Origin of the sequence: Shewanella saliphila, from assembly GCF_014648295.1 — a bacterium.
Lineage (GTDB): Bacteria > Pseudomonadota > Gammaproteobacteria > Enterobacterales > Shewanellaceae > Shewanella > Shewanella saliphila.
In genome coordinates this window covers 1-57,671 of the sequence record NZ_BMQV01000011.1, presented here as the reverse complement: position 1 = coordinate 57,671, position 57,671 = coordinate 1, and the positions used below count along the sequence as shown (strand labels likewise).

55 protein-coding genes and 1 tRNA gene (1 of these 56 running past the window's edge) are annotated in these 57,671 nt (G+C 43.0%); 25 read left to right on the top strand and 31 right to left on the bottom strand.

All coding sequences use genetic code 11. From position 1 onward, the window contains the following. The 11 genes from IEY48_RS07605 to rraA form a co-directional block, all read right to left on the bottom strand. Positions 1-470, bottom strand: partial view of a sensor domain-containing diguanylate cyclase gene (locus IEY48_RS07605; RefSeq protein WP_188918920.1) — the start only. 1,450 nt of this gene lie to the left of the window's left edge; only the first 470 of its 1,920 coding nucleotides appear in the window; its start codon is at positions 468-470; the stop codon falls past the left edge of the window. Beyond that, positions 470-1,285 carry a TatD family hydrolase gene (locus IEY48_RS07600; RefSeq protein ID WP_188918918.1) on the bottom strand — a complete coding sequence of 272 codons (816 nt, stop codon included), beginning with the start codon at positions 1,283-1,285 and terminating at the stop codon, positions 470-472. The genes IEY48_RS07605 and IEY48_RS07600 overlap by 1 nt, the downstream gene beginning before the upstream one ends. 19 nt (positions 1,286-1,304) lie before the next feature. Continuing rightward, positions 1,305-1,865, bottom strand: coding sequence for a hypothetical protein (locus IEY48_RS07595; RefSeq protein ID WP_188918916.1), 561 nt, complete (start codon positions 1,863-1,865; stop codon positions 1,305-1,307). A gap of 104 nt (positions 1,866-1,969) precedes the next feature. Beyond that, on the bottom strand, positions 1,970-2,728 hold the full coding sequence (gene tatC / locus IEY48_RS07590) for a twin-arginine translocase subunit TatC (RefSeq protein WP_188918914.1): 759 nt from the start codon (positions 2,726-2,728) through the stop codon (positions 1,970-1,972). Positions 2,729-2,731: 3 nt separating this feature from the next. After that, positions 2,732-3,145: a Sec-independent protein translocase protein TatB gene (tatB, locus tag IEY48_RS07585; protein WP_188918912.1), complete on the bottom strand. Its 414-nt coding sequence runs from the start codon at positions 3,143-3,145 to the stop codon at positions 2,732-2,734. 6 nt (positions 3,146-3,151) lie between these two features. Continuing rightward, a complete protein-coding gene (gene tatA / locus IEY48_RS07580) occupies positions 3,152-3,397 on the bottom strand; it encodes a Sec-independent protein translocase subunit TatA (RefSeq protein WP_188918910.1) in 246 nt (81 codons plus the stop codon). Between the two features lie 110 nt (positions 3,398-3,507). Beyond that, positions 3,508-5,157 carry a ubiquinone biosynthesis regulatory protein kinase UbiB gene (ubiB, locus tag IEY48_RS07575; RefSeq protein ID WP_188918908.1) on the bottom strand — a complete coding sequence of 550 codons (1,650 nt, stop codon included), beginning with the start codon at positions 5,155-5,157 and terminating at the stop codon, positions 3,508-3,510. Further along, positions 5,154-5,774: a ubiquinone biosynthesis accessory factor UbiJ gene (locus tag IEY48_RS07570; RefSeq protein ID WP_188918906.1), complete on the bottom strand. Its 621-nt coding sequence runs from the start codon at positions 5,772-5,774 to the stop codon at positions 5,154-5,156. Before IEY48_RS07570 ends, ubiB begins: the two co-directional genes overlap by 4 nt. Further along, complete coding sequence (ubiE, locus tag IEY48_RS07565) at positions 5,774-6,529, bottom strand: bifunctional demethylmenaquinone methyltransferase/2-methoxy-6-polyprenyl-1,4-benzoquinol methylase UbiE (protein ID WP_188918904.1); 756 nt, start codon at positions 6,527-6,529, stop codon at positions 5,774-5,776. The genes IEY48_RS07570 and ubiE overlap by 1 nt, the downstream gene beginning before the upstream one ends. Before the next feature lie 270 nt (positions 6,530-6,799). Beyond that, on the bottom strand, positions 6,800-7,828 hold the full coding sequence (locus tag IEY48_RS07560) for a formimidoylglutamase (RefSeq protein ID WP_188918902.1): 1,029 nt from the start codon (positions 7,826-7,828) through the stop codon (positions 6,800-6,802). 110 nt (positions 7,829-7,938) lie between these two features. Next, entirely contained in the window at positions 7,939-8,424 is a 486-nt protein-coding gene (gene rraA, locus IEY48_RS07555) for a ribonuclease E activity regulator RraA (RefSeq protein WP_188918900.1), read from the bottom strand. A 383-nt stretch (positions 8,425-8,807) separates the two neighbouring features. Here rraA and IEY48_RS07550 point away from each other — a divergent pair, with 383 nt between their 5' ends. The 3 genes from IEY48_RS07550 (at position 8,808) to IEY48_RS07540 (ending at position 10,946) form a co-directional block, all read left to right on the top strand. Next, complete coding sequence (locus IEY48_RS07550; protein WP_188918898.1) at positions 8,808-9,056, top strand: YgjV family protein; 249 nt, start codon at positions 8,808-8,810, stop codon at positions 9,054-9,056. A 257-nt stretch (positions 9,057-9,313) separates the two neighbouring features. Then, complete coding sequence (locus IEY48_RS07545) at positions 9,314-9,829, top strand: phosphatase PAP2 family protein (RefSeq protein ID WP_188918896.1); 516 nt, start codon at positions 9,314-9,316, stop codon at positions 9,827-9,829. 67 nt (positions 9,830-9,896) lie between these two features. Further along, a complete protein-coding gene (locus IEY48_RS07540) occupies positions 9,897-10,946 on the top strand; it encodes an MJ1255/VC2487 family glycosyltransferase (protein WP_188918894.1) in 1,050 nt (349 codons plus the stop codon). Positions 10,947-11,034: 88 nt separating this feature from the next. Here the strand turns inward: IEY48_RS07540 and rsd are convergent, their stop codons facing one another. Then, positions 11,035-11,502, bottom strand: coding sequence for a sigma D regulator (gene rsd / locus IEY48_RS07535; protein WP_188918892.1), 468 nt, complete (start codon positions 11,500-11,502; stop codon positions 11,035-11,037). 453 nt (positions 11,503-11,955) lie between these two features. On the opposite strand from rsd, the gene hemE reads away from it, so the two are divergent. From hemE to IEY48_RS07515, 4 genes are all read left to right on the top strand, one after another. Continuing rightward, a complete protein-coding gene (hemE, locus tag IEY48_RS07530) occupies positions 11,956-13,020 on the top strand; it encodes a uroporphyrinogen decarboxylase (protein ID WP_188918890.1) in 1,065 nt (354 codons plus the stop codon). 521 nt (positions 13,021-13,541) lie between these two features. After that, positions 13,542-13,742 carry a YgaP family membrane protein gene (locus tag IEY48_RS07525; RefSeq protein WP_308424891.1) on the top strand — a complete coding sequence of 67 codons (201 nt, stop codon included), beginning with the start codon at positions 13,542-13,544 and terminating at the stop codon, positions 13,740-13,742. A gap of 111 nt (positions 13,743-13,853) precedes the next feature. Beyond that, entirely contained in the window at positions 13,854-14,456 is a 603-nt protein-coding gene (locus IEY48_RS07520) for a class I SAM-dependent methyltransferase (RefSeq protein WP_188918887.1), read from the top strand. Positions 14,457-14,642: 186 nt separating this feature from the next. Further along, positions 14,643-15,074, top strand: a complete 432-nt coding sequence (locus tag IEY48_RS07515; protein WP_188918885.1) for an energy transducer TonB — start codon at positions 14,643-14,645, stop codon at positions 15,072-15,074. Positions 15,075-15,334: 260 nt separating this feature from the next. On the opposite strand, the gene IEY48_RS07510 is transcribed toward IEY48_RS07515, so the two are convergent. The 4 genes from IEY48_RS07510 to IEY48_RS07495 all read right to left on the bottom strand — a co-directional run bounded on the left by IEY48_RS07510 (position 15,335) and on the right by IEY48_RS07495 (position 19,042). Then, positions 15,335-16,792: a sensor histidine kinase gene (locus IEY48_RS07510; RefSeq protein WP_188918882.1), complete on the bottom strand. Its 1,458-nt coding sequence runs from the start codon at positions 16,790-16,792 to the stop codon at positions 15,335-15,337. Then, entirely contained in the window at positions 16,792-17,526 is a 735-nt protein-coding gene (locus IEY48_RS07505; RefSeq protein WP_188918880.1) for a response regulator transcription factor, read from the bottom strand. The genes IEY48_RS07510 and IEY48_RS07505 overlap by 1 nt, the downstream gene beginning before the upstream one ends. Before the next feature lie 83 nt (positions 17,527-17,609). Further along, positions 17,610-18,329 carry a spondin domain-containing protein gene (locus IEY48_RS07500; RefSeq protein WP_188918878.1) on the bottom strand — a complete coding sequence of 240 codons (720 nt, stop codon included), beginning with the start codon at positions 18,327-18,329 and terminating at the stop codon, positions 17,610-17,612. 11 nt (positions 18,330-18,340) lie between these two features. Next, positions 18,341-19,042 (bottom strand): spondin domain-containing protein, encoded by a 702-nt coding sequence (locus tag IEY48_RS07495; protein ID WP_188918875.1) that lies wholly within the window; start codon positions 19,040-19,042, stop codon positions 18,341-18,343. 144 nt (positions 19,043-19,186) lie between these two features. On the opposite strand from IEY48_RS07495, the gene IEY48_RS07490 reads away from it, so the two are divergent. Then, a complete protein-coding gene (locus tag IEY48_RS07490) occupies positions 19,187-19,741 on the top strand; it encodes a GNAT family N-acetyltransferase (RefSeq protein WP_308424890.1) in 555 nt (184 codons plus the stop codon). 31 nt (positions 19,742-19,772) lie between these two features. Then, positions 19,773-21,113 (top strand): NAD(P)/FAD-dependent oxidoreductase, encoded by a 1,341-nt coding sequence (locus IEY48_RS07485; RefSeq protein ID WP_188918873.1) that lies wholly within the window; start codon positions 19,773-19,775, stop codon positions 21,111-21,113. A gap of 34 nt (positions 21,114-21,147) precedes the next feature. Here the strand turns inward: IEY48_RS07485 and nhaC are convergent, their stop codons facing one another. The 4 genes from nhaC to purH form a co-directional block, all read right to left on the bottom strand. Then, positions 21,148-22,647: a Na+/H+ antiporter NhaC gene (gene nhaC / locus IEY48_RS07480; protein ID WP_188918871.1), complete on the bottom strand. Its 1,500-nt coding sequence runs from the start codon at positions 22,645-22,647 to the stop codon at positions 21,148-21,150. 366 nt (positions 22,648-23,013) lie between these two features. Beyond that, on the bottom strand, positions 23,014-23,238 hold the full coding sequence (locus IEY48_RS07475) for a hypothetical protein (RefSeq protein WP_188918868.1): 225 nt from the start codon (positions 23,236-23,238) through the stop codon (positions 23,014-23,016). A gap of 353 nt (positions 23,239-23,591) precedes the next feature. Next, positions 23,592-24,893, bottom strand: a complete 1,302-nt coding sequence (purD, locus tag IEY48_RS07470; protein ID WP_188918866.1) for a phosphoribosylamine--glycine ligase — start codon at positions 24,891-24,893, stop codon at positions 23,592-23,594. Positions 24,894-24,979: 86 nt separating this feature from the next. Continuing rightward, on the bottom strand, positions 24,980-26,569 hold the full coding sequence (gene purH, locus IEY48_RS07465) for a bifunctional phosphoribosylaminoimidazolecarboxamide formyltransferase/IMP cyclohydrolase (RefSeq protein WP_188918864.1): 1,590 nt from the start codon (positions 26,567-26,569) through the stop codon (positions 24,980-24,982). Positions 26,570-26,886: 317 nt separating this feature from the next. Here purH and zntR point away from each other — a divergent pair, with 317 nt between their 5' ends. From zntR to IEY48_RS07450, 3 genes are all read left to right on the top strand, one after another. After that, entirely contained in the window at positions 26,887-27,348 is a 462-nt protein-coding gene (gene zntR, locus IEY48_RS07460) for a Zn(2+)-responsive transcriptional regulator (RefSeq protein WP_188918862.1), read from the top strand. 2 nt (positions 27,349-27,350) lie between these two features. Next, entirely contained in the window at positions 27,351-28,766 is a 1,416-nt protein-coding gene (locus IEY48_RS07455; protein ID WP_188918860.1) for an SO_0444 family Cu/Zn efflux transporter, read from the top strand. Positions 28,767-29,183: 417 nt separating this feature from the next. Further along, entirely contained in the window at positions 29,184-31,202 is a 2,019-nt protein-coding gene (locus IEY48_RS07450; protein WP_188918858.1) for a multiheme c-type cytochrome, read from the top strand. 101 nt (positions 31,203-31,303) lie between these two features. Here the strand turns inward: IEY48_RS07450 and IEY48_RS07445 are convergent, their stop codons facing one another. Next, positions 31,304-32,110, bottom strand: a complete 807-nt coding sequence (locus IEY48_RS07445) for a S1/P1 nuclease (protein ID WP_188918856.1) — start codon at positions 32,108-32,110, stop codon at positions 31,304-31,306. Between the two features lie 250 nt (positions 32,111-32,360). Between IEY48_RS07445 and IEY48_RS07440 the strand changes: the two genes are divergently transcribed. Further along, on the top strand, positions 32,361-35,534 hold the full coding sequence (locus IEY48_RS07440; RefSeq protein ID WP_188918854.1) for a TonB-dependent receptor: 3,174 nt from the start codon (positions 32,361-32,363) through the stop codon (positions 35,532-35,534). Positions 35,535-35,615: 81 nt separating this feature from the next. Here IEY48_RS07440 and IEY48_RS20545 read toward each other — a convergent pair whose 3' ends face one another. Continuing rightward, on the bottom strand, positions 35,616-35,738 hold the full coding sequence (locus IEY48_RS20545; protein WP_261731830.1) for a hypothetical protein: 123 nt from the start codon (positions 35,736-35,738) through the stop codon (positions 35,616-35,618). A gap of 232 nt (positions 35,739-35,970) precedes the next feature. After that, the gene (locus tag IEY48_RS07435) at positions 35,971-36,915 is read right to left on the bottom strand and encodes a LysR family transcriptional regulator (protein ID WP_188918852.1); all 945 of its coding nucleotides are present in this window, start codon (positions 36,913-36,915) and stop codon (positions 35,971-35,973) included. A gap of 95 nt (positions 36,916-37,010) precedes the next feature. Here IEY48_RS07435 and IEY48_RS07430 point away from each other — a divergent pair, with 95 nt between their 5' ends. The 4 genes from IEY48_RS07430 (at position 37,011) to IEY48_RS07415 (ending at position 40,616) form a co-directional block, all read left to right on the top strand. Next, positions 37,011-38,105 (top strand): HlyD family secretion protein, encoded by a 1,095-nt coding sequence (locus IEY48_RS07430; protein WP_188918850.1) that lies wholly within the window; start codon positions 37,011-37,013, stop codon positions 38,103-38,105. A gap of 1 nt (position 38,106) precedes the next feature. Then, the gene (locus IEY48_RS07425) at positions 38,107-39,729 is read left to right on the top strand and encodes a DHA2 family efflux MFS transporter permease subunit (protein WP_188918848.1); all 1,623 of its coding nucleotides are present in this window, start codon (positions 38,107-38,109) and stop codon (positions 39,727-39,729) included. Between the two features lie 91 nt (positions 39,730-39,820). Beyond that, positions 39,821-40,282, top strand: coding sequence for a GNAT family N-acetyltransferase (locus tag IEY48_RS07420; protein WP_188918846.1), 462 nt, complete (start codon positions 39,821-39,823; stop codon positions 40,280-40,282). Positions 40,283-40,298: 16 nt separating this feature from the next. After that, complete coding sequence (locus IEY48_RS07415) at positions 40,299-40,616, top strand: putative quinol monooxygenase (RefSeq protein ID WP_188918844.1); 318 nt, start codon at positions 40,299-40,301, stop codon at positions 40,614-40,616. Positions 40,617-40,702: 86 nt separating this feature from the next. On the opposite strand, the gene IEY48_RS07410 is transcribed toward IEY48_RS07415, so the two are convergent. After that, entirely contained in the window at positions 40,703-41,710 is a 1,008-nt protein-coding gene (locus IEY48_RS07410) for a porin (RefSeq protein ID WP_188918842.1), read from the bottom strand. Positions 41,711-42,232: 522 nt separating this feature from the next. Here IEY48_RS07410 and tcdA point away from each other — a divergent pair. Next, positions 42,233-43,030 carry a tRNA cyclic N6-threonylcarbamoyladenosine(37) synthase TcdA gene (gene tcdA / locus IEY48_RS07405; protein ID WP_373293712.1) on the top strand — a complete coding sequence of 266 codons (798 nt, stop codon included), beginning with the start codon at positions 42,233-42,235 and terminating at the stop codon, positions 43,028-43,030. A gap of 617 nt (positions 43,031-43,647) precedes the next feature. Beyond that, entirely contained in the window at positions 43,648-44,259 is a 612-nt protein-coding gene (locus IEY48_RS07400) for a superinfection exclusion B family protein (RefSeq protein WP_188918840.1), read from the top strand. Between the two features lie 106 nt (positions 44,260-44,365). On the opposite strand, the gene IEY48_RS07395 is transcribed toward IEY48_RS07400, so the two are convergent. Then, positions 44,366-44,497 carry a DUF3149 domain-containing protein gene (locus IEY48_RS07395; RefSeq protein WP_188918838.1) on the bottom strand — a complete coding sequence of 44 codons (132 nt, stop codon included), beginning with the start codon at positions 44,495-44,497 and terminating at the stop codon, positions 44,366-44,368. 348 nt (positions 44,498-44,845) lie between these two features. On the opposite strand from IEY48_RS07395, the gene IEY48_RS07390 reads away from it, so the two are divergent. Then, positions 44,846-44,930: transfer RNA gene (locus IEY48_RS07390), tRNA-Leu, on the top strand. A 455-nt stretch (positions 44,931-45,385) separates the two neighbouring features. Here IEY48_RS07390 and IEY48_RS07385 read toward each other — a convergent pair. The 5 genes from IEY48_RS07385 to IEY48_RS07365 all read right to left on the bottom strand — a co-directional run bounded on the left by IEY48_RS07385 (position 45,386) and on the right by IEY48_RS07365 (position 51,316). Beyond that, complete coding sequence (locus tag IEY48_RS07385; RefSeq protein ID WP_188918836.1) at positions 45,386-49,021, bottom strand: S8 family serine peptidase; 3,636 nt, start codon at positions 49,019-49,021, stop codon at positions 45,386-45,388. Between the two features lie 235 nt (positions 49,022-49,256). Continuing rightward, positions 49,257-49,718, bottom strand: coding sequence for a transcriptional regulator AsnC (gene asnC / locus IEY48_RS07380; RefSeq protein ID WP_188918834.1), 462 nt, complete (start codon positions 49,716-49,718; stop codon positions 49,257-49,259). Between the two features lie 121 nt (positions 49,719-49,839). Then, on the bottom strand, positions 49,840-50,517 hold the full coding sequence (gene rluA / locus IEY48_RS07375) for a bifunctional tRNA pseudouridine(32) synthase/23S rRNA pseudouridine(746) synthase RluA (protein ID WP_188918832.1): 678 nt from the start codon (positions 50,515-50,517) through the stop codon (positions 49,840-49,842). A gap of 73 nt (positions 50,518-50,590) precedes the next feature. Next, positions 50,591-50,881, bottom strand: a complete 291-nt coding sequence (locus IEY48_RS07370) for a hypothetical protein (RefSeq protein ID WP_188918830.1) — start codon at positions 50,879-50,881, stop codon at positions 50,591-50,593. A gap of 15 nt (positions 50,882-50,896) precedes the next feature. Next, positions 50,897-51,316: a hypothetical protein gene (locus IEY48_RS07365; RefSeq protein ID WP_188918828.1), complete on the bottom strand. Its 420-nt coding sequence runs from the start codon at positions 51,314-51,316 to the stop codon at positions 50,897-50,899. Between the two features lie 456 nt (positions 51,317-51,772). Here IEY48_RS07365 and IEY48_RS07360 point away from each other — a divergent pair, with 456 nt between their 5' ends. Together IEY48_RS07360 and IEY48_RS07355 are read left to right on the top strand one after the other, a co-directional pair. Continuing rightward, entirely contained in the window at positions 51,773-52,762 is a 990-nt protein-coding gene (locus IEY48_RS07360) for a 2-hydroxyacid dehydrogenase (protein WP_188918826.1), read from the top strand. Between the two features lie 52 nt (positions 52,763-52,814). Further along, positions 52,815-53,552: a dienelactone hydrolase family protein gene (locus tag IEY48_RS07355; protein WP_188918824.1), complete on the top strand. Its 738-nt coding sequence runs from the start codon at positions 52,815-52,817 to the stop codon at positions 53,550-53,552. A gap of 68 nt (positions 53,553-53,620) precedes the next feature. On the opposite strand, the gene IEY48_RS07350 is transcribed toward IEY48_RS07355, so the two are convergent. Further along, positions 53,621-54,160: a mechanosensitive ion channel domain-containing protein gene (locus IEY48_RS07350; protein ID WP_188918968.1), complete on the bottom strand. Its 540-nt coding sequence runs from the start codon at positions 54,158-54,160 to the stop codon at positions 53,621-53,623. A 130-nt stretch (positions 54,161-54,290) separates the two neighbouring features. Between IEY48_RS07350 and IEY48_RS07345 the strand changes: the two genes are divergently transcribed. The 3 genes from IEY48_RS07345 (at position 54,291) to ahpF (ending at position 57,492) form a co-directional block, all read left to right on the top strand. Next, positions 54,291-55,034: a spermidine synthase gene (locus IEY48_RS07345; protein WP_188918822.1), complete on the top strand. Its 744-nt coding sequence runs from the start codon at positions 54,291-54,293 to the stop codon at positions 55,032-55,034. 212 nt (positions 55,035-55,246) lie between these two features. After that, positions 55,247-55,816 (top strand): alkyl hydroperoxide reductase subunit C, encoded by a 570-nt coding sequence (gene ahpC / locus IEY48_RS07340; RefSeq protein ID WP_188918820.1) that lies wholly within the window; start codon positions 55,247-55,249, stop codon positions 55,814-55,816. 110 nt (positions 55,817-55,926) lie between these two features. Next, positions 55,927-57,492 carry an alkyl hydroperoxide reductase subunit F gene (gene ahpF, locus IEY48_RS07335; RefSeq protein ID WP_188918818.1) on the top strand — a complete coding sequence of 522 codons (1,566 nt, stop codon included), beginning with the start codon at positions 55,927-55,929 and terminating at the stop codon, positions 57,490-57,492. Positions 57,493-57,671 lie beyond the last annotated feature (179 nt).

Genomic DNA, 57,671 nt, shown 5'->3' with positions numbered 1-57,671 from the left:
ATCGGATATAAAAATATATTACTTTGCATGGGACGAAGACTAAAGGGTAATGTGTCCCCCATTTTTTTCGCGTCAACTAACTCACCATTAATAAAATGATAAATCACAATGCTGTCGAGCAATGGATTATCTAATGCAATGATCCGCGATAAGTAATCGTCTGGATTATAAATACTGAATGTCAGCCAGTAATTACTGAGTCCCATTTTATGAGGCTGATTAGCCGGGAGCTTTTTCCAGGTGTGTTCGGGTTGTTCTAATAATTTGCTGAGTAGGCTTATGTCGCTAGTTTTATTGATATAAACCCAGTCTCTTAAGTCAATTTTAGTAATCGAATCTGAGGTCAGTCTTAACGGTACCGTTTGTAATGAGTCTGCCCAACTGAGTTGACTTAACACTAACAAACATAAGCCCAATATCAGGGCTAAGCTGTTTTTTAATGATAAACCTACACCGTAAAGCCTATTCATTAATCGTCAACCATCAATGGTAGGATGTTTAAACCAAAAAACTCACAGCTATTGCGGTAGCAATGTTGCGCCAGTTCATCGGGTGTTTGTTGGCGTAAGGCTGCCATGCACTCAACAATATAAGGTAAATATTGAGGTAGGTTTTTACTCGACTTAGGTTTAGGGCGCATGCTGCGAGGCAATAAATAAGGACTGTCAGTTTCAGCCATTATGCGATTGTTAGGGATTAATGGCACTAGCTTTGCGAGTTCTTGTCCACGGCGTTCATCGCAAATCCAGCCTGTTATACCAATATATAAATCGGCATTTAAACAGGCTTCAAGTTCATCTTTAGTGCCGGTAAAGCAATGTAATAAGCCTTTAGGTAATGCGCTGCGATATTCATTCACAATGGCAATAAAGTCTTGATGGGCATCGCGGCAATGCATTAACACCGGCATATTGAGCTCACAAGCTAGCGCTAATTGTTCTGCAAACGCTTGTCGTTGAGCAGGCCTAGGTGAAAAGTCTCGATTATAGTCTAGGCCGCACTCACCAATGGCAACTACACTGGGTTGTGCAGCAAGCTGTTTAAGTGTTTGGCGGCTTTGAGCGTGCCAAGTTGATGCTTGGTGAGGGTGAACACCTGCTGTGCTGAACAGCTGCTGGGGATATTGTTGGCAAACAGCGCTGGCTTCAGCGCTTTCATCTAAATCGCTACCAATAACAATCAGCGGCGAAACATGCTGTTTTGCCGCATCATCAATGATCGAATCTATGTCGTGCTTTAACCTTTCGCTGAGTAGGTTAACCGCGATATCGATGTGTTGAGTCATAAGAATAAAATGGCTTAGGCTATTTTAAACGTTTAACTCGGGTAGTGGCATTACGCTCATCACTGCCCATTAAAAATGAATTAAGCGCGCCAGTTTCAATATAAATATCATGGCCTTTTTTCACTTTGTAACGTTCAGCGTTAGTTTGTTTCCACACTTGACCGTTATCCAAGGTCACAATGAGTGCGCCACCTGGGGCTTTTGATACATCGGCAACAGTAAAGTACAGACGACCGACTTCATCTTCGATGACTCTTTTCTGTAATCCAAAATCATTGACGCTTAGTTCGGGTGATGCGGCGGTAGCAGGCACTGCAATTGCGGCTGGCTTGACTGGTTGAGGTGGAGCACTGGCGATAACGGGTGCAGCAGGCTTATTAGCGGTAACTGCAACTGTTGGTGCTTTGGCTACGGCAGGAAGACTTGTATTAGCGCTTGCGGCGAGTTGGTCATAACAGATTAAACGTTCAAGTTTGTCTGTTTTTTGAGCACAAAAAGACAATTGTTCGCCAAGTTGAGTATTGGCCTGTGCATTAACTGATATCAATAAGATACCAGTCGCAATTAAACATAAGCGCATTGTTATTCCTTATTATTATTTAGGGCAGTGGAACGTTTCAGTTTACTTTTTGTTGCAACGTTCAAAAGGCCTAGCAAAAAAATGGCCAATTAAGGCCATTTTTATTAGCTATCTGCGTGCTCATTCTCTGGCACGTCATCTTCTTCATCTTCTTTTTTACTGTAAAAACGCGCAGCTATCAAGCCACCTTCAAACAATAACAGCATTGGTACTGCTAGCATAGTCTGAGAAATAATATCGGGAGGTGTTAACATCATGCCGATCACAAAGGCACCCACCACGATGTAAGGGCGTTTCGCCCGCAATTCATCAGGGGTTGTTACGCCAGCCCAGCATAATAGAACAACGGCTACCGGTATTTCAAAAGCCAAACCAAAAGCAAAAAAGAGCTTTAAAATAAAACTTAAGTAACTACTGATGTCTGTTGCAACTTGTACACCCTCGGGGGCGACACTGGTAAAAAAACCAAATACAACAGGAAATACAATGTAGTAGGCAAACGCGATACCTAAATAAAACAACAATGTGCTACTGGTTAATAATGGCACGACCAAGCGTTTTTCATGCTTGTATAACCCTGGGGCTACAAATGACCATATTTGGTAGAGCACATAAGGGATAGCAATAAAAAATGCTAACACCAGTGTCAGTTTAAAAGGGGCAAAAAACGGCGCGGCTACGTCGGTTGCAATCATGCTGCCAGTTTCAGGTAGCGATCGCATCAAAGGCAGTGCAATGTAGTGATAAATATCGTTTGCCCAATACACAATAGCAATGAATACAAGTAATACACTGCCAATTGCTTTTAGCAGTTTATTGCGTAATTCAAGTAAATGGCTGATAAGCGGTTGCTGTTGCGACATGAATTATCCGTTAGATTTAGGAGGTGAACTGTTCTCAGTCGTTTTTTCGGCTGGTTGCTCCACTGTCGTGCTCGATGTCGATGCTGTCTCGGTGGTTGGCGTTTTAGGTGAATCGTCTTCAACTTTATAAGGTCGATTAACTGATTCAGCTGCTTGCTTTAACTGATCAATCGACTCTTTTAACTCAGGCGATAAATTAGCTAAACCTTTGCTTTCCGCTTTTTTTAAGTCAGCATGTAACTGCTCGATTTTAAGTTCTTGCTCGAGTTCATCTTTGACAGAGTTAGCCATGCGCTTGAGGGCGCGTATCCAACCTGTTACCGAACGTACCGCCACTGGTAATCTTTCGGGGCCGAGAACAACTAGCCCCAAAATACCAATCAGCAGCAGCTCCATAAAGCCGATACCGTCAAACATAATAAATTACGCCTGTTTATCTTTAGATTCAGGTTGCTTTTCAGCTGCCTGTTGCGAAGTCGCTGCAGTCTGTTCTTGTTCTGGCTCTTTGTCTTCTAGTGATTTCTTTTCTTCTTCAGGTGACATGGCATTTTTGAAGCCTTTTACTGCTCCACCCAAATCACCGCCTAAAGAACGAAGTTTTTTAGTACCAAATAATAAAATGACAATTAACGCAACAATTAGAAGCTGCCAAATACTGATGCCGCCCATGAAGATTATCCTCTTTCAATAAATAATGGTTTATGCAAAATGTGATGTTAAAAGGTTACAATATCATCCAATTCTTTAAGTATTATGAACCTCTAATGAATTAGTGCTAGCTAAAATTTACGATTCTTTGGTCTAGATCTCCATCCGATTGCCCAAATCAACACACCAGCGCCAATACAAGTATATGCAGGCCATAGTGTAGCTGTTTGTGAAATTAAAATTGTGCCGCAGATCAACAATACCGCAGAGGTGATCAGTAGATAATTACTTTTGTGTGATTTCTGTTGGTAGCGCAAGTACTTATCTAACATTTGCTGTTGGGTACCAAGCAGCTTACGGCCTACTTTTAAGTTGTCGTAAATAAGCTCTGGAAACTCTGGCAGTTTGTCTGCCCAAAATGGCGCGTTAGATTTTACTTTACTGAACATGGCTTTAGGGCCAACTTGCTCTGACATCCATTGTTCAAGGAAAGGTTTTGCTGTTTGCCATAAATCTAATTGCGGATAGAGCTGACGACCTAATCCTTCGATGTAAAGGAGGGTTTTTTCAAGCAATACCAGTTGTGGCTGCACTACAATGTCAAAGTGGCGTGCGGTGCGAAATAGTTCTAGCAATACATGGCCAAATGAAATCTCGTCTAATGGTTTATTAAACATGGGTTCACATACCACTTTTACTGCCTGTTCAAAGGCGATAATATCGGTGTGCTCAGACACCCAACCTGATTCAATATACAGTTGGGCAATTCGGTGATAGTCGCGATTAAAAAAGGCTAAAAAGTTTTCTGCGAGGTTGCGTTTGTCGACCTCGGTTAAGGTCCCCATAATGCCACAGTCTAAACCGATATAAAACGGGTCGTCTGGGTGTTCTCGGCTAATAAAAATGTTACCGGGATGCATGTCAGCATGGAAAAAGTTATCACGAAATACCTGGGTAAAAAATAGTTCTACGCCTCGTTCTGCAAGCAATTTAAAGTTGGTGCCTTGGGCGCGCAGCGCTTCGGTGTCTGATACTGGAATACCGTAAATGCGCTCCATGACCATTAAGCGTTCATAGCTGTGTTCTTCATAGACAAAAGGCACATAAAGCGCATTTGAGTCGATAAAGTTATTGCGTAATTTAATGGCGTTCAGTGCTTCAAGTTTTAAGTTAAGCTCACCTAAAATCGTGGTTTGGTAATCTTCAATCACTTCCGCTGGGCGTAAACGGTTACCCTCACCGAGTATGGTTTCAAGCAAGTTTGCCGTTTGAGTCATTAATTGTAAATCGGCGAGTATTTGCTGTTCTACATTAGGGCGCAGCACTTTAAGCACTACGTCTTTACCGTTAGATTTTAATACTGCGGTATGTACTTGTGAGATAGACGCTGACGCTAATGGGCTGTCGTCAAAGTCATCAAAATAGGTGTCGATAGGAGCGCCAAGTTCGGCTTCTATAGCCTCACGCGCAAGGGCTGAATCAAACGGCGGTACTCTGTCTTGCAACATGGCAAGTTGATACGCCCATTCGTCGTCGAGTAAATCACGGCGAGTTGACAGCATTTGGCCGAGTTTAATGTAAACCGGCCCTAGATCTTGCATGGCAAGTTTTAAGCGTTCAGCGGGAGATTTACGTTTATGCTTATTGCGGATCCAAAATAGGCTGTTACGTAAAATGACAAAATACCAAGGCTTTTTGTGTCGAGGAATGAGGTCATCTAAGCCAAAGTGCAGAATGGTTTTAATGACATGGTAACCACGCCTGATACTTGCAAATGTCATTGAATTATTTGTTCTCTTAATTTAGCTATTTTGGCTTCTATTTGTTCGGTTTGGCTTACGAGCTCTTCTAGATTATCACGAAAATGAATGATCTCAATTTTGTGCGGTGCCAGTCGGTACTCTTCGGTGGTTAACTGACTCACGTGTGCCCGTGATTTAAGCATCACTTGTTTAATCTCTTGGCCTAGTTGCTTAGCGCCTGTGATTAACTTGTGGGTTGGGGCATCGCCGAGATAACGTGATAAGGGTTCGGCAAAGTCGAAATGAATATGTTGTAGATAATGACTCAGTGTTTGCAGTAGCTGAATATCACCCTCTAAGCTGAGTTTATCTTGTTTGATCAACTCAGTTAAATTGGCGCCTTCGGTTAACTGATACAAAGTCGATGCATCGGCATTCACCGTAACCGCAACATTTCCTTCGTAATGGCTCATCACTTGTATTTGTTTGGCAAACACTAGGTATATGGGCCAACTGAGCTGACTTAACTGGATGCAAATCACTTTGCCATGCAATGATTTCTGCCTGGCATAATCATCTTTAGCTTGTGGCGGTAATCGATTAAAACCGGTTTCGATTGCCGCACAAACTAATAAAGCAAACTGATTGACGGCCATTAAAACTTATAACCTTTGTGTAAAGCCACAACGCCATCGGTCATATTGGTGTAATCAACCTGTTCAAAACCGGCATCTACCATCATTTGCTTTAAGGTTTCTTGATCAGGGTGCATACGAATTGACTCGGCTAGGTATTCGTAGCTATCGGCATCTTTAGTGATAAGCTCGCCCATTTTTGGCAATACTTTAAAGCTATACATGTCGTATACTTTACGCATAATTTCATGCTTAGGTGTTGAAAATTCAAGTACCAACAGCTTGCCACCTGGCTTTAAAACACGCTGCATTGAGCGAAGCGCAGCATCTTTATCGGTAACATTACGTAAGCCAAATGCAATGGTAATGATGTCGAAGTGATTATCAGGAAACGGTAATGCTTCAGCGTTTGCTTGTACATAACTGACGTTATTAACAATGCCTTTGTCGCGCAGTTTAGTGCGACCCACTTTAAGCATAGAATCATTGATGTCAGCTAATACCACTTGGCCACGGTCACCGACTAAATGTGAAAACTTAGCCGTTAAGTCGCCGGTGCCACCGGCTAAATCTAGCACTTTCATCCCTGGGCGTGCAGCCGCAGTTTCGATAGTGTGGCGCTTCCAAAAGCGGTGAATACCGAAAGACATCACGTCATTCATAATGTCGTATTTAGCGGCCACAGAGTGAAACACATCGGCAACTAAGTCCGCTTTTTTATCTGCTTCAACAGTTTTATATCCAAAATGCGTGTTCTTTGGGTCGCCCTCAGACATCGGTATATTCCTATAATGTGCGATTATTCATTGCGAGTGTTAGTAAGTGCGAGTGTAAGTCATTGCGAATGATTGCTGAAACACTGTGGTGCTAGAGTGTGACAACAATCAATTAGTTGTCTTGTCTGCACGCAATGGGTAATTCACATCATCTTGAACGCTACAATGAACTCGCGTCGATTAACCCTGATAAAAATGACCATCAAAGGCTAAAAAATTGCACTGCATTAGAGCATAAAATTAGCCTTTAATGAATAGCTTCAGCTGATTCTAATTCAGCCGAGTTAATCGTCCCTGAATATAAGCATAAATTAACTCACTCAGCCCTTGGCCTACGTCACGATAACCCGCTGCCGCACCAGCGTGATGACATGACGGGGCAGCTTCGGCAAAGTGCACGTAACTGCACGAGCAATGTTTGGCAATATAATGCACATATTGGCAGGCATCGAGAAGCGGAATACCGGCAAATGTGGCCGCGCTACTGGGCATATTGGCTATGGCGTCAACGTCGAGCTCTAAGGCAACCGGTAATTGAGTTTGATTTAATCCTGCTGCAATGTGCTTTAATGCGGCGTCGAGCTGCAATTCTCTGCGCACCCAAATTTGTTGAAAACTGTGCCATGTAGCACCAAATAAACTCAGTTGCTCTAAAGTCGATTCGCTATTTTTAAGCTCGTGTAGCCCTAAGATATGGTAATGGTCCAATGCACCATTGGCCGCTGCGTAGCTAAAGCCATTGCCACTGTGACGACCTTCACGGGGCCTAAAATCGCTATGCGGATCTAAATTAACCGCGGCAACGGGTAAGCCTGTGTAGGCTTTAATCGCCATTAATAAGCCGTATGCATTATTGTGACCTCCGCCAATGACGATGGGTTCTAATCCGGCTGTAAACAATTGGGTAGCGGCGTCAATTACAAGTTGATCAAGTTCGGCAGTGGTCTGGCGAAGGCTTTCAACGCTGGCGGTTGAGTCTGGTTGTGTGGTTAAACTTATTTGGCCGAGAATGGCACATTGGTTACCGTGTAAAAAACGATTCGATTGTAAATTTAAAAATTGAGCCATGCAGGCATGTAAGGTTTCACTTGCGCCACCCCGGCCTAGGTTTGCCCGTGGGCCAATATCTTCTGCAATGGCTATGATGCCAAATCGTGCGCCGGCATTGGCTGCAAACTGGGCATTTTCCGCCAAAGTCTTTTGTGGGTTAGCCAATAAGACTTGCTGGCCCAATTTGGTTTCATTGGCTCTGATGCTCGATAAAGCATCACAATGTTGTTGGGTAAACGCAGTAAACATTGGTGTACCTCACATTGGCTGAATACTGACATAAAAAAACCAGCATAGCTGGTTTTTAGAAATCGTGTCGCCCTAGATTATGTCAGGGCACTGTCGTTGAGTCTTAGCTATTATTCAATATCTAATGGTTCAGGTGACAAAATTACGCCGGTATTGTCTGCGTAAATATGATCGCCTGGTAAGAAGGTCACGCCGCCAAAGTTAACCGGAATTTCAACTTCGCCAACGCCATTGCCTTCAGCGCCAACAGGAATAGATGCAATAGCTTGAATCCCAATGTCGAGCTCCTCAAGGGTGTCGACATCGCGAACCGAACCATAAACAATAATACCTTCCCAGTTGTTTGCAACGGCAAGTTCAGCAATTTTGGCGTCAACTAAGGCGCGTCTTAATGAACCGCCGCCATCAACTAACAGAACTTTACCTTCACCGTCTTCTTCTAAAGCATCCGCAATCAGGCCGTAGTCTTCAAAGCATTTAATGGTACTGATTGAGCCACCAAAGGAGCTGCAACCACCATAGTTACTGAACATAGGTTCGACGACATCAACTACATCTATATACATGTCGCAGAGTTCTGAGGTGTTGTATTCCATATTTAACTCCTGTTGGGCAGCAAGGGTAAATTGCTGGGTAAAGCAAAGATAAATGAATTATATGAGCTTTTTGTGAAAATAAAAGCCTTATCAATCACCAGATTGCTGTAAATCAACTTATTGCTAAAACAGGTTAATTTAGTCGATTGGCCTAAATACAGAACAAGGATCAAATTTGGAAGTAATTTTCTTTCAAATTGAACGTTTTAGTCGATATATGTTGATTTAGGTCATTCTAATACGTTTTTTAATTACAACTTTGAATTTCATTTTGTTAACATAACCCCCAGATTTTAATGTTAGTTTACAATTAATACTAGCTTTAGGGGCATGGATCCCCCGTTACGCTTACGGAAGGTAGAGGGCCTGAAATAGAGGTTCTTATGGAAAATATCAATTTTATTGAAGTCTTAGGTTATGCAGCATCGGTTATGGTTGCTATTTCTTTGATGATGAAAGACATCATTTTACTAAGATGTTTAAATTTTCTTGGTTGTTCTTTCTTTGTTGCTTACGGGTATTCAATCGATGCATGGCCTGTTGCTGGAATGAACGCATTTGTTGCTTGTATCAATATTTATCACCTAGTGAAAATTTATCGCGGCAGATCATTACAAGCACAAACAGCTTAAATCGCATTTAGCACTTTTAGCGCGGTAAAACGTGTGAGCTAAGTCGAGTACAAAACCTCTCAAGCTTATGTTTGAGAGGTTTTTTGTTTTATAGGCTCAGGTATTTATACCCTATCTCTATTCATTCTTTCATTGTCATAAAACTGTAGACTCACTGTCACCTCGCGTTCATTCCTTCTCTTTATTATTTAGCTTGTTAACAAATAGATAACCTTGCTCGGGTTGAAGATGTCCCAGCGTTTGGCATGGAGTCAAGCATGAAGATGAGTATCAGTGAATTAGATAAATATTGGTTTTATTGGATAGTGCAATTTAGTCGTGACAACCAGTTAAGCTCTGCAGCTAAGCGCGTGTCGGCAACGGGTGATGGCCACTACTATGTCTATTTGTCTGTCGCGTTACTTTTTAGTCATCCTCATGGGCAAACATTTTTCAATTTAATTTTGGGCAGCTTTATTGTCGAGTTTCCATTGTATTTACTGCTTAAAAATTGCATTCGTCGTCATCGTCCATGTCATGCATTAGCTGGCTTTGACTCAGGTTTTCAACCCTCTGATAAGTTTAGTTTACCCTCAGGGCATACCGCAGGCGCTTTTGTGTTTGCTAGCGTGGTGAATGTCGTCTTTCCGTCATTGGCGCCCATTGCCTTTGCTTGGGCCTGTTTTGTGGGCTCATCTCGTATCGCGCTTGGTGTGCATTATCCCTTAGATATTATGGCGGGTGCGGGATTAGGCATGGGGTCCGTCATGCTGGTTGAGCAACTAATGCTGTAACTTCTCTTTCAATAATCATTGTTTAACACGCCCTAGTCATTCAGCCTTTTTAGGAAATAAAGCCAATATGAAAATTTTGTACGGGGTCCAAGGTACCGGTAATGGCCATATTAGCCGTGCACGGGTGATGGCTAAAGCATTAGGGCAACACGACATTGACGTCGATTTTGTTTTTTCAGGGAGAGTGCCTGAGCAATATTTTGATATGCAATGTTTTGGGGATTACCAGACACGAAAAGGCATGACTTTTATCACCGAGAATGGCCGCGTGAATGTTGCTAAAACGGCAAAACAAAATCTAATGGCGAATATATTTTCAGAAATTAAACAATTGGATTTAACGGGTTATGATCTTGTGCTCAACGACTTTGAGCCGGTTAGTGCTTGGGCTGCGCGCCAACAAAGCGTGCCATCGATTGCCATTAGTCATCAAGCGGCATTGCAATACCCGGTACCTAAACAGGGCACAAACTGGTTCAATGAGTTACTACTTAATCGTTTTGCCCCAGTTGATGTCGCCCTCGGTTGCCACTGGCATCATTTTGGCTTTCCTATTTTACCGCCTTTTGTCGAAGTGTCGGCCAGTTGCGGTGATCATAGTCATCAAATATTAGTGTATCTGCCATTTGAAGACGCTGATCGGATTGCAGAGTTTTTAGCGCCATTCACTCAATATCAATTTTTTGTTTATCACAGTACTAAGCCGCTAAAAGCCATTGGTGACCATATACACTGGCATGGTTTCAATCGTGAAAGCTTTAAACAGCATATGTCGCAATGCGGTGGTGTGATAGGTAATGCCGGATTTGAACTCGCCAGTGAAGCAATGACCCTAGGTAAAAAGCTACTGGTTAAACCGTTATTAGGCCAATTTGAGCAGCTGGCAAATGTAGCTGCGTTGCAATTACTGGCAGCGGCAGAGAGTATGGAACAGTTAGATTCAGCCATATTAACACGCTGGTTAAAGACACCTTCACCCAAACCTATTGCTTATCCGCAAGTGGGCGACGCATTGGTGGATTGGTTAAAAAAGGGCGACTGGCATCAGCCTGAGCGCTTATGCCAAGAATTATGGTCGCAGGTTGAGTTACCTGAAAATTGGCATAAAAGGCAATAAACTCTTTGATAAACGAGAGTGAAATTATATGCAGAAAACAAAAAAGTGCGACTATTCGCACTTTTATTAGTTGTGCCGTTCACATGCGTTACGAATGGCGGTTATGCAGTACTTCTAATAACTGATCTTCTAACTCAAAACGGGCTTCCATTGCCTGTGCTAATAAAGATAAATCGCTATCAAGTTGATACAAAATCTCTTCGTCGGCGGCTTCAGTATATTTGTCGTTAAAGTCGAGAGCAGCATCGGTGCTTTCGCTTATTTGCGGTAACAATGCTTTGGCGGTATCGATACTGGATTCGCCGAATTTTTCACAAGCTTTAACGACGTTATTGTAAACCTCAAAGTGGCCTTCAGAAACATAGTCGACTAATTGATCGCAAAAGTCTTTCACTTGCTCTAGGGTTGGCAGTGATTTTTCAGCTCGCGAATAAGGTGCAAGACCCGCCACAATGAAATATTGAATCAATAATTTTCGGCGGTGATTAAGCCACTGATCGACTAACTTATTGGCGCCGCCCCAGCGTTTCTCTGCTTTTTCTAATTTTGTTAGCATGTGTTTTCTCTAATCAGCAACCTTTCTATAACACCTAATGTATTGGACAAAGTGTATTGTGATCAACTGTTTTATTTATATTTTCAGGACCAACCAGCTAAGGGCGGTAAAATAGAGGGCAGGAAATAAAACACAATAAAAAACCCCGTGAAGGCAAAGCCATCACGGGGTAACGAAGTTTTCAAAGGCTCGATTTATCGGGCTTCTTGATTGTTCTTGCTAGCGCACACTTTTTATACCAAACGACTTACCGCGACGCAACTTTTAATCTGTTAATTTGCGATTTACTCATCAGTCCAGTGTATTTTGTGAGCAATAAAGCGGATATGTTAAAAAAATAACCATTAGATTTAGGAATAGCTCACATAAATCTTGCTTGAGTGGTTACATTAATCGCGTAAGTGCTAAACTAGCGCCCAGCAGAAATCATAACAGTCTAGGAAGAAAGCCCACATGGCAGAATTAAAAAATGATCGTTATTTACGTGCGTTGTTAAAGCAGCCTGTTGATGTCACTCCAGTATGGATGATGCGTCAAGCAGGCCGTTATTTACCTGAATACAAAGCAACTCGAGCTCAGGCTGGCGACTTTATGTCTTTATGTCGCAATGCTGAACTGGCTTGCGAAGTGACGCTACAGCCTTTACGTCGTTATGATTTAGATGCTGCGATTTTATTCTCAGATATTTTGACAGTACCTGATGCAATGGGTCTTGGTCTGTACTTTGAAGCGGGTGAAGGTCCACGTTTTGAACGTCCAACAGATACGATTGATGCCATCAAAAAACTTAGCATCCCAGATCCAGAAGACGAGTTAGGTTACGTCATGCATGCAGTGAGCACCATTCGCCGTGAACTTAACGGCGCAGTACCATTAATTGGCTTTTCTGGTTCACCTTGGACGCTAGCCACTTATATGGTTGAAGGCGGTTCTAGCAAAACGTTTGAAAAAATTAAACGTATGGCTTACGCAGAACCAGCAGCATTACACATGTTATTAGACAAGTTAGCTGACTCAGTCGTGTTATACCTTAACGCTCAGGTGGCTAACGGCGCACAATCGTTAATGATTTTCGACTCATGGGGTGGCGCATTATCGCACCACGCTTACCGCGAATTCTCATTACGTTACATGCAAAAAATTGTTGATGGCTTAACCCGTTTTGCCGACGGCCGTAAAGTGCCAGTAACCTTATTTACTAAAGGTGGCGGTTTATGGTTAGAGTCTATGGCTGAAACCGGTTGTGATGCACTTGGCTTAGACTGGACTGTTGATATTGGTGATGCACGTCGTCGCGTAGGCGATAAAGTCGCACTTCAAGGCAACATGGATCCATCAATGTTGTATGCATCTCCTGAGCGTATCCATCAAGAAGTTGACCAAATTCTTGCAAGCTACGGTGAAGGTACCGGCCATGTATTTAACTTAGGCCATGGTATTCATCAGCATGTTGATCCTGAACATGCCGGTGCATTTATCAACTCTGTGCATGAGTTATCGGGTAAATACCACAAGTAATTATTGGTATTGGCTAATAAGAAAAGCGAATCTTCGGATTCGCTTTTTTTTTATAATGGCCGTTTTTTCTTTGCCTCTTTGTGCGCTCTTGCGAGTTGTATCCTGCATTATTCACCTCTACCTATTCGTTTTATATGAACCTTTTCCTTATACCATTCCGCGTTAGTAAGTGATCTCTCAGCGAGAATTTAAAAGGGCTTAAACAAGGCGAATGACTGAATGAATCGTTATTCTCTTTCGAAGTAATGCGTATTAAATCCACCGGCTAATATCGACATAGCATTCACGCTGAAAATGTGATTTTTAAAAGTTAATTTTTTGCTGTTTTTTTGCGTCATAAAGGCATATTGTTAATGGTATAGGTGAATAAAAAACACACAGATTTTAAAGGTGTTAACCAATCATTCAGCGCGAAAAACGCAAAATGCCTTTAGCGTTTAATTAGCAATAATGAATTCAATCTTTGAGGTTAGCGACTAAAGGTTTTGTTATTGGTTTTCATTTTGCCAACTCTGAAGTAAATGGAGGTTTATATGAAATGTAACATAGGTAAAATCGACCGGATGATAAGGATATTTCTTGGAGCATGTATCATTGCTGTTGGCTTTTATAATCAGTCTTGGTGGGGAATCGTTGGGATTATTCCCTTGTTTATCGCTGCGTTTGGCTGGTGCCCGGCATATGTGCCTTTTGGCATATCAACGTGCGAAACCAAGAAGTAAACCTAACACGTTAAATATTGCAGTGGGGGATGCCGTCAGAGGATAACTTTGTGCTTTGAATTTAGCCGTTGTTGAGGCTAGATGTTAATTAGCTTTAATGTAGGAGTGTTGATGTGGGATCAAAGATATAACGAAGCAGGCTTTGTATATGGCGTTGAGCCTAATGATTTTTTAAAGTCTGAGTGTTCTCGTATACCTAAAGGTGGTCGAGTATTGTGCTTAGCTGAAGGTGAAGGCCGAAATGCGGTGTTTTTAGCGAAGCAAGGCTACAAGGTTACCGCTGTCGATCAATCTGCCGTCGGCCTTAAAAAAGCACAAGCCCTTGCAGTAGAATGTGGTGTAGAGATAACAACCGTGGTTGCCGATTTAAGTCATTATGATTTAGGGCAAAATATTTGGGATGGTATCGTCTCAATCTCTGCACATGTTCCGCCTTCATTACGTAAAGATCTCCACCGCCAAGCGGTAAGCGCACTGAAAATTAACGGTGTGTTTATTTTAGAAGCCTTTACAGAACGTCATATTTATATGACGGGCATAGGCGGACCGCCTCCGTCGAGCAAAGAGTTATTTATGTCTTTGGAAGCATTAGAAGCCGAGCTAAAAGGGCTCGAATTTTTGATTGGCATTGAAGTCGAAAGGCACATCTCTGAAGGTAAATATCATCAGGGAGACAGTGCTGTAGTGCAACTTATTGGATGTAAAACGACTTAAATCAACCAAAGCTGTGGAGGCTAAAAATTCATACCTATATCTGCAAGATATAATGCCTTTGCTATATCCCCCTTCAAGAACAAGGTATTTTACATCTGGTTAACAATTACTTATAGTCTTATGCTGCTTAAATCAAGCAAGGTAATAACAGCATCAACTGTAATGAATAACACAATGGAGTGTAAAATGAGATTGTTAGTCTTGGCAGTACTATTAAGTGCAGTGGTTTTGTTTCCTAGTGAAGCTAAAAGAATGAATATTTACGGTGAAACCATCGTAACAGAGATTACTCCAGAAAGTGGTGCAATGTGGACTCGCGTTAACGATAAAGAGCCAATGTTTCCTATTGAACTAGCTAAGGCACGAATGGCTGGCTGTACAATATTGTCATTTGATGTTGTCGAATCTGGTAAAGCAGATAATATTCAAACAGTTATTTCAATACCTAATACTAAGATTAGTCAACACGCAACGAGTATTGTGAGTCAGTGGCAAACCGCTCAAACGCCAACCGCGAAAGAAAGCCATACTGTTCGTCTCGACTTTTGTTTAGGGCTAGAATCGCTAGAAAATACTCAGCAAGCTTGTGCAAAACAAATACAACTCCCCTGTGAGTAATGCTTATGGCTTGCAGCCAGTGTCAAGCCTCGCGGTTTGTTGCTGAAATAAGTAATCATATAAAATGAAATGAGTTTTTATCACTTATTTAATGATAAAAACTCATTTATTCATAGTGTTTTAGATTATCGTTTTTATATACCTGCACGTAGCCTGAGGCAGGTAATGAGTTACTTTGAAGTTTAATGATAAGCAAAACTGAGTCAGTACCATTGAGGCCATGAATCAAATCACTGACCATTTGCGATTCAAAAATGAGATTAACTTTGCGTCACCAACTCTATCTTAAACTCACTTCCCACCCCTGGTTGGCTGTCTATTTCAATTTTGCACTTTAATAACCCCAATAGCTGCCTGACGATGGCGAGTCCGACGCCGAGTTGTGGCAGGCTTTGATTGGGCTCAAATGACAGCGTGGTCATCGACAATTGTTTCAAGGCATCAACTTCATGTTTGTGCATGCCTGCGCCGGTATCACGCACGGTTAACCATTGTTGGTCACTGTGGAGTGCATTAATGATTTGGATTTTGCCGCCAGCAGGAGTGTAGCGTAGCGCGTTGTCGACTAAGTTGTTGAGGATTCGGCGCATTAAGGTGGGGTCGGTATAGATTTGACCTGCATGATTAATGTCAAAATCAAGTTGTACCCCCAACTTTTTAGCCCGTGGGGTAAAGGTTTGTTCAATGTCGCTGAGTAATTCAGTTAAGTTAACTTGTTGTAATTGCGCATCGATTTGACCGTTTTCTAATGCGGCTAACTCTAATAACTGGGCAAGCAATTGCTGTAAAGTTTGACCGGAGTTGGCAGCGTATTGGATCAATGCTTCGTCGCGCTCATCTTCGGGTAAAATAAGCCAGGTATCGATATAGCCCAATAGTGCAGTCAGCGGGGTTTTTAAGTCATGCGACAAGTGCAATAAAAAGTCATGTTTAGCTTGTTGCTGTCGTTTAACTTGCTGTTGTTGTAATTGGATTTCTTGCAGTAAATGATTGATATGATGACTCAGTTGGCTTATCTCTAAACTGCCGCGATAACGCTGTGGCAGCATGAGATTGTCTGACATAGGCTTATCTTTTAGCTCGGTTAAGTCTTGGGCTAATTTTTGGATCGGACGAGTAAAATAGCGCAATAAAATCACAAAGAGCACTAAGGCAAAAATGATCCAAAAACCGATGGTCGCGCCCCAAATTTTAGGTTGGTTTTCGGCGTTGATCAGCGCTTGCCAGCTGTCGTAATCTTCACCTCCAATAATGACGTACAAATAGCCGTTGTGCAGGCCTTCTGGTGTCACAAGTTTACTCACCGAAAATATCTTTTGGGTGTCTTCACTACGCGGATCGGTGCCCAGCACAGGCAGGTTTTCGCCGGTTAAAAACTGCTGAATAATATTGGTATCAACGCGGTGAGTTTTGATTTTTTCATCTTTGGCATCATAGGCAACGACGTTGCCATTAGGGTCTAGAGTGTAAATTTCAAAACTTGGGCCTAACAGCATAAAGTCGTGAAAAGCTTCTTTAAGCGCAGCGTCAGAGGTAATCCCTTGAGACAATAGCGGGTTAATGTGAGCCATGTGTTCTGCCAGCTCACGGTGCAGTGATTGTTGTATTTGATTGCGGCTAAACTCATGGTTGAGTTGCAACCATTGCCACAAGGCGACAAATAACAACAATACAATCAGTGTAGCGGCCAAAAATAGTCGGTTGAATAAACGATTCATTAGTGGGTTTGCACCTCTGGTGGTGAAAATTTATAACCCACGCCCCATACGGTTTTCACTAAGTCGTGTTCGGGTGAGCACTGCGATAATTTATTGCGTAATCGGTTGATATGGCTATTCACTGTGTGCTCGTAACCGTCGTAGTTATAACCCCATACCGCTTCGAGTAATTGCATACGGCTAAAGACTTGTAGCGGGTGTTTGGCTAAAAACAGCAGTAAATCGAACTCGCGGGCGGTGAGGGTCAGTGCTTTGTTAAATGCGGTAACTTCGCGAGTACTGGAGTTAATGATGACGCTGTTAAATTCAATTTGTTGAGTTTGCTCTTGCTGGGCTTTACCGCGTCTTAGTAAGGCTTTTACACGTGCGCGAAGTTCTAATACGCTGAAGGGTTTCACCAGATAATCATCGGCTCCGGCCTCAAGTCCTAATACCACATCAGCTTCTGAGTCTTTAGCCGTTAATAGCATCAACGGGACTTCCTTACCGGCTTGGCGTAATTGTTCGCACAACATAATGCCGTCACCATCGGGGAGCATGCGGTCCAATAAAATTAAATCGAGCTTTTTATGCTCAATAATCTGCATGGCTTGCTTTAATGTTGTGGCGTGGTCGACGTGATAATTGAGTGCTTTGAGGTTAAGAATGAGTAATTTAGCCAAGTCTTGTTCATCTTCTACCAGCAAAATATGTTGCGGGTAGGCATGGTTGTTATGTTTAGTGGTTCCATTCATGTTGAGCTCCCCAAAGCAAGTCCAGTTTTGACATTAATAACTAGACCTGCCTTGAGGAGAATAAATTTCAGCCTGGTTGAAATTTATTCAGTTCTGGTAATGGTGACGGCTAATACTGGGTTATCAAACCGATGCGAAGCATCCAGTACTGAGTCGGCTAAACCGTCATACATTGAAATCACCCCTGGGTGAATATGAACAAAGTCGACATCATCACGCGCGGCATTAAAACCTTCGCCGCCATCTGCTGGGCCTGGCATAGTGCCTTTGGCTTCGCTGTTGGCTTCGGTGCCCGCATCATAGGCCATAAACTTCATTGAGCTTGAGGCGTCGACTTGCATACCCGCAATGCTGTAGCTGTTTACGCCGGTAAAGGCGTCGTTAGTGTTAACCAACATAGTCGCTAGGCTCACACTGGCGACGTCGGCTTCATCTAATGTGAGCGTGAGGGTTTCACTCATGCCGGGCATGATAAGTCCCGCTCCGTTAACGCTGCTAGTCATCACAGCTAATGCGGCTATATCTGCGGTATCGCCACCTTCAGCCATTTTTTCTATCGCTTCGCTTGCCATTTCACCGGCGTTCCATAACATCGCATCGCTAGCATGAGCGGCTAAAATTACCGGAGACATGGGCTGGTTAGCCGTCAGGTTAGTGACAGTGACCGTGAAGGTTTGCATCACAGCTGCTGGCGGAGTCTCGTCAACGGTGTCATTGTCGTCATCATCACACGCTGTTAATAAGATGGTCGCTGCCAACATGGCCAGTAAACTGGGCTTTAATGTAAAGTCAGTGAGTTTCATGGGCTACCTCCTTATTTTACTGTTACCACAACTTTGGCAACAGGATTCAACCAGCGGTGTACGCGGCTGTCTAGGTCACTCATGCCACCAGCAAGGTCCATGTCGCCTAATACGCCAGGATGAGTATGAACGTAACTGTTGTCACTATTGTCCATTACGCCAGTACCGTTAGCCCCACCATCGCCGCCAGGTGCTGCAGGAATGCCCGGTACTCCAGACATGCCGCCACCATTAATGATTTCATCATTGGCTTCGGTGCCAGCATCATACGCATTAACGTACATAGTATAAGTGCCGGCTTCTGTTGGAATTTCCCAGCCATCTAGCCCAACAAAGGCATCGTTGGTGGGTAATACCATGGCAACAATCGATAAATGAGTGTTATCGCCAGTATCTAACATCACATCGCTGACACTCATGCCTGCGGCTAATAATCCCATTGCTGGGTTGGCCGATGTGACGCCCGCATTACCGGTAACCGCGGTATCTAAATCGGCAATATCGCCACCTTCGGCCATTTTTTGTAATGCCGCCGAGGCTTCGGTGCCCACCTGAAATAAGTGGCTATCAGCATCGTGGGCCGCGATTAAAAGAGGGGTGAAGTGATTTCCGTGAGTTAAATTGGTCACGCTAACTTCAATATCCGCTGCCAAAGTTGGAAGGCTAAATAATCCAGCAGCCATAAGACTTGCAGCCATTAATGTACGTTTCATAACCGAGCTCCTTTTGTTTAATTGCATCCAGTATGCGACAGGAGTTTCACTAGGTTATTGCCGAATTATCACAAAAGTTTAACATCGTAGCGGCTCGATATTAGCGTGTGATAAAGTGTGCTGAAACAACTAAAAATAGTAGATATGATGATTAGAGAATTGACCCACGCTGACTTTGACGCAGTGATTGCTTTAGGCGAAATTGTTCATGGTAGTGGTTATATGGACATTGATGAACTCACGGCGATTTATTACAAAGGCATTAAACACGGTATTAACGCCAATTTTGTCGCAATTGAAAACGATCAGCTTATTGGTTTTAGATTAACCTATGCCGCTGGGCAATGGCCGCAAGATCAATGGTGCACGGTAGATAAGTGGGGTATTGCATTTGAGGATGTGTGTTATTTCAAGTCAAACACCATTGCAAAATCTGCCCGTGGAAAAGGCCTCGGCGGACAGTTATTAGCAGCCTCTAAAACGGCAGTGATTGCCCAAGGGGCTAAAGCGGGAGTGAGCCATTTGTGGCAACAAAGCCCCAATAATGCAGCAGTGCGTTATTTTACGAAAGCGGGTGGGCAGCTAATTGCCGAACATCCTCAGCGCTGGCACCAACGTTACATGGGCGAAGAGTATATGTGCGTTATTTGCGATCACGACTGCCACTGTGTCGCCTGTGAAATGTTGTTAGTTTTTTAGCCTGATTTCCCTTATTAATAAGAAGAATAATATGTACGATCCGCTGGTAAATTCTCATCCTAACAATCAACCTTTTGCGCCAAGCTATTGGGCGACGACCCAGGCATTAGGCGCACCAACAGCCGCATTATCTGGCCGACAACAAACCGATGTGGCGATTATTGGTGGTGGCTATACCGGGTTATTAACCGCGTATTACCTGGCGAGTGAGTTTAATATTGATTGCCATGTATTAGAGGCTAATCAGGTGGGATTTGGTGCCAGCGCCCGCAACGCTGGATTTGTGTTAAAAGGCTCGGGTCGTTTGGGTTATGCTGCCATGACCCAACGCTGGGATTTAGCCACCACCAAAGGCATTTATGATGAGTTTACCCAGGCTGTCGCGCGCGTCGATGGCTTAATTCAACAACACAATATTGCTTGTGAGCCGCAAGAAGCTGGCTACTTAAAAGTGGCCCATAATCCCAAAGCCCTGGTCACACTGCAAAATGCGGCTCAGTATATTCAACAACACCTAACAGATAGCCAAGACAGCGGCGCTGAGTTTATCACTAGCGATGATTTTCGAGCCCAGTATTTAGACCATCATCAAGCCTATGGCGCTTTACGCTTAAAAGACGGTTTTGGTCTTAATCCGCTTAAATTATTACTCGGTTATAAGGACATGGTACAAGCCCAAGGCGTGACGATTTCTGAACAATCTTGTGTTGTAGAGTGGCTTGAAGAGGGCGGTAAGCATCGTTTAATCACCGCGAATGGTGAGTTGATTGCCAATAAGGTGATTATGGCAGGCAATGGCTACACACCAAAGCGCTTTAATCAGCGTATAGATGACAAGTTTTTACCGATATTAAGCAATGTGATTGTTACCGAGCCGCTCACTGCGCAAGAGCTGGCACAAGCTGGTTTGCATACGCATCAAGTCACCATGGATACACGTATTTTAAAATACTATTACCGCTTACTGCCAGACAACCGTTTACTGTTTGGTGGTCGTGGTGCGGTGTGGGGCAAAGATGCGGCAAACCCTGTATATGGTGAGCGCTTAAAAATGGCGCTTAATAAGTGTTTTCCGAGCTTATCAAGCAAAGCGATAGCCTATAACTGGACCGGATGGATTGTTGCTGCGATGGACGATATGCCTCATGTGTATAGTCAAGGTAGCGTAGGGTATAGCTTAGGATATTGCGGTGCGGGCGTGTCGTTTAGCAGTCAAGCGGCGTATCGATTAGCACAAAGCATTGCCGGTGAAACGTTGCCTAACCTTCCTTTATATCAGCAAGCGTTGCCGAAATTCCTCTTTACCCAAGCAAGGCGCCTTGGGCAATGGGGATATTATCATTATGGTTGGTTAAAGGACCGCCTTGGTTAACCTGCTATTTCTAGGTGAGTAGACGACATCTTAGCTAACCGACGACTTCGCCAGTGCTTATTTTGGTTTCGTCTAATGGTTCGATTTTGAAGTTGAAATAGGCATAAGTGGCACTCACAAATGGGCAGACTAAGTTAAAGAAGGCGTAGGGCAGGTAGGCAATGGTTGCTACGCCTAAGGTGCTGGCCATAAAGGCGCCACAGGTGTTCCAGGGCACTAATGGGCTGGTGACTGTTGCAGAGTCTTCAAGTGAGCGACTCAAATTAACCGCGGCTAATTTACGGCGAGTGTATTCAACCTTCAGCATTCGCCCAGGCAGTACAATCGCAATGTATTGGTCGGCGGTAATGATGTTAGCGCCAATACACACCCCAATGGTGGTAATGATCAGGCTGGTGGTACCGCTCACTACGGTCAGAATGCTTTCTAAAATACGATTTAATAATCCAGTGACTTCCATTACACCGCCAAATGCCATGGCGCATAAAATTAACCACACAGTGGTCACCATGCTGCTCATGCCGCCTCGGCTTAATAGGCTGTCTAATACTTCATCACCCGTGTTGGCAACGTAACCGTCAAACATGGCAATCCATAAGCCTTTTACCAGTGCAACTACCGGTACGAGTGTATCGTCGTGAACAAACGCGATCACGTTATCAAATTGAAACAGCGCCGCACATGCAGCGCCGGCAAGTGTGCCTAATATTACCGTGGGAAAAGCAGGCAATCTGCGGTTAGCTAAATACAACACCACTAATAATGGAATGAGTAAATGCAGCCCAGGGCTGTAGGTTTTGTCTAATAGCGCCAGAGTGTCGGTAAGTTGGTTTTCAATCGGGGTGGCATCCGCGGTTAAGCCTAAAAAAGTAAAGCCGATAAGGGCAATAATAATGCTCGGTACTGTAGTCCAGGTCATGTGGCGAATATGGCTAAAGATATCGGTACCTGCCACAGCTGGTGCCAGGTTGGTGGTGTCAGACATTGGCGACATTTTATCGCCAAAATATGCACCACTGATAATGGCGCCGGCGGTAATGTTCACGTCTAAGCCCATTGCTGACGAAATACCCACTAACGCGATCCCGAGGGTACCAGCAACCGTCCAGGAGCTGCCGATACTTAACGCCACTACTGCGCACAATAGACAACAAGCGGTATAGAAATAATCGGGATTAAGGATTTGCATGCCATAGTAAATCATCGTTGGCACAGTGCCTGCTAAAATCCAGGTGCCAATGAGTGAGCCCACGCTGAACAAAATTAATAGCGCGCCTGTGGCAACCCCGATACTTTTAACAATTCCGCGCTCCATTTGGTTCCAGCTGTAGCCATTCTTATAACCAATGATCATTGCTATACATGCGGCTAACACTAATGCGATTTGGTTGGCGCCAGATGAGCTGTCGGATGAAAATAAATATACCGCAGCACCCAGCATGATAATGAGTGCAAATACGGGAATAAGCGCATCGAGTAACGTGGGCTGTTTATGGTTCGATGGCGACGGTTTTGAAGGCTCAGCTTGAGACATACGATTTCCTTTATAATTATTATTTTGACCAATATCTCATTCGTGTGAGCTGGCTTAATGCTTTTCTAATAACTTGGTAACGAATTTGTAACAGGCCACATCCTGACAAAAAAAGGCCAATAAGTCGAATATTGTTATCGTGAACCAATGATTTGAATGAACAGTATTAAGTGAGGTGGTGGGGTGTTGTGCTTGCTTAGTTACTTGGCTTGGTTAAATATGCTGATATTGACTGGTCGCTCGCATAAATATCCGCTAAGGGTATATGGTGGAACCAGTGATACCCTTGTTAGGATCTCTCACTTTACTCAGTCGGATGAACGATGTGAGTGCGCGATATGGGATATGAGTGTTCTATATGAGTAGTTACTTGGGGTGATTGAGGTGGTTAACTATGGCGCTTTCAGCATCTGCTTTGTTGGTTTTACCTTTCGCAGGGGGAGTGTCAATCATCGCACTGTGGCCTGTCACATCTTCGGCAATATGTAACCAATCTGGATGCCAATAAAAAGTGGCCCCTGCTAATGTATTCCAGCCATGTACGCCTGATTTTTCCCCTTTGTAGATAAGGTCTTCGATAGAATATGACATTGTGTCCTCCCAAAATGATTTATAAGGCTTGGTAATGTTCAGCAATCAGATTGATAAACACTATCCAATTCGTTTTATATTAGGGTGCACCTCATACAGCACTGTTTTTGTGATCTAGATCACGTAAAGTGGTGTTTATGAACAAGGTGAATGATGTTTAACCTTTGGCGTTAATTGAAATATCAAGCTTGCAGGTCAGTCTGGCTGGGACGTTATGATCATAATGCAAGAGGGGGGTTAGTGTTTATTGGGTTCACATGGCATTAAAGAAAGTTGATGGTCGTATAAATAAACACTCCCTGCGATGATGCCATCGAAGGGAGTATTTTACGTTAACACAATAAGCGAATGGCTTACGCTTTACCTTGCTCACGTGCAATGGCGCGGTAAGCAATATCGGTACGGAAATAAACGTCATCCCAATGGATGGCATCCACTAAACCGTAAGCAGCTTGTTGGGCTTCGGTTACCGTGTTACCTAATGCGGTAGCGCATAATACACGGCCGCCGTTAGTCACAACGTGGCCGTCTTTCATCTCGGTGCCGGCATGGAATACTTTGCCGTTTACATCGCCAAGCGTTAAGCCGTCAATCACATCGCCTTTATGGTAGGCATCTGGATAACCGCCAGCGGCCATCACCACACCGACTGCTGCGCGTGAGTCGAACTCTGCGGTGACTTTGTCTAACTCACCACGAGTGGCTGCCAGGCAAAGCTCAACAATGTCAGACTGTAAACGCATCATAATCGGTTGGGTTTCTGGGTCGCCAAAGCGGCAGTTGTATTCAAGCACTTTAGCGCTGCCATCTGGCGCAATCATTAAGCCAGCGTATAAAAAGCCAGTGTAAACATTGCCTTCTGCCGCCATGCCATCAACGGTTGGGCGAATAACATTGGCAATCGTCCAGTCGTGCACCGTTTGCGTGACAACCGGCGCAGGAGAGTATGCACCCATGCCACCCGTGTTAGGGCCGTAATCGCCGTTGTCGCGTGCTTTATGGTCTTGGCTGGTGGCCATGGCAAGAATGTTTTTGCCGTCTACCATTACGATAAAGCTGGCTTCTTCGCCTTTTAAAAACTCTTCAATTACCACGCGTGAACCCGCATCACCAAATTTATTACCGGCAAGCATATCGTCAATGGCAGCATCGGCTTGGGCTTGATCGGCGGCGATAATCACGCCTTTACCAGCAGCTAAACCATCGGCTTTAATCACAACAGGGAAACCCGTTTTAGCGGTTAATGTAGCCGCATAAGCTTTAGCGGGGGCAATCTCAGTGAAGTTTGAGTACTCAGCCGTTGGAATGTTGTGACGGGCTAAAAAGTCTTTGGTAAAGGCTTTTGACGATTCAAGCTGTGCCGCGCCTTTCGTTGGGCCAAAAATCGCTAAACCGGCAGCATTAAAAGCATCAACAACGCCTAATGATAATGGCACTTCAGGGCCGACAATGGTTAGCTCAATTTTGTTGTCTTGAGCAAACTTAACTAAATCAGCAATGGCTTCAACTTGAATGGCCACATTTTGTAATTTTGGCTCTAAAGAGGTTCCAGCATTACCAGGTGCAACAAACACTTTTGTAACTTGAGCAGACTGAGCCGCTTTCCAGGCTAAAGCATGTTCACGACCGCCACCGCCAATAATAAGTACCTGCATCTTTATTCACCTTTTTAATAAACTAAATAATTTGATTCTTTAAACGAAAAAAGCAGCCAAAGAAGGCTGCTTGTTTCAAGTGGAATTTAGTGGCGGAAGTGACGCATGCCAGTAAATACCATGGCCATACCGTGCTCATCTGCCGCGGCGATGATTTCTTCATCGCGAATAGAGCCACCCGGTTGGATGATGCAGCTAATACCCGCAGCCGCTGCAGCATCGATGCCGTCGCGGAATGGGAAGAAAGCGTCAGATGCCATCACTGAGTTTTCAACCACTAAACCTTCATCGGCAGCTTTAATACCAGCAATTTTCGCTGAGTAAACGCGGCTCATTTGGCCTGCACCGACACCGATTGTCATGCCATCTTTGGCGTAAACAATGGCGTTAGATTTAACAAACTTGGCCACTTTCCAGCAGAACATTAAGTCTTTTAATTCATCAGCAGTTGGTTGGCGTTTAGACACCACTTTAACGTCGTCTAGGTTAACCATGCCTTGATCGCGATCTTGTACTAACAGACCGCCATTGACGCGCTTGTAATCAAGTGTTGTGGTTTGAGTATTCCACTCACCACACTCAAGTAAACGCACGTTCACTTTAGCGGCAACGATGCCACGTGCTTCTTGGCTAACCGTTGGCGCGATAATCACTTCAACAAACTGACGGTCAACAATGGCTTGGGCCGTTTGTGCATCTAACTCTTGGTTAAAGGCAATGATGCCACCAAAGGCTGATGTTGGGTCGGTTTTGAATGCACGGTCATAGGCTTCTAATAAGTTAGCGCCTAATGCCACTCCGCAAGGGTTAGCGTGTTTAACGATAACGCAGGCTGGGCCTTCAAACTCTTTAACGCATTCAAGTGCAGCGTCAGTGTCGGCGATATTGTTGTAAGACAATGCTTTGCCTTGTAACTGAATCGCACTGGCCACTGAGGCTTCATCAATTTTCGCATCAACATAAAATGCGGCTTGTTGGTGGCTGTTTTCACCGTAGCGTAAATCTTGCTTTTTGATGAACTGCGAATTGAACGTACGTGGGAATGTAGAATCGTCGTGGCACTCATCTTTGCTGTGTGCTGGCACCATAGTACCAAAGTAATTGGCGATCATTCCATCGTAAGCAGCGGTATGTTCAAAGGCCGCAATGGCAAGGTCAAAGCGAGTTTCTAGCGTTGTGCTGCCGTTGTTGGCTTGCATCTCAGCAATCACGCGACCGTAGTCTTTTGTGTTAACCACAATCGTGGTGTCTTTGTGGTTTTTGGCGGTTGAGCGCACCATGGTAGGGCCGCCAATGTCGATGTTCTCAACAGCGTCGGCTAAGGTGCAACCTGGTTTAGCCACAGTTTCAGCAAATGGGTATAAGTTAACCGCCACTAAATCGATAGGGTTAATGGCGTTTTGCTCCATTACCACTTCGTCAATGCCGCGACGGGCTAAAATGCCGCCGTGAATTTTTGGATGTAAGGTTTTAACACGACCATCCATAATTTCTGGGTGACCTGTGTAGTCAGAAACTTCAATTACCGGGATATTATTGTCTGCAAGTAGCTTTGCAGTACCGCCCGTTGATAAGAGTTCAACACCTTGTGCATGCAGCGCTTGTGCAAACTCAAGGATTCCAGTTTTATCTGATACGCTTAATAGCGCGCGACGAATTGGTCTGACATTATTCATGTAGGTACAGGGTCCACTAGTTTGATTTTAAGGATCTTTCGTAAAACAGAATTGTCTGAAGTCTGCTTTACCAAAGTCCCTCATGATGTTGCGATAACACCACTAGATGACTGTCTTATGATCAGGCGGGCGTATTTTATCGTAAACCGCATGTATTGGGTGTTTTTTCTGTGTGATTTCACAATATTGAAATGAGAACAAAGATAATCAAAAATAAACCATAACTAACCCTTGACCTTGGATTAAACTCTAAGGTTTATACTTAAGCTAGTTTCAGAGACTTTTAGCTGAATCACTTTCTGAGTTGAGGTTAAATTATGTATCGAATAGGTGAGCTTGCTGCCTTGTACGACATCAAGGCTGACACATTACGGTTTTATGAAAAACATGGGCTGTTGTCTCCTTCGAGTCGCTCAGATTCAGGCTATCGATTATATAATCAAGACGACTCTGAAAGGTTGAAGTTTATCTTGCGCGCTAAAGCGGTGGGTTTTTCGCTTAATGACATTGCCGATCTATTGTCTATTGAAGTGGACAAGTCAAACCGAGCCTGTGCAGAAGTCAAAGGCTTGGTTGACACTAAGCTTGAACAGGTTGAAGCTAAGTTAGCGGAGTTACAACATTTTGCGACCTCGTTAAAGAGCTTATCGAACACCTGTTGCGGCGGCCCCGATAGCGCTGAACATTGCTCGATATTGGAAGCGTTAGAGTCGTCCGATCAACATATTATTGCCAAAAAAGAACATCATCATTTCTCTCATTCGGGTCATAAGGACTAATTATGTTATTGACCAATTTTGTTCACTTATTTTTAGAGTCCGCCCCCTGGCTTTTGCTGGGTTTAGTATTAGCTGGGTTGTTAAAGGTGTTTGTGCCAATGGCGTGGATGCAAAAGCAACTGGGTGGACATGGGGTGAAAACGGTATTTAAGTCGGCGCTATTAGGTGCACCTTTACCTTTATGCTCGTGCGGGGTTATTCCTGCGGCGGTTGGCTTACGCCGTGCCGGAGCTTCAAAAGCAGCTACCACGTCGTTTTTGGTATCGACACCTGAAACCGGCGTCGATTCGATTACCGTATCTTACGTGTTGCTGGGCCCGTTTATGGCCATAGTGCGTCCTATTGCCGCTATTACTAGCGCCATTGTGGCGGGGCTGTTGGTGGGACGCGATGACGATGATGGTGTGCCTGCAACAGCTAAGGCTCAATCAGACAGCAGTGCAACGGCTAAAGTTGAATCATCTTGCTGTGCAAGTAAAAAGACCAGTCCATCAAGCCCGTCTCAAGCAGCTTCAAGTACCCGCGACAGCAATGCTGAAATCGTGCAACATGCTGGCGTGAAAATGACCGCAGTTAAAGCAGAGTCAGTATTAAGCCCTATGGCCTCAGCCAACGTGTTGAGTGCTGAACAAGCGCCAAAGCAAAGCAGTTGTTGTGCGAATAAAGCTGATACCCAACCTAAAGAGGTGAAATCAAGCTGTTGCAGCACCAAAGTCGAGCCAGAGGTCGCCGCAACAAGCAGTTGCTGCGCATCAACATCAGTGAAAGCAGAGCATACAGAAAGCACTGCAGAGGCTAGCTGCTGCACGTCAACTCAAGACATCGCAACCGAGCTTAAACAAAACAGCGTATTTAGCCGAGTATTATCTGGTTTGCATTATGCGGCCACGGATTTAATTAAAGACACCACACTATGGTTATTAGTCGGACTGTTCTTTGCCGCCTTGGTACAGACTTATGTACCTAGTGACTTTCTAGTGAAGTGGGGCGATGGTATTTTGGCGATGTTAGTCATGGTGCTTGTGTCTATTCCTATGTATATCTGTGCTACAGCCTCAACACCTATTGCGGCTGGACTGTTATTAGCTGGTGTATCTCCTGGTGCAGTATTGGTATTTATGATGGCAGGCCCAGCAACTAATATTGCGACACTCGGTGTTGTCACTAAAGAGTTAGGCAAACGTGCGCTTTATGGTTATTTAGGTGGTGTTATCGGTGTGTCGTTAATCTTTGGCGTGTTGGTTAACTATTTGGTTGATACCTTTGGCTTTAAAGTGATGCCACAAATTGGCGAAGAGCACGCATTATTACCGCAAGGTGTGGTAGCTGTTTCAGGTATTGTGTTGGCGATCTTAATGGCGAAAGTGTTGTGGGATATGATCCCAAAAGGCAATAAAGAGAAAAGCTGCTGTTCATAATCAGCGAATAATGTTAAACACAAATTGTCAGTTTTTGCGTTTTAATTAAAAAAGCCAGTGATTAATATCACTGGCTTTTTGGGTTTTTATCGCACTCATTTATAGGCAGATTTGTTTTGTTATGGAGTCATCAATATTTGCATAAATAAGTGCGTATTTATGCATACGCAATAATGTGTAAATCAGCCTCAATAGCTATTTATTCAATGCTTCAGTTCCTTAAAAATACCTTAAGTTTTCAACAATTTTTACATATTATGAAGCACCTCATGAATTAACAACAATTAAACATTTCTGCACTTTAATTGCACAAATATTGTGATTTATCTCTCCTTGACTTTTATCAACTTGCACTACTATCGCGGTCGTAAGATACCTATAAAGTAATAAGTCGTTATAGCGACGCAGGAGTGAAAGATGAAAACAATAAAAATGTGCAAAATAGCATTGCTCATCGCATTGTCATTGGGCGTAGTCGCTTGTGGCAGTGATGGTAAAGATGGCGTCGATGGTGTTGACGGTATTGATGGCCAGGCTGGAACCCCCGGTCTACCTGGTACTGATGCTTCAGCAATAACAGTAAAAACATCGACAGCCACCAATGTTGAGTTAATCGACCATGTTGTTGCTGATGGTCAAGTTACAGTAGAGTTTGGTATTACCAATGAATCAGGTTATGCAATCACTGGCTTAACAGATGCATCGATATACTTAGCTGCTAAAACTGAAAATGGCATGCAACGCAGCCGAGATGGTAGTGTCGGTGGTAATGCTACGGTGGGCGGTACATCGCCTACAGAAGGTGCGTCGCTAACCTTACTTGATAATGGTAACTATCAATTAGTTGCACCAATGGCGGGTGTGCAAGCTGACACTGAAGCGTTAATTCGTTTACAAGTTGGCGGCGGCGATATTGCCAAGTCACCTTATATGCTTATTGCTAAACCTGAGATGATGCATACCTCAACAACTGAAACATGTTATGCATGCCATGTTGATTATGCCGAGTCTGACCTTAAGCATGCAGGCTATGTCGCGTTAAATACCGATGGCGAAGTTGATTTTGTTGGCGGTTGTATGGTGTGTCACAACAACGTACCGCGTGATGTTGCTGCTGACGGCACCTCATTAAATACCGGTGGTTATGCTAAAAACACCATGCAAATGCTTGGACACATTAACCACCAAAATTTTGAAAAAGATTTTGAACCAGCTAACTGTTATACCTGTCATGCTGAGCCTGTGATGAACACTAGCCTTGCTGGTAACGGTTGTGCAGACTGTCATAACACGTCTAGCAGTTCTAGTTATGCCCAAGTCATCAGCAACAGTAATAGTAGTGAGTTTGATGCGAGAGAGTTCCACTTAAATAAGAGTGGCTTAGAAACCTTGCAATCGATGCGCGTAAGTTACACCGCAGAAACCACTGTACCGCAAAAAAATGATGAAGGTGTATGGTGTACTACTATGTCGTTATTTGACATTAGTAGTGGCACTAAGACCCAAGTTAATATTGGTGCGCTATACAACAAAGATGGTGATACTTCAGGTGCGACCAACGTTATAGGTAAGCCGATTGTGTATGCTGGTGCTTATTTACATGGCTATTACAACGAGTCTATTGTCGGTCGATTTGCTGGCCATGGTAGCGATGAAATCAAAACGGATAATGCTGATGGCTCAAGAACGCACTGTTTCCCATCACCATCAAGTGGTTTTGATCAAGCAAGTATTATGGCAACGGCTCGCATTTCATTAAGCTACCCAGGTTGGGTGCAAAATGATGGTGAAACGTCTATGTCATTTACAGCCTATTCTGACGCTGTTGATCAAACAACAGGTGACATTGTTGAGTATGAGCGTCGCTTAGCTGTGACCAACGATAGCTGTACAACGTGTCATAATAGTGAAACTAACTACCACAAAAATGGTGCTTACAATAATGGTGGTGTTGATTGCGTTGCTTGCCATAACAATGGACAAGATCGTAGTGCGGCAAACTCAGCCCCTGGTTATGGCCCAATGGTACACAGTATGCACTGGGGAATTGGTAACTCGTTATCTGGCGCTAAAATAGATGCTGATGGCAATAATATTACCAACTCTGCCACGGCATTAAATGCCATTAACTGTGTGTCTTGTCATGCTGATGGCATTGACTTGAATGCAATACCTAATCAGTACATACGTGCTAAAGCATTCAATAATGGCGACCAAACTAAGATGGCTAGTCCAATCGCTGCAAACTGTTTTGCCTGTCATAATGGCGACCAGGCTTTGAATCACATGGAGTTAAACGGTGGTGAAATCAGTGCAGAAAAAGGCTCTGGTAACGACGGTACTTGGTTTACTCAACCTACCGGCGAATCTTGTGCAACATGTCATGCAGAAGGCCGTTCATTTGGTATCGAGAAATACCATAAGTTTGAACGCTAATATGCACTATGTCGTTAGCCTTATTGACTAACGACATAGCGTAAATCACAACGGGGATCAATTGATCCCCGTTTTATTTTGTTAACTGTTTTAACGGATGATTAATGAAAAATAGCATTGAGTTTTTCAGCTAAGCGGATGCCTGCTTGTTGCAATCTTTTTTCAACAATAGGTTTATTAACAAATACATAATTGAAGCGTAAATCATCTTCTCCCTGATAGTTTTGCTCCAAAATATAGGTTTTTTTACGTAAAAACTTAGACTCTTCAGCCCACTCATAATAACTTTGCCCTGACCATTGCTGGCGCTCACCTTGACTAATGCGGCTCAAAAACTCACTGTATTCGGTGTAGCTTAATTGCTGTTGCTCGATGATTTTACTGTCCCATACGCTGTGTAAATTGGTTTCTTGGCCAAACCATTTTACGTTAATTGTGTTACCACCTTTATCGTGGCGATGTCCCACATGTAAAGGCTGGTGGATATCACCCACAAAATGTACATAAAAGGCCAGCGCTTGCCATTTATCTTTTTGGCTAGTTTTAGTATTTTTCAGAACATTTTCAAATAGTTGTAGGCTTTTAATGATATCGCCATCTGGATTGCGTGTTACTGACTGCCATGTTTCATCATCTTCAATTGAAATGTAATGCCAGGGCGCTGCATGATGCCAGTTTTTATCTGAGCGAATTTCATCTGCCCATGTAGACATTTGCGCTAAGCTTTCCCCATTTGTTAGCTGATTAATCTGTCGCTTCGCGTTATCGCTCAAGTGTTGTTGAGCCAAGTCGCCAACGATACGATGCCCCAGCTGCCCAAAGGCAAAAGCCGGTGAGTTGATGCTTAACGAAAGTAATAACCCGCTCGCTATCATCATGCTTTTATTGACCCAAACTGACTTTCTCATTTTTCCACTCTTTTTAGTGCGTTGTTTGGCTGCAAACAAACCTTGCAATTTTTGACGGGAATATACAGCACCTTTATGACAGTTTTGTGTAACCACTAGGTTTCGTAATTGTTGTTTTTTGTACAAATTTTGACATTAAAATGCAACATGATCTCCCTACACTTCGCCCTGCAGTTTTTGCTGCATTTCAATACAAGGCCCAGCGGATTGGGTTAAACATTAAAATATAAGAAGTTTTCAGGGGGCTGAAATGTTACGAAGTCATAAAATGAATCGTTTGGCGCTAGCGACGTGTTTTGCTATGGGTGTTGCATTGCCTGCATCTGCAGCTGACACAGCATCGGACATACGTGGACAAATTATGGGGCCAGCAGGAAGTGCTGCTTCTGATGCTAAAATTACTATTATTCACCAACCAACTGGGACGGTTACCGAAGTGCCAGTTACGGCAGATGGTCAGTTTTCTGCACGCGGTTTACGTGTTGGTGGTCCTTATATTATTAAAGTCGACTCTGATCAGTTTGCCGACACCGTTGAAGAAGGTGTTTACTTGCAACTAGGCGAGACATTCCGCTTTAACCGCACTTTACAAGATGCAAATGAAATGGAGCGCATTGGCGTGGTAGGGAGTGCGGGTTATTACCGTTCAGCGGGGGCCAATAGTGAATTTGGCGAGCAAGATATTACCAACTCACCTGGCCTTAACCGAGATTTAAAAGACGTATTGCGTCAAAACCCAATGGCTGTAGTTGGCACAGATGGTGTATCAATGAGCGTGGCGGGTTTAAATCCGCGTTTCAATACTTTTGTGGTTGATGGCATATCGCAAAACGATGATTTTGGACTTAACTCAAACGGTTACCCAACACAACGTTCACCTATTTCAATTGATGCTGTTGAGAGCGTGGCGTTAAATGTATCGCCATACAGTGCGCGCAATGGTGGTTTTACGGGCGCGCAAATTAATGCGGTCACTAAGTCTGGTACTAACGAACTATCAGGTTCAGTATTTTGGGAAACCACTAACGACAGTATGGCGGGTGATGGTAAAAACCAACAAACTGGTGAAACGTTAAAGCAAGATTTTGAAGAAACTACGTTTGGTGGCACGGTGGGTTTCCCGTTAATTAAAGATACGCTGTTTTTCTTTGGTTCTTATGAAAACTTCGATGCACCAAAATCTGCAGAGTGGGGGCCAGCCGATGCAGGGTATGCAAACGACTCGGATATTACTTCAGCGGAATTAACGCAAATTGAACAGATTGCCCAATCAGTTTATGGCTTAGACAGCATTGGTGGCTACACTACCACGCCGCAAGAAAAAGATGAAAAAATTCTAGCTAAAATTGACTGGAACATTAACGACCAGCACCGTGCGAGTTTTACTTACCAATCTACAGTCGGTAACTTAACCAATAACATGAGCTCAAGCTCATCGTCTTTAAAATTATCAAGCACTTGGTACGACAAAGAAGAAACATTAGAAACCTATGCTGCTAACTTATACAGCGATTGGACTGATGATTTCAGCACTGAAATTAAAATAGCTTATAAAGACTCAACCACTAAATCGAAAACCATTGATGACTTAGGCATCGGTATGGTGTCGGTTCAAACCTATGATCGTGCTAGCGATTATGTGGTATTTGGTACAGATAAATCACGTCAGGCAAACGAGCTTGATAATCAAAACCTTGAACTACGTTTTGTGGGTGATTATTACCTAGGCGATCATGAAATTGGCTTTGGTGCTCAGTACAATAGCATTGAAGTGTTTAACCTGTTTGCCCAAAATGTGGCAGGTAACTGGTCATTTAATACCATTGAAGACTTTGAAAACGGTGATGTAGACCAGTTTTTCTATTCTAATGCAATATCTGGTAATTCTGACGATGTTGGCGCAGCTTTTAAGATGGACACGTTAGCATTGTTTGCTGAAGATTCATGGGATATCACCGCAGATTTAACCCTCACATTTGGTTTGCGTTATGAAACCATTAGCATGTCTGATTCGCCTGCAATCAACCAAAATTTTGTTGATCGCTATGGTTTTGCTAATAACGAAACCTTAGATGGTCAAGATATTTGGTTACCGCGTATAGGCGTGCAATATGCACTAACAGAAGACATCAGCATACATGGTGGTGTAGGGCGATATAGTGGTGGCTCTCCGACGGTATGGATTTCAAACAGCTTCTCAAATGACGGAAACAGCTTACTTAGCTACAACGATGGTTGGGACTCTGCTTGGGGGACGCCAGATTTTGCTAATGTGCCTTCTGCTGCGCAAAACGGTTTAGTCGGTGGTGACGGTAATGTGAATGTTATTGACCCTCACTTTGAATTACCGTCAGACTGGCGTGCCAGCATCGGTGTCGACAGCACCTGGGATTTTGGTGCATTGGGTGATGATTGGTTTGTGGGGGCAGAGTTTTTATACATTCAAAAAGAAAACGATTTAGCCTGGGTTGATTTGGCTCGTCGTCAAGTCACTACCGATGACACTGGTCGTGTTGTGTATGAAACATGGGACCCACTCGCCAATGACGGCGCCGGTGGTAACACTGACCGTTATGACATTATGCTAACTAATGCTGATGATGACGGTACCAGCAAAACCTTGAGTTTTTCATTAGCAAAAAACTGGGATATGGGCTTAAGCATGCGCGCAGGATATGCTTATAACTCTGTAAAAGAAGGCAACCAAGGTTCATCTTCTACAGCAACGTCAAACTATCAGTACACGCCGGTTCAGTATGATCGTAATAGCACCACCATGGGCACCGGCTATTATGAAACGCCGCACCGCTTTACGTTTAGCTTAGGTTATGATGTTGAAATAGTATCGGGTTATAACTCAAGCTTTAACTTATTCTATGAGGCGCGTGAAGGTAACCCGATGACTTGGGTGTTAGGTTCATATAAAGACGGTAACCTAGGCGATCAATCAAGTTTTGCTAATGCGTCATACTACTTACCGTATATCCCTACAGGTGCCGACGACCCTAATGTTGAGTACGATGGAGGGCTAACTTACGAACAATTTAAAGCGGCTGTCGATGAGATTGGTCTAGGTAAGTATGCTGGGGGTATTGCACCTAAAGGCACTGACAACCAACCGTGGGTACATCAACTTGATTTCCGCTTTACTCAAGAGCTACCGGGCTTTACCGAAGATCATAAAGGCCTTTTATACTTTGATGTGAGCAACGTGCTTAATTTGCTTAATGATGATTGGGGCGTGGTTGAATACCAAAGTTACGGTACATCAACACTGGTTGACCATGATTACAATGCAGCTACTGGGGTTTACACTTATTCAGTGCCCTATGGCCAAGATGGTATCGAAACCGATAACCATAATAGTTATGACATCAACAAGTCGGCTTGGCAGTTAAAAATTGGTGTTAAATACCTGTTCTAATTAGGCTAGCGCTTAACAACAAAATACCGAGCAAGTTGCTCGGTATTTTTTTATCTTGGTATAACTTAAGTGATAACCGTCTTATTTACCTTTAATAACAGAAGTTGCTGGGGCTTTTTTCGCTTGTTTCACTGCACGTTTTTCTTTTAACGTCAGTTGTGGCTGCTTCTTCGACTCTTTGGCGTTATTACGTTCTTTGCTCATATTATTTACTCCGTGTATGCGCTGGGCTAGGTTCACTCTGTAAAAATGTTAAACAATTATTTGAATCACAATATCAAGTACAACTTATGCGAATATAGCGTTGAAATTAGCATCCTGTCGTGGCTAGGTTAAATCGATACTAGCACCAAGTTGCACAAAAATATCTATCATAGATATAGATTATTTAGTGCTAATCGTAGATTACAAAAGCATAATAAAACGCGCAAAATCTTTAGCCATTTTGATGTACTTTAACATTAATAAATTCGGGGATCTCTAATACATTTTCGCCCCAATTTTCAATGAGCGCAGCGTAAAGGAACTCGATAAAAACGATATACTTACGTGGCATATATACCCGTTGGGGAAAACTTAAGGTCACTTTAGTTTGTGCCATTGGAAAGTCTTCTAAAATCGGTGTCAGTTGCTGGTTCGTAATGGCCTCTTGGGCGATGATTACTGGCACGGCAGTGATGCCGAGTCCTTCGATGGCCGCTTCTCGCGCAAACGTGACGTTATTTACTTTCAGTTGTGCGGGCGGATCCAAATCGAACCATTGGTTACCATCAAATATTCGCCAGCCACCATTGATGTGTGCTGACTGTAATTTTATAGCAGTGTGATTGATCAAATCTTGTGGAACTTTTGGCGTGCCATGACGTTTAAGGTAGTCGGGGCTGGCCATCAGTTGTCTGTTGGCGATAACCAATGAGTAACTCTGTAACTTGGGGTCGTGAACCTCTGTTATTTGGAACAGAAAATCCACTCCTTCTTCAATCACATCGACTTTACGGTTAGTTAATTCAGCATCAATAGTCATGTTTGGGTAAGCAGCAAGAAAGCGCGCGAAAATACGTCCAAGAAATAATTGCCCCAATTCGATAGGGCAAATGATTTTTAAATTGCCTTTAATGTCCTGCTGGCTGGCACTTAATAAGTCTTCTGCACTTTGTAAATCTTGTAAAATTTTATTAATTCGATGGTAATAACTCGATCCCGCTTCGGTGAGTTTTAATGCCCGCGTAGTGCGGAATAATAGCTGCACACCCACATCGGCTTCTAACTCAGCAACCTTACGACTCACCGTCGCTTTGGTTATTCCTAGGGCTTTTGCGGCACCGGTAAAACTGCCTTGCTCCACCACTTGCGAGAAAATCTGAACGCGATTGAGATCCATATTGTTACACCTGTGAAACAGTGGGTTGAATTCTATCTATCTAATAAATTACACGAAACAGTAGTAAACTAGAAGGTATAAATTAGGAGTTCAGCATGTCTATTAATAAACGTTTTATCATTGTACCGAGCCTTATTTTGGCGATTGTTATCGCAGGCGTTTATTGGTGGTTACAGGTGCGCTTTATTGAGTCGACCGATAACGCGTATGTAGAAACCGATATTTCAAGCATTAGCGTCAAAGTACCGGGGTATATTGTGCAATCGACGGTGAGTGATAATCAGCATGTCAATCAAGGTGAGGTGCTGGCACAGCTTGAAGACAGTCAGTTTGTCGCGCTTGTGGCTCAAAGTCAGGCAGTGCTGGCCAGTTCGCAAGCCAATTTACAGACGTTGGCGGCGAAAGTGGATTTACAACAAGCCTTAATTAATCAGGCCAAAGCGGCTGTGGTGGCATCGCAATCTGATCAGTTAATTGCTCAACAACAATTAGCACGCTCGCAAAAATTGAAAGTCAGCAATTACAGTTCGCAAAATGATGTTGATCAACTGCAAGCTAATTTTGATTCTGCTTCGGCGCATGTTGATGAAGCACAAGCGGCATTAGTGGCAAAGCAGCGTGAATTGTCGGTTTTTAATGCCCAATTATTAGAAGCGCAAGCTGACGTTGATCAAGCGCAAGCCAGCCTTGAGTTAGCCAATATTCAATTAGCCGACACCCAAATTACCGCGCCCTTTTCAGGCATTATAGGTAAGCGTGGAGCGCTGGTGGGCCAGTACGTGCAACCCGGGCAAGCCCTGTTTAGCTTAGTGCCCGACTCTCAGGTATGGATAACCGCTAATTTTAAAGAAACTCAAATTGAGCATATGCAACCTGGTCAAACAGTTAAGGTTAAATTAGACGCCTACCCTGATGAAGATTTTACCGGTTTTATTGACAGCTTAGCGCCTGCATCTGGCTCTAAATTTAGTTTGTTACCGGCTGAAAATGCCACCGGTAATTTTACTAAGATTGTGCAGCGAATTCCGGTACGGATCCGTATTGAGAATAAGCACGCGGCTAATGCCCCAATGCGTATTTTACCTGGGTTGAGCGCCGTAGTTAAGGTTGATACTCACAGTGCAACTCAAGCACATGCTACAGCCAAAGCGGCCTTTAACGATAAGACCACTGTCACTGCAGGACGTTAATATGAGTCAGTCAACGGCAGAGTTAGATGTAACTCAAGTGGCTGTTGCCGATGTTAAACCGACAGGGTATCAACGTGGCAGTTACCGCTCATGGATTGCGGTCATGGGTGGACTTATTGGCGCATTTATGGCGATTTTAGATATTCAAATCACCAATGCCTCAATGAAGGAAATACAAGGCAGTTTAGGGGCGACGTTAGAAGAAAGCAGTTGGATTGCGACCGCGTATTTGGTGGCCGAAATGATTGCCATTCCGTTGTCGGGTTGGCTCAGCACGGGTTTATCGACCAGACGCTACTTACTGTGGACCACAGCAGCGTTTATTGTTGCATCAATATTGTGTTCAATGTCTTGGAATCTCGAGTCGATGATTGCCTTTCGCGCATTACAGGGCTTCTTTGGTGGTGCGCTCATTCCATTAGCTTTTCGGCTTATTCTCGAATTTTTACCCGACAGTAAACGCGCCATGGGTATGGCGTTGTTTGGCGTTACAGCCACATTTGCACCGTCTATTGGTCCAACGTTAGGTGGTTGGTTAACTGAGCAGTTTAGTTGGCATTATCTGTTTTATATTAATGTGCCGCCGGGCATATTAGTGATGGTGATGCTGGCGTATGGGTTGGAGCGAAAACCCATTATTTGGGACAAACTAAAAGATGCCGATTACTCTGGCATTATTACGATGGCGCTAGGAATGGGCTGTTTAGAAGTGGTGCTCGAAGAGGGGAATCGTAAAGACTGGTTTGGCTCTGATCTTATTCGTAATCTCGCCATTATTGCGGTCATCAATATCGGTTTGTTTATTTGGATCCAATTACGTAAACCCCAACCTTTAGTGAATATTAGGTTGCTGGGCCAACGTGATTTTGCCTTGTCTACAGTGGCATATTTTTTATTGGGTATGGCACTATTTGGCGCCATTTATTTAATCCCACTATACCTGTCACAAATCCACGACTATACCCCGCTTGAAATTGGCGAAGTGATTATGTGGATGGGGTTTCCGCAATTATTAGTGTTGCCGCTAGTGCCAAAATTAATGCAGCGTTATGACCCGCGGTATTTAGCGGGTTTTGGCTTTGCGTTGTTCTCAATCAGTTATTATATGAATAGCCATATGACCGCCGATTATGCTGGTGATCAAATGATAGCATCACAAATCGTCAGGGCGTTGGGGCAACCATTTATTTTAGTGCCGATAGGTATTTTGGCGACCATGCACCTTAAGGCCCAAGAAAACGCGTCAGCTTCAACGGTATTAAATGTCATGCGCAATTTAGGTGGTGCTTTTGGTATTGCCTTGGTAGCGACATTAAGTGATAACTTAGCCCGAGTGCACCTTGCACACATAAAAGAATCATTACCCGCGGTGAGCGCGCAAGCTTACCAATACATCAATGACACCACTTTGTTATTGCAAAGTGCAGGTTCTGACGCGGTGAGCGCCAATACACAAGCTTATGCTTTACTGGCCCAAAACATGAGTCAACAAGCGTATATTCAAGCTTATAATGATGTGTTTTTCATTATGGCGTGCTTTTTATCTATTGCAGTTGTGGCAGTGTTATCGATTCGAAAACCTGCAGCATCAAATAAGGCAGATGCTCCTAATGAAATGCATTAAGTATTTGTTGATAAGCATCAGTATCAATTGACTTGTATTGCCATTGCTGAATGATACCCTTGCTATAAATCTTTAGGCGAATGGGTATTTGATGACATTAACATGGTTAGATGTTGGTTTTGATCAGCTCAATGTTGAGCTGTTATACAGTTTATTGCAACTGCGGGTAGATGTGTTTGTGGTGGAGCAAAACTGCCCTTACCCTGAGCTAGATGGTAAAGATAAACATGTCCATACTAGGCATTTACTCGGCCTAAATGATCTACAAGAGGTTGTGGCTTACAGCCGTGTTTTAGCGCCCAATATCAGTTACCCACAAGCCAGTATCGGCCGCGTTGCAGTGGCAAAATCAGCGCGAGGGCAGGGCGTCGCAAATCAGTTAATGCAACGTGCAATAACCATTGCAAAACAGCGTTGGCCAGATGATCATATTCAAATCGGTGCACAAGATTATTTACGCCACTTTTATCAACAGCTTGGTTTTGTGGTTAATTCTGAAGTGTATTTAGAGGACGGAATACCACACCTTGATATGTTGCTTACCCATTCATAAATTTTAAGGAAGATAAATGTCAGATTATGCCATTAACACTCAACAAATAGTGTGTGTTGCTCAATTTGTTGCCAAGCCCGGTCAACGTGATGCGTTAGTCGCAGCATTAGCAAGCTTAATTCCAGATACTCGTCGTGAACTAGGCTGTATTCGCTATGAGTTAAATGTGAGTGTGGAAGATGAAAATAAAGTCGCCTTTGTGGAAAAGTTTGTCGACCGTGCTGCGTTTGACAAGCATTGCGCTAAAGAAGCCATTGAACACTATTTTCATCATGTGATGCCAGAGTTAGTTGAGTCGCATCATGTGGAAGTGTTTAATCAAGTTATTGCTTAGTTTTTGGGGCCAAAAATCAAAAATGCCAGTCGAGTAGACTGGCATTTTTAGTTTATGGTGTTACACCATAAAGTGCATCAACTTGATTAGAAGTCGTAACGTGCACCGATAGTGAAGATGTTGTCATCTTCTAAGTCTATTTTTGCACCGTTTACAGTGTGCTCACCTTCGTACATAGCATAGTGGCCATAAACTAAAGTTGATTTAGACACACGGTAATCAGCACCAACAGTAATTTGAGTTACTTCGATGTCAGTACCTGTAGTGTCGACACTGTTTGTGTAGTACTTACCAAAACCACCATCATCTTGACCATATTCAGCTTTTAAGTTAACGCCGTTTAGGTTGTAAGCTACGTTAACGAAGAAAGTATCGCCTTCTTGGTCAGTAGATTGGCTTTCAGTGTTTTGGAATAAACCGCCCACTTTAAAGTCGCCAAACTTAGCTTGTGCAACACCACGGTAAGAATCAGTTCCGCCAATTGTGTTGTACGCAGCTGCGAAGTAGTAGTTTTGCTTTTTGAATTTTTTATCACCAATAGTTGCACTTAATGCATATTGATCTTCATCAGAACCTTCATAGTTGTCATCCATTAAATACGTTGCATTTAATGTAACTAAGTCAGCAATAACTGGAGAGTAGTACGAAATCAAATCAGCTTTACGATCTTGGTCATCAAGTAAACGGTCGATATCGGCATTTGAGTTACCGAATAAATCAATACTACCTTCAGACTGTTTAAATACTGTGTCGTTACGGCCTACAAGCACTGTACCTGCATTAGTTTTTAAACCAAGGAAAGTGTTACGAGCTTTAAATACATCATCACCTTGAGTCGTATTTTCTACCTGGAATTCCATTTGGTATAAAATTTCAACACCGTCAGCAACCTTTTCGCTACCTTTAACACCTAGGAGAGAAAAGTTATTTTCTAAAACTGTACCTTCTTTACCATTTTGAGTCGTAGTGCCTTCATCAGAACTTGAAACTGATAAGTCTAAACGACCATAGAAACTTGGGCCTTCAGCAAGTGTAGCAAAAGAAACTAGTGTAAGTACTGAGGCTACTGATGCAGAGATTAAGGTCTTTTTCATCTTTCATGCTCCCTAGAACGTTATGTTCTATATTCCATTTTTCATGGTTGTAGTTAGTGAAGTCGTTGCAGATATTATCCTGTAACAATCTGGTGCAGAGTTTTACAGATTTAGCACCGTCATAGTGTGGGCTAGATCAAATAAATAAGCCCTACCTAAAAAATTGTGAATATTTCTGTGACAACAACGGTGAATTATCAAAAAATGATACTTTTTCGTGTCTATATACCTCTTTTGGGATGTTCCTATTTATTGCTAAGTAGGCTAGCACACTGAGAAAAAGCGGTAAGGCGTTAGTTTAGCGTATGTTAATTTAATTGTTGAGCATATTAATGGCTTGGATCGCTAGACCTTAGTCTATCAAGGTTAATAAATAATCAAATCAATAGTCTGCAGTAAAAAATGCTTGCCTCAAAATGGTGCAATGGAGTCAGTTAACCGTTTATCTTCAACAAGCATTTAGCTTTAGGGTTAAATCGGCTAGAATCGCCTCGAAATTAGTTGTTAATTGAGGCGTAACCCATGTTGTCTGAATCTTATACTCATCGTTTTGCTGGTGTTGGTCGTTTATATGGCCAAGCTGCGCTGACGACTTTCTCGCAGGCCCACGTGGTAGTGGTCGGGATTGGTGGTGTAGGAACCTGGGTTGCCGAAGCATTAGCTCGCAGTGGTATTGGCCAAATCACCTTAATTGATTTAGACGATATTTGCGTGACCAATACCAATCGTCAAATTCATGCATTAACCTCTACCATTGGCCAGTCTAAAGTTGAGGTGATGGCAAAGCGGATTAACGAGATTAACCCTGAATGCGTGGTTAATGAAGTGGAAGACTTTGTGACGCTCGATAATTTAAGTCAATATTTTGTCCCAGCATCGCAAGGCGGCACGATTGACTATGTCGTTGACTGTATTGATGCGGTTAAACAAAAAGCAGGTTTAATCGCCTGGTGTAAGCGCAATAAAATGCCATTGGTGACGATTGGCGGCGCGGGTGGGCAAACTGACCCAACGTTAATTCAGGTTACTGACTTAGCGAAAACCGTCCAAGATCCTTTATTGGCTAAAGTGCGCAACATACTGCGTAAAGAGTACAACTTTAGTAAAAATGTCCAACGTCGTTTTGCTGTTGATGCGGTATTTTCAAGCCAACACTTAGTTTACCCACAAGCAGACGGGAGTGTGTGCAATACCAAAGCAACGGCGGAAGGCAGTATGCGTATGGATTGCGCTTCTGGTTTTGGTGCTATTACCATGGTGACGGGCACCTTTGCTTTTGTTGCGGTGAGTCGAGTACTCACTAAATTGGCGGCTAAATAAGCACGTTAACGCAGATATTTTTGTCAAAGCGCCTGATCTTATAAACACTCTATATGTTAACGCCATTGGCTATTTGAGGTAATGCGGTTCAGCATGTCAGCAATGACTAGTCGTAAAATATTGAGCGCCACCCACTATCTACCTTTATTGGCCGTAAGATGAAAGCATGATTATTGCGGCCATTCTATTACCTAACTTTACTTAGTCATTGTTTTATTATCCCAAATTCAGGTTATACCATTTCCATTAATTATGTGACCAATCAGAGTCACTCAGATTGTTCAGTTTGAGGCGCATTGTTGAAATAATGGTTATTCCCTTCTAAGACAATGCAACAAAGAAATGGACAGTCTGAGAGCCTCCTACAAGGCGGGTTTCTGTGCCTTCTATGCTGCTTAATAGCATTTTGACGTACGACTGCATGGATGCAGGAGGTAGAGCAACGCAGGAGCAGTTGCCGAGAGCAACTATGCCTACAATTCTATTACTTGCTTAGAAGGCACAGAACTCCCGCTGAATGACCAGATAATTAGTGGAATTGGTATTATTTATACTCTCTTGGCACTATATTTGCTTTGTTGGGGTTAGGTTCAAAAATCTGACACTGTGAGCGAGCTATGATGAAAATGAATATAGGTATGATGAATTTACTGAACGGCAAACGTGTGTTGGTCAGTGTAATGGCATGGGGTGTGGTCACTTGTGCGAGTTTGTTGTTTGCCCCAAAAAATATTCTGGTAAGTTTATCTTTAGATCACCTTGTCACAGCCTATGGACAATTTATTGGCTTAGGATTGATTATTGGTGTGGCTTATTTTTTAAGTCAGCTTTTTGCCTTTATTGTGGACGAAGCCATCGTTAATTTACGCCAAAAGCGCACAGTAGAAACTATTGAGGCAAAAGTTAAATTATTAGACCCTGCAGAACGCGCTTTGCTGCGAGAGTTCTTTTTACAAGGACAAACTATTTTGACTCTGCCAAAAAATGAGTTAGCAGTGAAAAACCTAGTCGATACGAATATTTTAGAGGTGCTAGGTAATGAACGCCATTACGCGATTCAAGGGCCAACCGCAGATTACAAGATTTCGATGCTAGCGCGTGTATATTTAAATCGCGATGTGCTGCGTTTGCCGGCAGGAGAGCCAAGTGCTGAAGAAATGAGTTACTTGATTAAAACCAGACCGCATTTTATTAACGGGCTTGTTCAAGCACGAAAGCATGCAGCGTAACCTTAAAATTTGAAGTAAAAAAATGGGGGCTATAAAGCCCCCTAATTGTATCATTCGCAAGGAAGTATTGAATAATGCAGTAAAATAACTTAACCGATTAAGAGACTCACTTAACCGGTGCAGACTTCACAATAAACATCCACGTCAGATAAGACATAATTCCCAGCGTACTGAAAATTACAATCATTGAAAGTAATCCAATTGGGTTACCAAACATTAAATCTAGCCAAAATGCCATGATTCTTATCCTCTGAAATATGAAATCAAGGTCATCATAAAATGAAATTGCCACCTTAATGGTGATCTTGATCAATACTGTCACTCAAGGTGTTATTGAAAGGTTAAATCTGCTAAACAGCTCACAAAAAAGCGCTTAGAACATGGATTAAGGGGATGCGAATGACTTTTGAGCAATCAGGTGATTTTTATAGAAAAGAATCGTTAAAGGGCTTGCCATTGTCACAAGCAAAGGTATAATCGCCCACACTCAATTGTGACAATATAAATTGAGTATGTATTATTGCTTTGCAAAGATATTTGAGTTAACTAGATTACTTTGCAAAACTCAATACAGTTTAAAATCTCTGCCGGTGTGGTGAAATTGGTATACACGACGGATTCAAAATCCGTTGCTTTCGAGCGTGGCGGTTCAAGTCCGCCCACCGGTACCATATTTAAATAAAAAAGCCTCGACTTATGTCGGGGCTTTTTTATATCTAGACTAATCAAAAGCTTAGCGTATTCCTTTGGGATGAGCTGCGCTTTTATCTCTTCAATAGACCCACGTTAATCAGCCTAAAATCTCTTTCATGGTCTCTGTTTTTAAGTTTTGTGGTGATTTTCTAATACGTTTTTGTCGTGATGGTAAAAAGAGTCACTCATTGATACTCAATGCCTAGCGTTTTAAAGCATTTTTGATTTTTATTGACTAAATTACAGATTTCTAGGCAGATTTTTAGTTCGAAATCGCCCTCAAGTTGATTTTTCTTCAACCCCTAATTATGCAGATGATTTTTGGGTAGATAAAATATTGATTCTTCGAATTTGATGCATAAAAAAACCAGCTACCTACGCAGCTGGTTTTTTTTGATTAATTTGGGGTTACCAAATTATTAATTACTCAGAATTAGTGCTTACGACGACGTAATGCAGCTAATGGCAGTAATAGTGCAGTTAACCAACCCATAGAACCACCAGAAGATTTCTCTTCTTTTTCGGTTACAGTAATCGTTGCTGTACCTGGCTCACTCTCTACACGCGTATCAGACGCCGTTACAGAGAACTTAATTGAGCTACTACCTGATGGTGCTGTAAAGCTAATTTTTTCACCACCATTGGTAAAGCTAACCGAAGGACCACTTGTTTGTACCCAGTTGTACGTTAGTGTATCGCCGTCAGCATCGCTACCGTTCGCTCGTGCTGTAACAATAAAGCCTTCAGTACTTGTCATGCCTGTAGGCGCAACAGTTGGAGTCGTGTTGTTAATCATGACAGAAACCGTTGCCATTTCAGAACGGTTACCCATGGTGTCGATAGCAACAACTTGTGCTTCCATGGTTTCGCTCGTTTGGTCAATGACAGCAGTGTCGCTTAAGCTGACTTTACCTTTAGCGTCAATCATGAACATGCTTGAGTTAGAGCTGATAACAATAAACTCTGATACTGGGCTTGTTAGCATATCAGGGTCTGTTGCAACAACTTGACCAAGTTCAGTGCCTGCAGCAGCACCTTTGTCTACATAAAGTACTAGGTCTTCAACTGTGGGGGCTTCGTTGCCTTCATCCGTTGTGTTTGCAACAACTGACATAGAACCATTATCAGACAGCAACATATAACCTAAAGAGTTACCACCAACTTGGCTTACAAGTATTGCACTTTCGCCTGGTTGTAGCTCCGTAACCACTTCGCCTTCAGCATCAACTAAACCAGCTATGGCATCTGTGCCGTCAAGTAATAACGTCGCTTCCGATTCATCTCCTGTTCCTGTAGATACAGGTGCCCAGTCGGCTTCTTCTACACGGAAACGTACGCCAATAGATGCGCCTAAATCCGTAGCTGTTAGCCCAATATCTTCAAAACAAGCTTTGATTGATAAGAAGTCATTACCGGTAACATGGTAAGCCGGAGAGAAGACTCCGCTGCCTGTGCCATAATCCGTAACAAAACCGTAGAGTGCTCGTGGGTATGTTACGGTATTGCTGCTGAACCAATCTAAGTTGATGGTTTTTGCTGTGAAATCATATACACCATCATTATCAATATCATAGTCGACGTTATAACTAGCTACTAAACCATGTACAATTGGGTCTCGCATTTGGAAGGTGTTCCAAATTGCAATGCCTTCATCACACGTTGAGCTGCCTGCTAATTCACTTGAAGCATTGAGTAAGTCATGGCGTAAAGACATGTCAACAGGGCTGGTTGCTGTTAATGGTGCGCTAAATGGAGCGGTAATTGCTGTTGCACCAACGTTAATTAATGTTTTCACAATACCGTCATCGGTCACTTCAGTGGCTACAGATGCAGCTGCAGCCGCTTTTGGTAGAATGTGATAAACAACATGCAATGCTTGCTCTTCACCATCCATGAACTTAATTGCGCCATCATATTCTGATAATGTTAGCGCATCAGATGCCTCGCTAGCAGTACCGCCTAACTCATATGATGAATCCAAGGTCCACTCAGGAAGGCTTGTAGGATCAATTGTGACAGTTACATCAAAGGTTTTCGTTTGACCTGCAGGAATTTGGATGCTTTCTGGCATCTCAAAAGTCACAGCCTCTGAATCGATATCATTTTGGAAGCGTTGCTCTGCCATTAATGTGTAAGTTTTCGCTTCTGCTGAGAAGTTTTTCACAGAAATGGTCTTAGTCATTGATGTTGTTTCACTTAATGAAACAAGACCAAAGGCTAAAGCAGCTTGCATAGTATCTTTGTCGTATGCCGCTACAGGAAGATTAATTGATTTCTCAATGTCGACCAAGCCTGCACCAATGTAACTAATCGGTGCTAACTCAGCATCTTCATTTAATGCGATAGGCTCAACAGTCACATTCAAGTTTGCAGCATTCATCATCGTGGCTTTGATTTCAAGCGCACTGCGATTTGGTAATGCTTCTTTAATAATACTCATTGCGCCAGCAGTAATCGGGCTAGAGAATGACGTTCCGCTAATAGGTGATAACTCATCACCGAGCCCTGGGTGAGCAGTCATAATCGAGGTGCCAGGAGCTGTGATTTCTGGTTTTAGTGTTCCAGCAATTGATGGTCCACGTGAGGTGAAGCTTGCCATTGCACCCGCTGTGGTGACTTCTACTGAAGTAATGGAGAATACAACATCACCTTCAGCCATTGCTTCTTTAAGTGCATCACCTTCCTCTTTAGAAATCATTACAGATGGGATGGTGATGTCTGGATTTGAACCGCCCATGGTAAATGCACCATCACCCTCTACGTTATTGGCAACAATGACAAATGATGCACCACTTTCTTGAGCGTGAAAGACTTTATCTACAAAACCACAGCCACCACGGTCAATGATTACCGTTTTACCTGTAAAGTCGACGTCATCTGCAAATGGATCACAACCATTTAAGTTATCCGTAGGGAGTACTAATGGGGCGGTTGTGTTGCTAAATGAAAATTCATTAGAGGTGTTAAATGCAGCGCTAATTGGCGCTAGTTCAACTCCAGCAGCCGTTGCTGTGATTTTACCTGCGGTCACGGTTGGGTGAGTCATTGCGCCGACAGATAATGCATTAGCAGACGTACTTGGTCCACCAACAACAAATGGTGTCGCACCATCATTACCTGCTGAAATTACAAGGTTTACACCTAGCTCAACCATTTCATCAATCAGTTCTTGAACAGCGCCTTCTTTAGAGTCGCCGAAATCACCACCGAGGGACATATTAACTGTGTCAACACGGTCAGAGATATCGCCATCACCATTAGGATCCATGGCGGCTTCTAACGCGTAAAGTTGCGCTAGACCAGGACAACCTGAATCACAGACAGAATAAACATACAATTCAACATCTGGTGCGATCCCCACAACTGAATGGCTCACATGAGTACCATGATTAGTATCAACATCTATCGGGTTAGGGTCGTAGTTAATAAAGTCATAACCGCCAACGACTTTACCTTGCGGCCAGTTTGGCATATCTGCTTTCGCTGCTACTGCAGCTTCATAATCAGCAATGTCACCAGAGCCACCCAATGCTGCGTGAGTGTAATCTACACCGGTATCTAACACGGCAACGGTTTGACCTTGACCAGATGCAGTACCCGCTTCGATTACCGCAGTTGCACCGATATAATCTGCACTATCTGCTACATGCAGCTCGTAGTCGTAAATAGGTAAAATATCTGCAACGTCAGCGTTTTTTAATAGTGATACTAACTGTGCTTTGTCAGCTTTTACTAAAATCGAGTTAACCAGGTTTGAGGTTTGTCCTACGACTTCAATATCAGTGCCCAGACTTTCAATTGAGCTTAACACTCGAGCTTGAGACTCTTGAATAGATGCAGCAGCTTGAGCTGAAGAGACTTTCGATAAACGTGATTGTTGAGACACTGATTGGGTATTTAGTTTGATCATCCAAGCAGAGATAGTTGATTGCTTTTCTGATTTAGTGGCTTTTATACCTGCGTATTCATTATTAACTCGGTCAGTGGTGTTGTATTTGCTTGCAGTTTCTGCAAATGCTGCACTAGAGATTAGTGCGGCCGAGATGGCAATGGCTAGTTTTGTCTTCACAACTTCTTCCTTGTTATTAGACATCACTTAATTTGAGGGAGTATCGCGCTAAGACGATGATTTTTAAGTGATGGTGTTTTTAATGTAATTAGTTTTATGTTGCATTCTATGATGCATCACTGCATTTGTAGCACAACTAATTAACAAAAGTCACACCATAAGTTAATAAAAAAGTAATTAAATGTTAACCGAGGTTTGTGATGGAGGTCATATTAAAGGGGGAGGCTATTGCATGTTAAGGCTTTACAGCTCTAACAATAGGGTTTTGCAGGCTAATTAAGGTTTCTGTGGACTGGATTTCATCAATCGATTGAATGCGATTAATCAGCACATGTTGTAAACCATCGATAGACTGGCACATTACCTTTACAAAAACAGAGTAATTTCCGGTGGTGTAATAGGCTTCAACCACTTCTTCAAGGGCATTGAGTTTGGCGATTGCCGCAGGGTAATCACCGGCACTTTTGAGGTTGATGCCAATAAAACAACATACGTCGTAACCCAGGGCTTTTGGGTTAACAGTGATTTGTGCACCGGTAATAATGCCAGCTTGTTTCATTTTTTCAACACGGACGTGAATCGTACCCGCGCTTACATTAAAGCGTTTTGCCAGCTCTGCAAATGGTGTACGAGCATCTTCCATTAGTGCCGTCAGGATTTGATTGTCTAAATCGTCGCGTTGAAATGAGCTATCCACAGTATTGAACCTAATAAATCACTATTTGGCCATAAATCTACGTCTTTCATTGCATAATAGCCAGAAAAATTACGGGTGAAATTAATAATGTTTATCTAATGTTTATCTTTGTCGATTCAAATTATTGGATTGCAGTCGGTTCGATAAACTCTGCCGGTGATTCGAAGTGCATTTGCGCTTGTGTATACGGATGGCTAATGGTTAATGCAGCCGCATGGAGCAATAAACGTGGAGATAAACTTTTTGCCAATGGGTCGGCATAAAAACCATCGCCCAAAATCGGGTGGCCTAGTGCCATCATGTGTACCCGCAATTGATGCGAACGCCCAGTAATGGGGGTGAGTTTGACCAATGTTGATTTAGTGGCATAACTGACAATTTCAACCAGAGTAGTTGAGGGTTTACCAACGTTATGGTCCACTTTTTGTTTTGGTCGATTAGGCCAATCACAAATTAGTGGTAAATCAACTTGGGTGACTTGTTTGCTCACATGACCAGCGACTCGCGCATAATAGGTTTTAGCGGTTTCACGCTCGCGAAATTGCCTTTTAAGCTCTCGCTCAGCATTGCGGCGCAGTGCCACAACAATGACACCTGATGTTGCCATGTCAAGGCGATGGACTATTTGTGCATTAGGGTGTTCAGCTAAAACACGCGAGTAAACACTGTCATGATAAATCGCTTCTCTACCTGGCACTGACAGTAACCCCGATGGTTTATTGATCACGATAATGTCTTTATCTTGATGCAATATATCTAACCAAGGTGTGGTCGGTGGATTATAAATAAAGTCAGCCATTATGAGGGTCTCGTCAGTCAATTCGCGGCAACGATACCGTTGGACACCGAGATGTGCAAGTGTTGCATAATGATTAAGAAAAGGCGTGGCCGTTTACGTGCATTATGGTGAATGTCCATACTACAAATGCTAGTGGAATATGCACTAATGCGTAAAAGCATTGGTCGAGGCGTTGCATCCCTTTTGACATGACTATCAGGTAAAAGTGTGCCCCAACAACGACAATAAATAATAAAAATAATGGGTATAAAGCAAACGGGCTCGCATCGGCGAAGATGGTATGGCTTAAAATGGCCCAAATAACCATAAACCCCGTCGTGAGAGGAGGGAGTGCGATGCGATATTGTTCTGGGTAAGGGAACATCCCATGTCCTTTTTGTTAACCTTTAATTTCTTTGCGGCTCTGGATCACCTTGCGATGCACGATTGAGTAATGGCGCAATCCCGCAGGACCATGAGATACAATAACAGATAATAGAATAATAAAGATGACTAATTCAGACTTACACTGACTTATTTGAATAAAAAAGCCAAGCAGTACAATCTTTAATAACGTTAATACCCCTTTTAATTGAATAAGCCAACGCCAGTCTCGTATGATTTCCCAGCTCATCAGTAACACCCCAGAGCAAACTGCAGCGAGCCAGTAGTTAAACCATAATGATAAATCAAGATCAAACATGATCCCGCCGCCACTGCCCACGACACCAATAATATGAATCGCCCTCAGTGATGTTTTACTGATCCGCTCTACCCAAAATCGACCTTCAGATACCGGCATTTTCTCTTTATTCTTCATAAATGACTGTCTTAGTTTAACAACACTTTAATACTAACAAGTAATGCTAATGTAAACAGTGATTAGCACGCCAATTTGTGGTTTGTTTCACAGACAACAGAATTTAATATTCAGTATAAAAATGTCAGTGCATTGTGCCTTGCGCCAGTGTTTCATTGTTTAATGGCGAAACGTATTGAGATGTTGCCTTGCCTAAACGCGTTAAATTATCGCAACGCAATGCGGTTTTTATACTGATTGCGATAGCCTAATTACTTGATGGTGTGATTTAACGTTTGTTTAGCGCAAATCAAGGTTAAAGACTAGTTTAAAGGCAACGCAAACTGGATCACAATTTGGTGTTTATCCAATGTGATATTAACGACAACAACTGCGAATTCACATACAATTAACGTATCTTTTTGGGGGGAGGCATAGACTCATCCTCACCATCTACAACGGCTAATTTGGATACTTATGAGAATCGGATTTTTTAGCGCGAAACCTTACGATATTGTTCATTTCAATCGTACTAATCAACAGTTTAATGTTGATATTGAATACTTTGATTACCGCCTATGTATGCAAAACGTCAAACTAGCTGAAGGCTATGAAGTGGTTTGCGCATTCGTTAACGACTCATTATGTGAAGAAGTGTTAGTTGAGCTCGCCAAAGGGGGTGCTAAAATTATTGCTATGCGCTGTGCTGGGTTTAACAATGTTGACCTGATTGCTGCTGAGCGTTTAGGCATGAAAGTGGTTAACGTACCGGCCTACTCTCCTGAGTCAGTCGCAGAGCACTCTGTTGCATTAATGCTAACGTTAAATCGTAAAATCCATAAAGCCTACCAACGCACGCGTGATGCAAACTTTGCTTTATCGGGCTTAGTGGGTTTTAACATGTTTGGCAAAACCGTTGGGGTGATAGGCACGGGTAAAATTGGTGTCGCGACGATTAAAATTTTACTGGGTTTTGGCTGTAAAGTGATTGCCTACGACCCGTATCCAAACCAGGCGGTTACTGATCTTGGGGTTGAGTATGTCGACCTAGACGTTTTATACCCTCTATGTGACATCATTAGTTTGCATTGCCCACTGACTCAAGATAACCACCATTTACTTAATCAAACGAGTTTTAAGAAAATGAAACCAGGCGTAATGGTGATTAACACCAGCCGTGGCGGATTATTAAATGCCTTTGATGCGATGGAAGCATTGAAAGATGGTCATATTGGTTCGTTAGGCTTAGATGTTTACGAAAACGAAAAAGGACTGTTCTTTGAAGATAAATCGAGTGAGATTATTCAAGATGATGTGTTTCGTCGTTTATCAGCATGTCATAATGTAATCTTTACTGGTCACCAAGCGTTTTTAACTGACGAAGCACTTAATGCTATCGCATCGACTACGTTAATGAACGTCACTCAATTAATGTCTGGTGAAGTGTGTGACAATGAGTTGTTTTAGTATTGCTAACGGCTAACGCTCATCACTAGAATCACAATGGAATGGGTATCATATGATTACGAAAACTGAAGTGCACGACATTACAACGCCCACAGGTGTAATGCGTACAACCTTGTACCGCCCAGATAGTAAAGGCCAATTTGCGACAATTATTTTTTATTCAGAAATATTTCAGCAAACGGCGCCAATAGCTCGCTCAGCGGCTATTCTTGCTGGTCATGGTTTTGTGGTGCTTGTGCCTGAAGTGTTTCATGAATTAAATCCTATCGGTACCGTACTCGCCTATGACGAAGCAGGTAAAGATAAAGGCAATGCCGACAAATGGGCTAAACCATTAGAGCAGCATGACAGCGACACTCAAGCATTAGTCGACTTTGCCCGCGCTCAATCATTTTGCTCAGACAAAGTGGGGGCAATGGGTGTGTGTATTGGCGGTCATTTAGCTTACCGCGCAGCATTAAACCCTGACATCAGCGGTGCTTTCTGTTTATACCCTACAGACATTCATTCTAATACTTTGCTTTGCCAAACCGGTAATGATTCACTGACCCGTTCAGGCGATATTAAAGGTGAGTTAGTGATGGTGTTTGGTAAACAAGACCCGCACGTGAGTAAAGAAGGCCGTAAGCTTATTTACCAGCAGCTTGAGCAAGTAAATGCTAATTTTACTTGGCTTGAAGTGAATGCTCAGCACGCCTTTATGCGTGATGAAGGCGAGCGTTATGATGCCGCAATAGCGTTGCAAATGTATTTACAGTCGGTGGCATTTTTTCAGCGCGTGCTGAACTAGCATCAATGGCTGAAGTAGGCATTAAAAAAGGCGCATTAGCGCCTTTTTTCATTTATGTCGGTAAAGCGTTATTTACGCTTGGGGATCGCTTTACGAGTGGTGACTTTTTTGGTTGCCACTTGATTATTAGGGAGCTTGACCACCCCTTTTTGCAATAACAAACTGTTCGGGTAAGTCATCACATCACCCGACTCGCGTTTAAGTAAAATATGAAACAGCGAAATTTCGACAATCACCCCTGACATGTCTTCATCTTTTTCAACAATACGAATGCGATCGCCAATACGATAAGGGAAAACAAAAAATATCAGCACGCCAGCGGTAATGTTGCTCAAAATAGACCACTGCGCAAATAACGCCACGCCTAGTACCGCAAACGCTGACGACACAAAAAGAGACACTTCCTGATAGCCTAAACCTAGCGACACGGCCATAACCGACAAGGTAACAAAAAACATAAAGTAGGATATTAACCGGGTCACCATTCTGCTGCGCACTTCATTAACTTGTTTTTTCTTAGCTTGCTGGCGGATCCAATGGCTCACCTGACGCTGAGCAAAGGTAAATACAGCCAAATACACAATACACATCAACAACTGATTAAACATCTCGGTTTCCTGCTCGAAAAAATCACGCTTATTAATGGCCATAAGCCACGGACTTGTGGCATTAACCTGGGGTACAATATGGCTTTGTTGCTGGCGAAATCCATTAGCCAAACCTGCCATAGAGTAAAGTATGTCCGATTATAAAGTATTGCATGTCGACAGTGATAGTTTTGGTGATTTTTGTGTGCTCGATGATGGCGATTATCGCGTGTTATCTTTTGGCGACAATGACGAGCAAAGTAAACTGGACAAAACGCAGCCTTACATACCGCAGCACACTTATGTGCAAGCAATGTTGTCCGTGTTGTTATTCACTCAACCTAAAAGTGTGATTATTTTAGGGTTAGGGGGCGGCGCCTTAGTTCACTCGCTGCGTCATGTTGATGCCGCGATTAAAATCACTGCGGTTGAATTGCGTGAAAGAGTTATTGAAGTGGCTAAACGCTTTTTTCAGTTGCCCTTGAGTAAAAAGCTTACGTTGCTCAATCAAGACGCCAATGTGTTTTTGGCTGGTGGCGAGCATAAAAAAGTTGATGTGGTTTTTGCTGATATATACAGTAACAAAGGTGTAGACAAGCAACAGTTAACCGATTTATTTATTAAACAAAGTAAACAGTTATTAAAAGCAGATGGCTTTTTAGTGCTGAATTGCTGGAAAGAACATAGCCGTGATACCCACTTACGCGACACGCTTTATAGCCACTTTACCCATGTATATGCTTGTTTAACCGGTGGCGGCAACTGGGTGGTCTATGCCACTAATGGCAGTGGTAACTTTGCCGGGGCTAACAATAAACAAGCATTACAAAACTTATCGCAAAAGCTTGATACTAATATTAGCCGAGTATTAATCCGCTTTGGTCCATGGCAATAGAGTGAGTTTACAAAATAAGAGTGTTATGCGGTTTTATCGATTAATAATAAGTTCAATATAAAAAACCGATTAAGGTGATAGTTTTTATCCGTTATACTTAATCGGTCTCCATCGCTATTATGATTCACATCAGATGACGAGCAGCTTGTTCATCATCTCCGACACCACAAGGTTGTCGGGTTTATATGAATCTTAATCTAATGGAGCATGACATGACACAATCTATCATCAACAGCACTATCAAGCCATTCAAAGCAACTGCATTTCACAACGGTGCATTCGTAGACGTTACCGAACAAGACTTACTTGGCAAATGGTCTGTCGTATTTTTCTACCCAGCTGACTTCACTTTCGTATGTCCTACTGAATTAGGCGACATGGCTGACCATTACGAAAAGCTACAAGCGATGGGCGTAGAAGTTTACTCAGTATCAACTGACACTCACTTCACTCACAAAGCATGGCATGCAAGCTCTGACACTATCGGTAAAATCACTTACCCAATGATCGGTGACCCAACTGGCGCAATCACTCGTAACTTCGGTGTGATGATTGAAGAAGACGGTTTAGCACTACGTGGTACTTTCGTGATGAACCCAGAAGGCGAAGTTAAAGTTGCTGAAATTCACGACCTAGGTATTGGCCGTAGCGCTTCAGAATTAGTTCGTAAAATTCAAGCTGCACAATATGTTGCAACTCACGATGGCGAAGTATGTCCAGCTAAATGGCAGCCAGGTGAAGAAACATTAGCACCTTCAATTGACCTAGTAGGTAAAATCTAACCGCTAAGTTCACCCTTAGGTTAGTAATATCATCTCCAGTTAGTCGGTGTTCCCCCGGCACCGACTAACACTCTCCACTTTTCCATTATTTCCCTTTTTTAGGAGTTGTTATGTTAGACGCGAATGTTAAAAATCAACTGAAAACCTATCTGCAAAACCTCAAGCGCCCAGTTGAACTTGTCGTGTCTGCGGATGACTCAAACAAAGCCAAAGAATTAAGCAGCTTGGCGCAAGATATTGTTGATTCATCTGACTTGGTGTCGGTGACATATCAACAAGGTAAACGCACCCCTAGTATGAGCGTCATTAACCCACAAAATGGCACAAACATTACGTTTGCCGGTTTACCAATGGGTCACGAATTTACCTCACTGGTATTAGCGTTATTACACAGTGGCGGCCACCCAATTAAATTGGATGAGCAAGTCATTGAGCAAATTCGTCAGTTACCTGGTGAATTTCATTTTGAAACCTATGTGTCATTAAGTTGCCAAACTTGTCCTGAAGTGATTCAAGCACTGAACATGATGGCGGCAATTAACCCAAATATTACTAACGTGATGATCGACGGTGCACTTTTCCAAGAAGAAGTGACCGATCGCAATATCATGTCAGTACCATCAGTATTTTTAAACGGCGAAGCTTTCTCTGTAGGTGCCATTAGCGTTGTTGAAGTACTGAATAAATTAGATAAAAATGCAGCCGGCAGACAAGCCGAGCAATTAAACCAAAAATCAGCATTCGATATGTTGGTTGTTGGCGGTGGCCCAGCAGGTGCAGCAGCCGCGATTTATTCTGCTCGTAAAGGCTTAAACACAGGTATTGTTGCTGATAAGTTTGGTGGCCAAGTGGCTGAAACCGTCGGAATCGAAAACTTTATCTCTGTGTCTAAAACTGAAGGCCCAAAACTGGTTGCCAATTTAGAAGCGCATGTTAAAGACTATGACGTCGATATTATGGCGAACCAGCGCGCATTAAGCCTCGCTAAAAACGGCCTATTTGATGTGACGCTAGAAAGCGGCGCAACCTTAAGCAGTAAAACCGTATTGTTGGCCACTGGCGCACGTTGGAGAGAAATGAACGTGCCTGGTGAACAAGAATATCGCGGTAAAGGCGTCGCATATTGCCCACACTGTGACGGCCCGTTATTTAAAGGTAAACGTGTTGCTGTTATTGGTGGTGGTAACTCAGGTATTGAAGCCGCAATTGACCTAGCTAATATTGTAGAACATGTGACCGTGCTTGAGTTTGACAGCAAGTTACGTGCAGATGAAGTATTGCAGCGTAAAGCGAAATCAATGGGTAATATTACGATTATTACTCAAGCGCAAACTACCGAAGTAAAAGGCGACGGTACTCGCGTTAGCAGCTTGATTTATACCGACCGTGCTAGCGGCGAAAGTAAAGAAGTTATCTTAGCCGGTATTTTTGTGCAAATTGGTTTAGTGCCAAACACTGAATGGTTAAAAGGTGTGGTTGATATGACACCTCGCGGCGAGATTATCGTTGATGAGCGCGGTCAAACATCGATTCCTGGTGTGTTTGCTGCAGGTGATGTGACCCACACACCATATAAGCAAATTATTATTGCCATGGGCAGTGGCGCAACCGCATCTCTTGGGGCGTTTGATTACTTAATCAGACACTCAGAAGAAACCGATGTAAAAGCCGCTTAATCACCTAATATAACTGCTGTTATTATCAATGCCGCTCATATCAATGAGCGGCATTTTTGTTTGCCCAGCGAAGCTGGCAAACCCGTCAGGTTGAAAGAAACCTGAATCACCCCGACTGAGGGGAAGATAATCCGAATGGCAAGGGCGTTGCTGGCCAACGGCAGGGTCTGAAGGAAGCC

Coding starts and splice junctions, on each gene's coding strand:
- IEY48_RS07370 (WP_188918830.1), bottom strand. CDS start 50,881: ATGTTCCCTTACCCAGAACAATATCGCATCGCACTCCCTCCTCTCACG.
- IEY48_RS07600 (WP_188918918.1), bottom strand. CDS start 1,285: ATGACTCAACACATCGATATCGCGGTTAACCTACTCAGCGAAAGGTTA.
- IEY48_RS07515 (WP_188918885.1), top strand. CDS start 14,643: ATGAGATTGTTAGTCTTGGCAGTACTATTAAGTGCAGTGGTTTTGTTT.
- tatA (WP_188918910.1), bottom strand. CDS start 3,397: ATGGGCGGCATCAGTATTTGGCAGCTTCTAATTGTTGCGTTAATTGTC.
- IEY48_RS07430 (WP_188918850.1), top strand. CDS start 37,011: ATGTCTATTAATAAACGTTTTATCATTGTACCGAGCCTTATTTTGGCG.
- IEY48_RS07445 (WP_188918856.1), bottom strand. CDS start 32,110: ATGAGAAAGTCAGTTTGGGTCAATAAAAGCATGATGATAGCGAGCGGG.
- IEY48_RS07485 (WP_188918873.1), top strand. CDS start 19,773: ATGTACGATCCGCTGGTAAATTCTCATCCTAACAATCAACCTTTTGCG.
- IEY48_RS07415 (WP_188918844.1), top strand. CDS start 40,299: ATGTCAGATTATGCCATTAACACTCAACAAATAGTGTGTGTTGCTCAA.
- IEY48_RS07595 (WP_188918916.1), bottom strand. CDS start 1,865: ATGCGCTTATGTTTAATTGCGACTGGTATCTTATTGATATCAGTTAAT.
- tatB (WP_188918912.1), bottom strand. CDS start 3,145: ATGTTTGACGGTATCGGCTTTATGGAGCTGCTGCTGATTGGTATTTTG.
- rraA (WP_188918900.1), bottom strand. CDS start 8,424: ATGGAATACAACACCTCAGAACTCTGCGACATGTATATAGATGTAGTT.
- ahpC (WP_188918820.1), top strand. CDS start 55,247: ATGACACAATCTATCATCAACAGCACTATCAAGCCATTCAAAGCAACT.
- IEY48_RS07400 (WP_188918840.1), top strand. CDS start 43,648: ATGATGAAAATGAATATAGGTATGATGAATTTACTGAACGGCAAACGT.
- IEY48_RS07350 (WP_188918968.1), bottom strand. CDS start 54,160: ATGTTTAATCAGTTGTTGATGTGTATTGTGTATTTGGCTGTATTTACC.
- IEY48_RS07490 (WP_308424890.1), top strand. CDS start 19,187: ATGATGATTAGAGAATTGACCCACGCTGACTTTGACGCAGTGATTGCT.
- ubiB (WP_188918908.1), bottom strand. CDS start 5,157: ATGACATTTGCAAGTATCAGGCGTGGTTACCATGTCATTAAAACCATT.
- IEY48_RS07570 (WP_188918906.1), bottom strand. CDS start 5,774: ATGGCCGTCAATCAGTTTGCTTTATTAGTTTGTGCGGCAATCGAAACC.
- IEY48_RS07525 (WP_308424891.1), top strand. CDS start 13,542: ATGGAGGTTTATATGAAATGTAACATAGGTAAAATCGACCGGATGATA.
- rluA (WP_188918832.1), bottom strand. CDS start 50,517: ATGGCTGACTTTATTTATAATCCACCGACCACACCTTGGTTAGATATA.
- ahpF (WP_188918818.1), top strand. CDS start 55,927: ATGTTAGACGCGAATGTTAAAAATCAACTGAAAACCTATCTGCAAAAC.
- IEY48_RS07540 (WP_188918894.1), top strand. CDS start 9,897: ATGAAAATTTTGTACGGGGTCCAAGGTACCGGTAATGGCCATATTAGC.
- IEY48_RS07420 (WP_188918846.1), top strand. CDS start 39,821: ATGACATTAACATGGTTAGATGTTGGTTTTGATCAGCTCAATGTTGAG.
- IEY48_RS07455 (WP_188918860.1), top strand. CDS start 27,351: ATGTTATTGACCAATTTTGTTCACTTATTTTTAGAGTCCGCCCCCTGG.
- IEY48_RS07500 (WP_188918878.1), bottom strand. CDS start 18,329: ATGAAACTCACTGACTTTACATTAAAGCCCAGTTTACTGGCCATGTTG.
- IEY48_RS07505 (WP_188918880.1), bottom strand. CDS start 17,526: ATGAATGGAACCACTAAACATAACAACCATGCCTACCCGCAACATATT.
- IEY48_RS20545 (WP_261731830.1), bottom strand. CDS start 35,738: ATGAGCAAAGAACGTAATAACGCCAAAGAGTCGAAGAAGCAGCCACAA.
- rsd (WP_188918892.1), bottom strand. CDS start 11,502: ATGCTAACAAAATTAGAAAAAGCAGAGAAACGCTGGGGCGGCGCCAAT.
- purH (WP_188918864.1), bottom strand. CDS start 26,569: ATGAATAATGTCAGACCAATTCGTCGCGCGCTATTAAGCGTATCAGAT.
- IEY48_RS07440 (WP_188918854.1), top strand. CDS start 32,361: ATGTTACGAAGTCATAAAATGAATCGTTTGGCGCTAGCGACGTGTTTT.
- IEY48_RS07450 (WP_188918858.1), top strand. CDS start 29,184: ATGAAAACAATAAAAATGTGCAAAATAGCATTGCTCATCGCATTGTCA.
- tcdA (WP_373293712.1), top strand. CDS start 42,233: ATGTTGTCTGAATCTTATACTCATCGTTTTGCTGGTGTTGGTCGTTTA.
- hemE (WP_188918890.1), top strand. CDS start 11,956: ATGGCAGAATTAAAAAATGATCGTTATTTACGTGCGTTGTTAAAGCAG.
- IEY48_RS07545 (WP_188918896.1), top strand. CDS start 9,314: ATGAAGATGAGTATCAGTGAATTAGATAAATATTGGTTTTATTGGATA.
- IEY48_RS07345 (WP_188918822.1), top strand. CDS start 54,291: ATGTCCGATTATAAAGTATTGCATGTCGACAGTGATAGTTTTGGTGAT.
- IEY48_RS07560 (WP_188918902.1), bottom strand. CDS start 7,828: ATGTTTACTGCGTTTACCCAACAACATTGTGATGCTTTATCGAGCATC.
- IEY48_RS07520 (WP_188918887.1), top strand. CDS start 13,854: ATGTGGGATCAAAGATATAACGAAGCAGGCTTTGTATATGGCGTTGAG.
- IEY48_RS07410 (WP_188918842.1), bottom strand. CDS start 41,710: ATGAAAAAGACCTTAATCTCTGCATCAGTAGCCTCAGTACTTACACTA.
- IEY48_RS07395 (WP_188918838.1), bottom strand. CDS start 44,497: ATGGCATTTTGGCTAGATTTAATGTTTGGTAACCCAATTGGATTACTT.
- IEY48_RS07360 (WP_188918826.1), top strand. CDS start 51,773: ATGAGAATCGGATTTTTTAGCGCGAAACCTTACGATATTGTTCATTTC.
- IEY48_RS07510 (WP_188918882.1), bottom strand. CDS start 16,792: ATGAATCGTTTATTCAACCGACTATTTTTGGCCGCTACACTGATTGTA.
- tatC (WP_188918914.1), bottom strand. CDS start 2,728: ATGTCGCAACAGCAACCGCTTATCAGCCATTTACTTGAATTACGCAAT.
- nhaC (WP_188918871.1), bottom strand. CDS start 22,647: ATGTCTCAAGCTGAGCCTTCAAAACCGTCGCCATCGAACCATAAACAG.
- purD (WP_188918866.1), bottom strand. CDS start 24,893: ATGCAGGTACTTATTATTGGCGGTGGCGGTCGTGAACATGCTTTAGCC.
- IEY48_RS07365 (WP_188918828.1), bottom strand. CDS start 51,316: ATGAAGAATAAAGAGAAAATGCCGGTATCTGAAGGTCGATTTTGGGTA.
- IEY48_RS07355 (WP_188918824.1), top strand. CDS start 52,815: ATGATTACGAAAACTGAAGTGCACGACATTACAACGCCCACAGGTGTA.
- IEY48_RS07550 (WP_188918898.1), top strand. CDS start 8,808: ATGGAAAATATCAATTTTATTGAAGTCTTAGGTTATGCAGCATCGGTT.
- ubiE (WP_188918904.1), bottom strand. CDS start 6,529: ATGTCTGAGGGCGACCCAAAGAACACGCATTTTGGATATAAAACTGTT.
- IEY48_RS07495 (WP_188918875.1), bottom strand. CDS start 19,042: ATGAAACGTACATTAATGGCTGCAAGTCTTATGGCTGCTGGATTATTT.
- IEY48_RS07475 (WP_188918868.1), bottom strand. CDS start 23,238: ATGTCATATTCTATCGAAGACCTTATCTACAAAGGGGAAAAATCAGGC.
- IEY48_RS07435 (WP_188918852.1), bottom strand. CDS start 36,915: ATGGATCTCAATCGCGTTCAGATTTTCTCGCAAGTGGTGGAGCAAGGC.
- IEY48_RS07425 (WP_188918848.1), top strand. CDS start 38,107: ATGAGTCAGTCAACGGCAGAGTTAGATGTAACTCAAGTGGCTGTTGCC.
- zntR (WP_188918862.1), top strand. CDS start 26,887: ATGTATCGAATAGGTGAGCTTGCTGCCTTGTACGACATCAAGGCTGAC.